The following is a 57671-nucleotide window of genomic DNA, read 5'->3' on the forward strand; positions in this document are numbered from 1 at the left end:
ATTAAAAGCTATAGCTAGTGAAAATCCAATAATAGGTAAAAAGATAAGTTGATTGGTAAGACCAATTAAAATTGCTTTAGGATATTTTATAATTCTAGTAAAATCGGCAAGAATTAAAGTCATTCCCATACCTAGCATTATGATAGCAAGAGATAATGGTAAGAATACTTTACTTATAAGTTCGGCTGCATTCATAGGTTGATTAATTATTTATATGCGTCGTTAGTGTATTAAGCCCAACAATTGGATATTGATAATTGTCCTTATCCACATTTTTGGCATAGTATTTTATTTATCTAATTTTGATTTTTTTATTAAATGAATTCCGCCAATTTCATAAGCAACACTAATGGGAATCGACTTTCCTTTTAGTTGAAAACTTCCGTTTTGAAAAGATGTAATTCTTTCGTCAATTAAGAAAAAATATTCTTCTTTATTTGTCAATACATTTAAATTGTTGTTCGTAAGTTCTATTTGTTCAAAATATTCAACTATTCCAAGTTTGTTTAATTCAGGAATTGTCACTTTTTGAGAATTTAGTTCACACACATGTTTTTCTCCAAGTCCAGGCATTCCAAACCAAGGAGCTGCTTGACCAACTTGTAATGAAACTTTTGAAGTGTCTCCTTCGAAAAGGAAGTGTCTAGTCTTAAAAGTCTCAAATTCTGGTGGTAAAGATTTTTTAGGGAATGGTTCTTCGGCTTTCCAAAAAAACATGACTTTGTTTTGCCAAGCTTGGTCATTAGGGTCTTCGCAAATCAAATTGTCAGTCCAATAATGCATATAAAGTTGACTCGCACGTAAAAATATGGTTGATTTTTCAATACTATCTTTTTGTTGATCAGTTAAAGATCTAATTCTTTTAAACCCAGAGTTTTCGTTCACAGCAATAAAAGTATCTCCTTTATTCAATTGAATTGTTTCACTTTCAACTTTTTCTTCAGTTTTCGATTCTTTTTTACCAAATAGTTTATCAAATATTCCCATTGACTAAATTCAGTTTAATTATTGTTTATCGCTATTGTTTTATATTAAGCCCAACGGTTTTGTACAACTTAGTTTCATGTTTAAGCACTTAATTTAGAATTATTTTATACATTGTTGGCAAATCGTTTTTATTCAGTTTTACTGTTTTCTACCATTTTAGTCTGTTCATTGAACCAAGGGTCAGTCAGTTCAATTGCTTTATTTACATAATTTGCAATCGGAATTGGTGGTCCCATTGATTCTGAACCATAATTATATCGAACTCCTTTAGTTTCTTTTCCGTCAGAGAGCGTTATTTCAAGCGTGCAAATTTTGCCTTTTTTGTCTGGATAATCATATACTCTATTGAGCAAAGATTGGAAATCTGGTGTCATTGATTTAGTCAGTTCGGATAAAAGGCTGTCTTTCTGAATTCCTATATAGAAGTTATTATCAATTTCTTCTGTTCCTCTTCCTTTTCGGTTCATTGTTCCGTCTTCATGAAGCAAAATCATTAGAGAAGGTTCTCCTTCAATATTCAGTTCGATAGTTGTTGCCTCGTAATTATTTCTAATGTCTTTGTGGGTTTTTTGCGATTTATTTTTTCCGCATCCGAAAAATGAAAACATAATTATCAATATTAAAATTCGGTTCATTGGGAGTTCTTCTTAAATGTTTGCCAATGCAAAGATAAAGTTCCGTTTCAATAAACATTTATCGATTGTTACCTGCCTGTCGGCAGACTGGAACGAAGTTAGTTGAATTTTTTTTACAAAGTCAAGATTAAAAAAGTATTTTTTTAGATAAAAATTGTGTTGCTAACAAAAGATATTTAAGATTAGTTGTCTTCCTCTGGAAATGTAATATGCTGATAAGCTCCCAAATCTGGAGCCCCCGTTCTATTCACATTCAAAATATCAAAAGGAACTTGAGTGGCAGAAGCCGGAAGCCCTTTGTTAATGGCAGCAGATCCATCACCAATAATGAGCATATTAGCATCAGTATCCTTAAAATTAGGATCTTCATTAAAAATATTACCTTCATAATGATTGGTATCATTTAAATCATAATTAGGCCCAGAAAAGTTGTTGTTTCTATCTTCAAAACGAATTAAGCAGTTCGTGAATTTAAAATTAAATACCACAGCATCATCTTCAATTTCATCAAGTAAAATTTCGGGATTATCATTTCCGTAGATAATACAGTTATTAAAATTAGCTTCGGTTAAATCTGCAATGGTCGCATTGTTATCTTCATCTAACACAAAATTATTAATTAAAACAGAAGGGAATTGTCTAAATCCATTATTCCAATAGTTTGCAATGGTACTATGTGTAAAGTTATATTTACCGCCTAAAGTTCCTGCAAATGATACTAATCCTGTATTATTGATAACTATATTTTCACCAGCAATGGAAGTGTTTCTTCCAAAAATACCGTAATTACTGGAATTATAAATTTGTGAATTGGTTATAGTTAGTTTGTCTGAAATAGCATTTGGATTACCATCACATAAGATACCAACTGATGCATTTTTAATGGTGGCGTAGTTTACCGAATTATTGATACTACCATCCAATAACCAAATGGTGCCCCATTGTCCCGGTGTATTAGCAAAATTGGGTTCTAAACGATCGCCTTCAAAAATGACTTCGTTTTCTAATAGATCTTGATCGTTACTAAACGCGCCATTAACTTGTAATGACCCATTATTAGATACGATGATTCCCGAATTGTTATGAAAATGTATTCTGGCTCCTGCATCAATAGTTAAGGTTTCTCCGTTTGGTACGGTGGCAAAACCATAAATAACATAAGGCTTTTCATTTGTAAAAGTAAGCTCTGTAGGTAGTAATTCGCGTCCTTGTAATTCGGTTTCAATTAATTCACCAGCAATATCAAGTGTTAAGGTTTCAACGACTTTTGTCGTGTTATCCCGATTAGGATAAATAAATACGGCATCTTGTACTAAGGTAACAAGTTCTACTTTCTGAAGGTTTGAATTAGCATCAAACTCAATTTGATCGGTATATAAAAAATTGCCGTCAGGGTTTGGGAAATTATTAATATCTATGGTCGATTCAATAAAAATAAATAAGCTATCCTTGGCTAATATTTCTACATTTTCAAAAATTTCACCAGCAACACCGTCTACATTTAATCTGTAATTGGAAGATTGACCTAAGGCTAACCTTAGTGAAGGTATAGAAATATCATCATTACTTCTGTTATAAACCTTTAGGTTGTATGTGCTGGAACCAATGTTGGTGAAAATAGTATCCAGGTAAACAGTGTCTTTTGAAAACTCAAGATTACCAGTACTTGGAGAAAACTCAAAATCTTTACGGCATGAACTCCAAAGCATTAAAAATCCTATGGTTAAAATAAAGTATAAGTAACGTTTCATTAAAAGGAAAAGTTTTGATGGCTAAAAATATAACTTTTGAAGCTAAGATTTAGTATAATACTCTTTATTTTAATCGAAGAAAAGTTCTCCGAGGCCCTGCCTTGGGGTTTCCGTTGAAATTGTCATTCCCGTAAAAACGGGAATCTAAATAAAAGAATTTTGATTTTTGACCAGAAAGGTCAAAACCTGTGCTCAACTTGATTGGGTATAAAACGAGCGAAATACCTCTATGACTCTGCCTCGAGGATAGTTCGTTTCAAGAAATTCTTTATTTGAAAAAAAAGGGGACTTACTTTTTTTTAGATGCTTCAATTATTTTTAGAAATGAGTTGCTATAGTTTACCAAGCTATCTAAAAGTATGATTTCACTTTCGTTTTTGAGTAATTCTTTATCTAGATTTTTAGTTTCGCAATATTCAAAAAAGAGTTGTTTGCGGTCTTTGGGTATTGTTAAATTATTAGTAAGCAATTCATCATTGAAAAAGGGGCTATTGGAAAATAAGGAATCTAAGGCTTTATGTGATATAGGAACTATAGATACGTTTTTTCCTTTTTTCTTGAAAAGTTTACCAATTAATCCTATGACTCTAACAACATCAAGCCCATATTTAGAAGAGGTGCCGTATAGATGAGGGTTAGATTTTATGTCTTTAGCGATTTGTTCTTTTAGCCCGGCTTTTTCTTTGGAGGGATTAAACGCTTTCGGTTTTATATTATTTTGTATTAGTATTTCATTAAGTCTGTTTATGGTTTTTCTCAACTCAATAACCATAATACCATTAAAATGAGACTTGGTAAGTTTTATAATTTTTTTATTATGGAATATAGAATGAAATGAAAGGGTATCACCCATATTCGCTTGAATGGTAAAGCTGCCATAGTTATCTGTATACGTCCTTGTTTTTTTACTAAGGTTAAAAACGTCTATGCCTTTAACGGTTGTGTCGCTATCATAGACTTTTCCTGTTATATTTTGAGAAAATATTGAAAATGGCAAAAGAATAAAAATGAAGTATTTCATTTTTGTTTTAATGATTGTCGTTTCTCAAATTAAAGTGTTTTATAACTTAAATAGTTGGCATTTAAGATACTTTAACTATAGTTTTAATGAACTCTTAACGTTTCATACCATAAAATGAAATAAAAGAGGCTGTCTAAAAAATGTCATTCTGAATATTACCTTCTAAACAAAATATATTTTGTTTAGAAGGTAGCTGCGAAGCTGTGAAGAATCTCTTTAAAACATAATATGTTGATTTATAAAATGATAAGATTCTTCACTATGTTCTGAATGACAAAATATATTACTTTTTAGACAGCCTCTTAAAAACTTCGCTATTAATCGAGAGAAAATTAAACCAAATCCTTAATCATTTTTGTTGCAATTTCAGCGGTAATATCACGTTGCGGAGAGCCAAACATTTCATAGCCTACCATAAATTTCTTTACAGTGGCACTTCTTAACAACGGTGGATAAAAACTCATGTGCCAATGCCAGTGTATATTTGCGTTTCCATCGGTTGGAGCTTGGTGTATACCACTAGAATAGGGGAACGATGTGTTAAATAATTTATCGTATGCTTTTGTTATTACTGATATAGCTTCAGCGTAGTCTAAAGCTTCAGCATCATTTAGTTCTAAAATATTTGATTGTTGCTTTTTAGGTACAATCATAGTCTCGAACGGCCATACTGCCCAAAAAGGAATTAATACAACAAACGAATCATTTTCAAAAATAATACGCTCTTGCTTTTCTAATTCTTGTGCTAAATAATCACCTAGAAGGCTGCTACTATTTTTGTTGTAATAGGCTAGCTGCTGTGTGTTTTTTTTATCAACTTCATTGGGAAGTGTAGACTGGCTCCAAATTTGTCCATGTGGGTGTGGGTTACTACATCCCATCACAGCGCCTTTGTTTTCAAATATTTGAACGTAATTAATATTGGGATTTTCTGAGAGTTCTTTGAATTCTTTTTGCCAAGCGAAAACGACTTTCAGAATGTCTTTAGTATCCATATTTGCTAAGCTTTTTGAGTGATCCGGACTAAAGCAAATAACTTTGCATATTCCGGTTTCACTTTCGGCTACTAACAAGCCATCTTGTACTGAAAAAGATTTAGAATCTTTTTGCAAGGCAGCAAAATCGTTTGTAAAAACAAATACATCTTGATACTTTGGATTTATTTCGCCATTAATTCTGGTATTGCCTGCACATAAATAACAGGTTTCATCATAAGTTGGTCTAACAGTATTAGATATTGCTTCATTTTGTCCTTGCCATGGTCGTTTTGCACGATGTGGCGATACTAGAACCCATTCACCAGTAAGTATATTAAAACGTTTATGCGAATAGTCTTGTAAATCTGTATGGTTCATTTTTAATAAATTGTAATTTATTATTTTACTAAGTGTGTGCCTTCAGATAGTTTTATAAAGTATACAGAACAGGCTTTGTTAAATTCCCTTTTATAAGCTATAGATGCGGCTTCTCCAAAAGCTTTGGCTTCACTTTTTGTTACTAAATTAATGGTACAACCACCAAATCCGCCACCCATCATTCTGGCTCCCAAAACCTGATCGTCTGCTTTTGCTAAGTTTACTAGAAAATCCAATTCATCACAACTTACTTTGTATTGATGTTGTAAGCCATCATGTGATTGAAAAATCAAAGCCCCTAATGTGTCCAAATCATTATCTTCAATAGCTTTTGACGCCTTTATAGCTCTATTGTTTTCTTGGATGACATATAGTGCCTTTTGATAATTTTCGGGGGTTACTTTGTCTTTTATGGCTTCTAAATCAGTTTCGGTAGCATCTCTTAATGCTTTTATTCCAAGTAATTCTGCGATGCTTTCACAAGCAGAACGTCTGTCATTATAGGCACTATCGGATAAACTATGCTTTACATTAGTATTAATGAGCATGAGTTGATGGTCTTTAAAATCTATCTTATAAGGTTTAGATTCTACCGTTCTACAATCTAAAAGTAATGCGTTGTTTTTGATGCCGAACATACTGGCATATTGATCCATAATCCCACATTTTACACCCACATAATTATGCTCTGCTTTTTGTGATATTAAAATCATTTCGTGCTTTGTTAATCCTAAATCAAATAACTCATTTAAGCCAAAAACAACGCTGTTTTCTAATGCTGCAGATGACGACATGCCAGCACCTCCTGGGATATCTCCCTTAAAAACAATATTAAAATTACCTACGACTTTGTTTCTATTTTGTATTTCGGAAACAACACCAAATACATAATTTTCCCAGCTGCCTTCAGCAGATGGTTTTAATTTATCTAATTCAAACTCAATACGACTGTTCATATCCAATGCATATGCGGTAGATCTATTTGTGTCGCTCTTTTGTATAGCAGCAGCAATACCTTTATCTACTGCTGCAGGAAACACAAACCCATCGTTATAATCTGTATGCTCCCCAATAATATTAATTCGCCCTGGGGAAAAAATAAGAATAGGTTCGGTTTTAAATGTTTCTATGAATGTTGTTTTTACATCATTAATCAATATAGCACTCATTTTAGTATATGTTATTTTATTTTTAAACTCCAGTTAATATGATAAGTATCATTTGCATCTAAAACCTCTAGCCCTATATTATTATTAAAACTGTCTGAAACTCCTGTTGTAGGTTCAATAGCTATTGTATTTAATTTAGAAGGGGTATAAGCCTGGAGGAAATTATTCTTTGCAGAAGATCTCATTATTAATTGATATTTTGGAGTGTTGAATGTCACCTCATTTGAATTCAAAATCCAACAATCATCCAATGGTTTATCTTCAATATTAAATGCATCTTTTAATTCGAAATCTTCAACACCAGTAGTGATGTTTCTTTCACCTAAAACTATTTTTTTAGTACTATTAAAATCTAGTGAGCTATTGAATAAGTTGTCACTTAAAAAATAAGGATGCCATCCTAAAGTATAAGGAAATGCTTTCGAATCTGTATTTTTTACAGATACATTTAAACTTAAGTTATTTGAAGTGAAAATATATTTTAACTGAATAGTATAGGTATAAGGAAATCCAATAGATAATTCAGTTTCGTTGTATTCTAGTAAAATAGATGCTGAATCATTACTAGTTTCTTGATTTATAATTTGAAACGTTTTATTGTAAACCAATCCATGAAGTGCATTATTTTCTTCTTTTTGGTTTATCTCAAATTGAAACGCTTTATTGTTAAAAGTATATACGCCATCTTTAATTCTGTTAGCAAAAGGAAATAAAATTGAAGAAGCATAGGTGTTGGCATAAGTTAATGGCGATAAATCTTTTATAATGGCATGCCCTTTTAATGTTAACTCTTGCAAACTGGCCCCGGAATTAAGGTGGATTTTTCCATATACCTTGTTTTCGGAGTTTTCAACCTCTAAAAGATTTAAAGCTTTATTGTGATTAATTTTGTACACTATTTTTTTTATAATGAGTTTCTGATAATTAGTCTGTTAGGATTCTCTATCTTAACTTTTTCTTTATTAGTTATCATTTCTGCTAAACGTTGTCCCATCCTATTAAAATCTGTAGAAATGGTTGTAATACCACCTTCTACAATTTCTTTAAGTAAGGTGTCATTGTACGAAATAATACCAATATCTTTTGCCAGTGAAAAGTTTTTACTTTTCATTTTTTTTATAATTTGGAGTAAGCTTTTATCATCTGGCATGATGTATAATTCTCCCTTTATTAAAACTTTATTTGTTAGTGAATTTATAACTTCAAAAGGTATTTCATTTTCTTTACAAAAGGAACTAAACCCTTTTAGCATACCTTGAGGTTGTTTGTCTTCAGAAAAAATTAGAATTATTTTTTCGTATTTCCTTATGAGATGTAATGCTTTAGTGAGATTATTAAAAATGGCTTTTTCAAAGTTTTGATAAATGGCCGAATATTCTAATAAGTCTTTATGTACTTGGTCTAAAATATAGACCTTATCGCTTGGTAATTTTTTTATATCCTTGTTTGTATTTGTCAAGTTTGCTGGCATGATTACATAATAGTTGTAGTCACCAACGTTATCATTAATTAACTTGCTAAAAAAGTTTTCGTTGAAATGATGGAAAAAAATATCTACTTGAATATTACCTCCTAAATTTTCTAAAAACGAATTATATAAATCTTCTTTAAAGGCATTTAATTCATCAAAAAGCAAAAATATCTTTTGGGTAACGTTTATATTTTCACTAGCTATATAATATCCTTTTCCAACTACAGATTGAATGATACCTCTGTTTTTTAACTCATTAAACGCCATTAAAACAGTATCTCTCGAAAGCTTATGGGTGTCTTTAATACTATTAATAGAAGGAATTTGATCTCCTTTTTTTAAAGCACCAGAAAGGATAGCATCTTCAATGGAGTTGATTATTTGCTTGTATTTTGGAACGCCTATTTTTTTCTTGATCTTTATCATATACCACTACAAATGTATCATTATTTTTTTAAAAAAACCTACTAGACCCTACTAGTTTGGTTTTTTTAAGGCAAGCATGCATTATTTCTAAATTTAATCTTTATATTTGAGTCTTAAATATTAATTAATCAAAATAATTTATTTTACTATGACAGCAGGATTCGAAATGTGGGACTATGTAGTCTTTATAGCCTACGCCATTTTAATTTTAGGAGTAGGGTTGTGGGTATCTAGAGATAAAGAAGGGCATCAAAAAAATGCCGAAGATTATTTCTTAGCAAGTAAATCTTTGCCATGGTGGGCCATTGGTACATCACTAATTGCAGCAAATATTTCAGCAGAACAGTTTATTGGAATGTCAGGATCCGGATTTGCTTTAGGGCTTGCGATTGCGTCTTATGAGTGGATGGCAGCTTTAACTCTAATCATTGTCGGTAAATATTTCTTGCCAATTTTTATAGAAAAAGGCTTATATACGATTCCCGAGTTTGTTGAAAAACGATTTTCAACGAATTTAAAAACGATACTAGCTGTATTTTGGTTAGCACTTTACATTTTTGTAAATCTAGCTTCAGTGCTATATTTAGGAGGGTTGGCTATAGAAACTATTATGGGGGTTGATATGATGTATGCTATTATTGGTTTAGCGTTATTTGCCGCAGCCTATTCTTTATATGGAGGCTTATCCGCTGTTGCCTGGACCGATGTTATACAAGTTGTATTTTTAGTATTAGGAGGTTTGTTTACTACTTATTTAGCATTGAATACGGTATCTGGAGGCGAAGGTGTTTTAGCAGGGTTCTCTAAAGTTGTAGAAGCGGCTCCCGAAAAATTTCATATGATACTAGAAGAAAGTAATGACAACTATATAAATCTACCTGGTATATGGGTATTAATAGGGGGCTTATGGGTCGCTAATTTATACTATTGGGGTTTCAATCAATATATTATACAAAGGACTTTAGCAGCTAAATCTTTAAAAGAGTCTCAAAAAGGGATTTTATTGGCAGCGTTTTTAAAACTTATCATTCCATTAATTGTAGTTGTTCCTGGTATTGCAGCTTATGTTATGGTAAACGATCCTTCGATTATGGCTAATTTGGGAGAGGCAGGAATGTTAAATTTGCCAACAACAGAGCAAGCAGATAAAGCATATCCTTGGTTGTTACAGTTTTTGCCAACAGGACTTAAAGGTATTGCTTTTGCTGCTTTAGCTGCTGCTATTGTATCTTCTTTAGCTTCTATGTTAAATTCAACATCAACCATTTTTACTATGGATATATACAAGCAATATGTTAATAAAAATGCTGATGATAAAACGACCGTAAATGTTGGACGTATTTCTGCAGCAGTAGCTTTAATAATTGCCGTCATTGTTGCGCCGCTTTTAGGAGGTATCGATCAGGCATTTCAGTTCATTCAGGAATACACGGGCATTGTGAGTCCGGGTATATTAGCCGTGTTTATTTTAGGTTTATTCTGGAAAAAAACCACGAATAATGCTGCCATTTGGGGAGCCGTCTTATCTATTCCAATTGCATTGGCACTTAAATTCTTACCTATTCCAATATTTGAGCCATGGATGCATCAAATGGGGATAACAACGTTATTAACGATGCTAGTTATAGTCGTATTAAGTAATATGCAAAATAAAGGAGCAGAAGACCCTAAAGGTATTCCGCTTACTAAAGAATTATTTAAAACGACACCATTATTTAATATTGGTTCGTTTGCAATTATGATTATACTAACCGTTTTATACGCTTTATTTTGGTAGTCAAATAAATAGATATCTATAAAAAACACCATTTAAATGGTGTTTTTTATTATATATTAATTTGAAAATAATTAGAATAAATGAATAATTAAAGCTAGAACCAAGGTTTTTAAAGTATTATGAATTATTGATAAAATTTATGAACATTTCTTTTGGTTAGATATGTAGTTAATTTTATATTTGCACACCAGAAATCGGAAATGTTTTCTTTTAGGGCTCTTAGCTCAGCTGGATAGAGCACCTCCCTTCTAAGGAGGCGGTCGAAGGTTCGAATCCTTCAGGGCTCACGAAAAGCTTCACTTGAAAAGGTGAGGCTTTTTTGTTTAATATATTTTGTAGTACTTGACAAGCTTTTATAAGAAATAACGTATCAAAAACAAAAGAGATCATGCCTAATTGTTGTGTTTAAGCAAAAATTCTAGTTAATCTAACGTGTTTTTAAATTAAATGGGATCAATCCAAAAGTTGTGTGTGAATTGAAATAAGAATAATATTTTTGCACAAAAAAGCCTCTTGGATCCATACATTGACCTACTGAAAGTTCTCTTGGGATTGATCCATCATTAGGTTGGTTAATAGTAAATTCTAGTACTACTTCTTTTGGAGGTAAATATTTTTCATCATCGTATACCATAAATTCTACCTTAGTGTTTATAGAAAAGTTGTTCGTCGTTTCAAGCTCAATCCTCTATTTAAACTCAACTTTGTCGGATAAATACTTAATACACTTTTTAGAGCGTTTTATCATATACGGTTATACCCTTTCTCTTCTTTTGTATCCTTTTTTTTAGATAATTCTTATAACTTTCAAATGCGAAAATTGCTGGTGTGGCCTATCTTCTAGAACTGTTTGAGAATATAAATGCCATCCTTCTTTAATTGTGGCGGTAGCTATTAATTCATACTCAGTTTACGAAATTTTTTTGTAGATGTTTCCTGTTTAACAGGATCAAAAACCTGAGAAAATTATTAAATTACTACTCTAAGGAATTTTATAAAAATAGATTAATTTAGTGAGACTGTGATGGAGACGGTGTAACAAACGGAGATGAACTGACCCCACCAGATGGCGAGAGTGCAACAGATCCAAATGATCCATGTGACTTTATCACTAGCGATATCACCTTAACACCAGATGCAGCCTTTTTAGCGGCAGACTGTGATGGAGACGGTGTAACAAACGGAGATGAACTGACCCCACCGGATGGTGAGAGTGCAACAGATCCAAATGATCCATGTGACTTTATTACTAACGATATTACCTTAACACCAGATGCAGCCTTTTTAGCGGCAGACTGTGATGGAGATGGTGTGACTAACGGCGATGAACTGACCCCACCGGATGGCGAGAGTGCAACAGATCCAAATAATCCATGTGACTTTACTACTAACGATATTACCTTAACACCAGATGCAGCCTTTTTAGCGGCAGACTGTGATGGAGACGGTGTAACAAACGGCGATGAACTGACCCCACCGGATGGTGAGAGTGCGACAGATCCAAATGATCCATGTGACTTTATTACTAACGATATTACCTTAACACCAGATGCAGCCTTTTTAGCGGCAGACTGTGATGGAGACGGTGTGACTAACGGCGATGAACTGACCCCACCAGATGGAGAGAGTGAAACAGACCCAAATGAGCCATGTGATTTCATTACTAGCGATATCACCTTAACACCAGATGCAGCCTTTTTAGCGGCAGACTGTGATGGAGACGGTGTAACAAACGGAGATGAACTGACCCCACCAGATGGCGAGAGTGCAACAGACCCAAATGAGCCATGTGATTTCATTACTAGCGATATCACCTTAACACCAGATGCAGCCTTTTTAGCGGCAGACTGTGATGGAGACGGTGTGACTAACGGCGATGAGTTAACGCCACCAGATGGCGAGAGTGCAACAGACCCAAATGAGCCATGTGATTTCATTACTAGCGATATCACCTTAACACCAGATGCAGTGTTTTTAGCGGCAGACTGTGATGGAGACGGTGTAACAAACGGAGATGAATTAACTCCACCAGGCGGAGGAACACCAACGGACCCATTAGACCCATGTTCATACAGGCCAACAGATATCACCGTAGCAGTAACGACAACAGCTAATTGTATTGGAGCACTGGAAGTAACCAAACTGGCCGATGATTCCGACACAGGATTAGGTGATACCATTACGTATACCATCGAGGTAGAAAACACTGGAAATGTAACCATAACCAACATAACATTGGTAGATACATTTACAGATATAAACGGTAATCCTCTGATATTAACAGAAGGGCCGGTATTTGATGACGCTGATCTAGGTAGTGTTGAAGGGACCTTATTAGTAGGAGAGATAGCAACCTACACAGCAACTTTTGAAATTAGCCAACTGGCGATCAATGCAGGAGGTTTAATCAATAGTGCAGAGGTCTCAGGAATCACTCCAAGTTTTGAAACCATAAGCGATGTAAGTGATGATGGTGATGATGTTGATGGCAATACAGAGGATGATCCTACAGAGACGGAATTAGGTTGTTTAATAGTGATTAATGAATTCTCACCAAACGGAGACGGTGTTAATGAATTCTTAGTGATAAACTGTATCACTAACTATCCGAATAACAGATTAGAGATTTATAATCGCTGGGGAAATATCGTCTATAAAAAGAACAATTATGATAATGACTTTGACGGGACCTCAAATGGTAGATCAACAATAAACGGCACAGAAAAGTTACCAGTAGGTACGTACTACTACGTATTAGACTTAGGAGACGGATCCAAGCCAAAAGTAGGTTGGTTATACATAAATAGATAAAATAGAAAACAAATAACTAAAGAAATTAAAAATGATAAAACAATCATCATTAACGAAAAGCTTAATTTTAGTAGTGTTTGCATTACTATTATCTATGGAGCTAAGCGCACAACAAGACCCACAATACACACAATACATGTATAATACAATGAGTGTAAACTCAGCTTATGCAGGTCAGCGAGACGTTTTAAGTATTACAGGTTTATATCGCACCCAATGGGTTGGTATCGAGGGTGCTCCAAAGACGATCACCTTTGGAGCCCATTCTCCATTAAGAAACAAGCGTTTGGGATTGGGATTAAACCTAGTAAGTGATAAATTAGGTCCATCGAGTGAAACCAATGTGGATGTTAATTTCTCATATACAATCCCTATAGATGAAATAAGAGGTACAGAACTATCATTTGGATTAAAAGGAGGCTTTCATTTACTAGACACAGATTGGAGCAAAGGCGTATTTCAATACCCGGACCGAGTTTTTAATGACAATCTAAATTTGTTTTCGCCAACCATAGGTGCCGGTTTATATTTACATTCAGAACAATGGTATTTAGGAATGTCTGTCCCGAACTTTTTTACAACAGAACATTATGATGGTGTACAAGAATCCATAGCCACCGAACGCTTACACTATTTTTTAATAGGAGGTTATGTATTTGATGTGAGTGAAAACACAAAGTTAAAACCAGCTGTTTTAGTAAAAGGTGTATCAGGAGCTCCACTAATAGCAGACTTATCGATAAATGCCTTATTTCATGAAAAACTAACCCTGGGTTTAGGCTATAGATGGGATGATTCCATTAGTGGCTTAGCAGGGTTTCAAATAAGCGACGACCTTTTTATAGGATACGCCTACGATTTAACGACCACAGATTTGAATAGTTATAATAGTGGTTCACATGAAATCATGTTAAGATTTGAATTGCAACGAATAGGAAGAATATTATCACCAAGATTCTTCTAAAAAGCCAAAGGCCATGAAAAAAAGAATATTCATACTACCGTTATTAACATTACTATTAGTTAATGTAGCCTTTTCTCAAAAAGGTATAACCAAACGAGCAAAGAAGACATACAATAATCTGTCTTATGTAAAAACGACAGAGCAATTATTAGCAGCAGCAGAGTCAGGTAATAAATCACCACGGTTATTAGAAAGTTTAGCAAATTCCTTTTACTATAATAGTAAAATGGAAGCCGCTTCAAAATGGTATGGCGAATTAATAGATTTAAAAGAAGAAAACTTAGATCCTGAAAATTACTTTAGATACTCACAAGCCTTAAAAGGGATAGGTGATTACGATAAAGCCGATAAAGTACTAAGAGAATTTATAGCTTTAAAACCAGAAGATACCAGAAGTAAATTGTTTAAATCAGATTATTTAAAAACAATAGATAAGCGCTCTGATAATTTTGAGATGAATAATTTAGAAATCAATACAGAATTTTCAGATTTTGGAACCTCCGTTTACCAAGACCATTTAGTTTTTGCATCCTCAAGAGGAGAGAATGAGGATCTATATAATTGGAATGAACAACCCTTTTTAGATATCTATGAGTTAAAAACTGATGACACAGCATCAGAAATAAAGGGATCAGTAAATACGAAGTATCACGAATCATCAACAACCTTTACCAAAGATGGTAAAACCGTATACTTTACAAGAAACAATTACTACAAAGGAGAATTTAAGAAGAATTCAAAAAGACTCCACGGGCTAAAAGTATATAAAGCAACATTAAAAGAAGGCTTATGGACAAATATAGAACCCTTATCCTTTAATAGTGATGACTACAATGTAGCTCACCCAGCACTGAGTGTAGATGAGACTAAGTTGTATTTTTCATCAGATATGGAAGGTACCCTGGGTGCCTCAGATATCTATGTAGTAGAGATAAAAGAAGACGGAAGCTATGGTGAACCAAAAAATCTGGGTTCAAAAATAAACACAGAAGGCAGAGAAAATTTTCCTTATATAAGTGATAAAGGAACACTTTATTTTTCATCCGATGGCCATCCAGGATTGGGAGGCTTAGATGTATTTGCATTTAAAAATATAGGTAACATAAGCAACTCAAATAATAAAGTAATTAATGTTGGGAAACCAATCAATAGTCAAAAAGATGATTTTGAGTATATTATAAACGAAGAAACGCTAAATGGTTATCTTTCGTCAAATAGAGAAGGGGGAAAGGGTGATGATGATATTTATAAATTTACAAGAAACCCATATCAGCAATACATAACAGGTAAGGTATTAGATAAGAAGACCGATCAAATTATAGCAGATGCAGATGTGGTGATTTATAACCATGCAAATGAGGCAGTAAAGACTTTAAAGTCAGATACAAACGGAGCATTTAGTTTGAAATTATCAGGAAGCCATAGTGAGTATAAATCACAGGCAACAAAAGTTAATTATAAAGAAGGCATTCAGTCTTTTAATATCGATACAGAAGAACTAGAATTAAAATTAGTCATAAAACTAGCACCAAATGAAGTAGATTTATTTAAAGTACTAAATTTAAAAGCTATCTATTTTGATTATGATAAATCAGATATAAGGCCAGAAGCCGAAATAGAATTAGCGAAGGTTATAAATTACCTTAAAGAGTTTCCGGAAACAAAGGTAGATGTAAGGTCACATACGGATTCCAGAGGATCCAAAAGATATAATCTCGCATTATCCAATAGAAGAAATAAATCTACGATAGACTACCTTATAAAAGGAGGGATAAATGCCAGTAGATTAACAGGAAAAGGATATGGAAAAACGGAGCTTATAAATAAATGTTCAAAAGGTGTTAAATGTAGCGAAGAAGAACATCAAGCCAATAGAAGAAGTGAGTTTATATTGGTTATAGACTAGACTTAGCGCATAACACATAAAAAAGGCATTCATAATAATTTATGGATGCTTTTTTATTTTATAGCTAAGCTTTAACTTAAAATTCTAATTATACCAAATAAACCTCAAAATGACACGCATAATTCGTTTCTTTTTTACTTATACTTCTTCAAAAAACAGAACCATAACTTTGGCTATGCTTAGATTTTTTGACTTATCTAAGCAAAAAATAATTCAAATTATTTATGAGTCATTTTGAAATTCAATTGGTATTAGAATATGTTTTTTAATATTTACTTGGTATTTTTGCTATTCTATGGAAGAAGAGAAAGTAATTCTTGTTAATGATAGAAATGAGCAAATTGGATTGATGCCAAAAATGGAAGCTCATGAAAAAGCTTTGTTGCATCGCGCATTTTCAGTTTTTATTTTTAATAATAAAAATGAATTAATGCTACAACAACGGGCTTTAGGAAAATACCATTCTCCAGGACTTTGGACCAATACTTGTTGCAGTCATCAACGTGATGGAGAAACTAATATTGAGGCAGGAAAAAGACGTTTGAAAGAAGAAATGGGATTTGTAGTAGACTTACAGGAATCGATTTCATTTATTTATAAAGCGCCATTTGATAATGGGTTAACCGAGCATGAGTACGATCATGTTTTACTGGGTAATTATAATAATGAACCCATTATTAATCCAGATGAAGTAGCAGATTGGAAATGGATGCCTTTAGAAGAAGTTAAGGCAGATATTTTGCTTCAACCGGACTTGTATACAGCATGGTTTAAGGTGATTTTTGATAAATTCTACGAACATATAAACATTTCCAAATGAGAGTAACTGTTAGTAGAAAGGCACATTTTAATGCAGCACACCGTTTGTATAGAAAAGATTGGAGTTTTGAGAAAAATGACACTATTTTTGGAAAATGTAATAACCCAAACTTTCATGGTCATAATTATGAACTCATTGTTAGCATTACAGGAGAGATAGATGAAGAAACGGGTTATGTTATTGACATGAAAATCTTAAAAGATATTATTAAATCTGAAGTAGAAGACGCTTTCGATCATAAAAATTTGAATGTAGAAGTACCGGAATTTAAAGATTTAAATCCAACGGCTGAAAATATAGCTGTCGTAATCTACAATAAAGTGAAGCCAAAATTGGCTGCATATTTAGAATTGGAGATTACTCTTTTTGAAACACCTCGTAATTTTGTAACCTATTCAGGAAAATAAATGAACAATACCTTATACCCTCTCAAATTCAGCCCAATTTTAAAAGATAAAATCTGGGGCGGACAAAAATTAAAAACCATCCTAAATAAAGAAAGTGATTTGCCAAATATTGGTGAAAGTTGGGAAATTAGTGATGTAGAAGGAGATACATCCATAGTATCAAATGGCAGTTTAGCAGGACATTCGTTAAAAGAACTTTTAGAAACTTTTAAAGGCCATTTAATAGGAGATAAAAACTATAGGATATTTGGAAATAAATTCCCCTTGCTTATTAAATTTATTGATGCTCGAGAAGACCTATCAATACAATTACACCCTAATGATGAGTTAGCAGCTAAGAGACATAATTCTTTCGGAAAAACAGAAATGTGGTATACACTACAAGCTGATGAAGGCTCCAATTTAATTGTTGGCTTTAATCAAGACATGGCTCCGGAAAAATATTTAAGTCATTTAGAAGATAAAACACTTACCGATATTTTAAATTTTGATGAAGTAAAAGTTGGAGATACTTATTTTATTGAAGTTGGCCGTATTCATGCAATAGGAGCTGGGGTTATGGTAGCTGAAATACAACAAACAAGTGATATTACATATCGCGTTTACGATTGGGATCGCGTAGATGATGCTGGTAATGAAAGAGAATTACATAATGATTTAGCAATTGATGCATTCGATTTTAATATGCCTGATAATTTTAGAGTAACATATTCTAAAACAGAAAATCAATCTAATGAAATGGTGAGTTGTCCTTATTTTACAACGAGCTATTTAAAGGTCACTGAAACACTTAAAAAGAAAAATGAATACGATTCATTTGTAATCTATATGTGTGTGGAAGGCGATGCAGAGATTTTGGTTGACGGTATTTCTGAGTCTATTAAAAAAGGAGAAACAATATTACTTCCTGCAGCAATTATTGATTATGAAATTGCCGCTAAAAATGCTACACTATTGGAAGTTTATGTTTAATTTTGCAATCAAATAAAAATACAGATTATGGCAAATGTTAGAGACCTAAAAAAAGACATTAATTATGTTTTAGGTGATATTATTGAAGCAGTTTACGTTTGGGAATATGCAAACACAGACAAAGATACAAAGAAGAGTGAAGCAATTATTGATGAAGCAATTGCCGTTTTTGATGAATTAATAGCTAAAGTAAATGCTAAAGATGTAGATAATGCAAAAACGCATTTTAAAGCAATTAATGCTGAGCTAGAAACTAAAGGCAGAGCCTTAATTGAAAAAATCAATAAATTGGGATAAATTTTTTAACGGACGCCTTGTAAATATTAATTTAGATATTATATTTGCAACCGTTAAATAAGCCGATGTAGCTCAGCTGGCTAGAGCAGCTGATTTGTAATCAGCAGGTCGTGGGTTCGAGTCCCTCCATCGGCTCCAAAGAAGTTAATTGCGTAAAAGAAGTTAATGAATAGTTTTAAAGCTGTTTTTTGACTTGGGAGAAGAAGTTTATCCTGAGCGCAGTCGAAGGGAGTCCCTCCATCGGCTCTTTGTAAAAAAAAGACTGTCTTTTTAGACAGTCTTTTTTTTGAAGTAATAGCAACTTAAATTACAAACCATTATTACTTAAATAGGTTGTCAGCAAACGTTTATTATAATTAATTATGAGTTTTACTTAGCTTAACCCAATTCTTATCAGCGGTGTTTTTTAATTTACCATAATTGCTCTCCGCCAACCATAGCTGTTTAGCATCTAATTCTACATTATTTAAAAATAAAAAATACTTTCCGTCATGAACTAAAAACTTATTTGAGTCAATTCTAAACTTAGCTCCTGCATAAGTTCCAAATGCACAGAAGCCTCCGTATTGTGGTAAATACTTTGTTGGGTTTTTATCAAATGTTGATTTTTGTTCAGCTGATGTAAAATAGTATACTACTTTTTTGTGTTCAGATTTGTAATTTTTATTTCCTCTTTGAGCCAAGCCTAAGTCCAAATACGATACAGGGCTATAGCCTTTAAGTGCAATATTACTATTGTCAATATTGTTTGCCATTTTATCTTGAGAAAATAGATTAGTGGTTAATAAAATTGTGAATGCTATTAATGTTGTTTTTAAAATTTTCATCTTATATTTTTTTAATTGTTAATATTCGTTTTACTCTGCGTTAAAATATTCCTCATGGGTTACTTTTCCTTCATCATTCCAAATTCTACGAATGATTTCGTGCCAGTAAATTTTATTACCATCTTTCATGTCGAAATTGAATGTGAATTCGGATGCAGAAACATTTCCATCTACTATAGAATGATGATGGGTAATCTCATTTACTTTGTCAATTGCTCCAGCAAAACCTTCCATTTTTGTAATCATTTCTAGCTTTCCTTTTGTTCCACCATTTCCATAATCCGATGTGTTTGCATTGTCAGCAAAGAATTCTTTTAGGGCATCTACAATAGCACCTTGAGAAACTATTGTATCTATTTTTTGTACTTGTTCTTTAATATTCATTTTTTTTATTTTATGTGATTAATACACTGCAAAAATGGATGAAAATTAAAGTTTAGGTGCTACAAAAAAAGGACTAAGAATTGTACTTTTTTAATCGAAAAAAATTCTCCGAGGCTTTGCCTCGGTGTTTCCGTTGAACCTGCCTGCCGGCAGGATTGTCATTCCCGTTTTTACGGGAATCTAAATAACAAAATTTCGATTTTGACCATAAAGGTCGAAAACCTGTGCTCAACTTGATTGGGTATGAAACGAACGAGATCTGTGCTGAGCCTATCGGATACGCTCAAGACAGGCTAAAGCAAAGTATATCTCTATGACTCTGCCACGAGGATAGTTTATTTCGAGAAATTCTTTATTTTAAAATCGGTTGGAGTAGTTCCTGTGTAGTGTTTAAAAAACCTTGTAAAGTGATTAGACTCTTCAAAGCCTAGTCTTCTCGATATTGAAGATATAGTTTCTCCTTCAATAAGCATTAATTTGGCAGTGTTTATTAATTCTAACCTAATTAATTGACCTAAAGAAGTGCTCATTTTAGCTTGTACTTTGTTAGATAACGCTTTTATCGAAAGATTCATCTTATTAGCATAAAACCCAAGGGATCTTTCCTGCGTATGATATTTTTGAAGAAGTTCTATAATATTCTGGGAAAACAAATCACGATTTTCGAAATCAAAATGCTCTCTAAATTGCTTTGGTGTTTGACCTGTTGAATTTTTAAAAACACGATTAAAATAGGCATCATCTTTAAAGCCTAATTCATAAGATACCTCTTGAATATTCTTATTTGTAAACGCAACTTCCTTTAGACTTTCTTGAAGCCTTTTTGAGTTCATTAAATTCTTAACAGATAAGCCAATTTTATTTTTAATTAAAGCCTGAGCGTTATAACCACGATCATTAATTAAACTAACTAAATCATTTCCTGTTAAATGATTTGAATATTCTTTGTCAATAATTTCTTTTGTATCAAAAATAACTTGATATTCTTCTTTGTTGGCTTTAAAAGGGTTTTGCCAATACCATTGTTTAGAAGATATATCAATAATATCTGCAGAATTATCTGTTAATGTCGATTCAGATAGAAAAGTATTGCAGTCCTCACATTCTAACAAATCGATATAGCCTAATGAAATCAAATGTTTGAATAGCACTCTAACTTCACTGTTATAAAATTTACTTTCATTAGAAAATACAATTTTTCTAACTGTAAAATCGTCAGATAAAAATTTAATGTATTGTCCCTTTTCTAAAAAGATGGCTTTTTCTTGCCAATCAAAGTAATTTTTAAAATCTACCTGAATGCTACCTTTACCTGATAGAATATGAATGAGAGTATGCTTTTCTATAAAGTAAACTTTGTTAATCTCTGGTGAGAACTTTTCAACTTTTTGCATTCAGTTTTGTAATGTTTGCTAACATGTTCCTTTAGTTTATAGTAACTAATTGGAATATCTGGTCTTTGAGAACTCGTTAAAGGAAATAATTTTTGCAACCTATTTATTAGCTCTAATTGTAAAAATATAAAAAATTATAATGAAGCAGTCTATATTGATATATCAAAAAAAGTACCAGATGCTACCATATGACATTAACTTTTATACATTGTTTCCTGCTGATTTTTCTTCATATTCAGGACAATCCAATCGAATATCAGGAGTCAATAATTCTTTTTCCATCAGGTTACAATAATTCCTGTTTTCAGATTTGTCATAAAAATTACAGCTAAAACAGGTTCGCTGAACAGTTAAGATTCTATTGTTATTCAACTGATGAATTAACTTACTCAATGTTTCAAATACATTTTCTAAATCTGCTGTTTCAATATTTTTTAGTTGTTTTTCGATTGGGTTTGCAAAATTTTCAGTTTCTGAAACCATCTTCTTACCTAAATCAGATAATAAAATTGAATAACTCCGACTATCTGATAAAGAATAATCTTTAGTGATATATTTCTTTTTATCCAGCATTCGAATGGCATCACTTACTGTTGGTTTTGTAATATTGAATTCCTTTGCTAAATGACTAACATTGCAAAGTTCGGATTTATGATAAGCAATGAAAATTAGTATTTGAATTTGAATAGGGCTTAAACCAATAACTTTTGCGTGCTCCCAAAGCAAACTTTTAAACACTTCTGATATACGCTCCAAACCAACAACAATTTTACTTGTGATGCTTTTCTGTTGAAATTCTATATTGAAAACACTTTTTTCCATTGATAAAAATACCTGCCGAATTATTTAGTTCTGCAGGTAAAGTTAGTAATCCTAATTATTTTATTCAAATAGTTAATTACAATTTTCCATTTCGATTATGTAATAACCTTTTGTTTTAATTTCTTTTATAACTAATTCTGATGCATTTTCAATATGACAGAATACACATTTTTTTGATGTCAATGCTTCACTTTTAAATGATTTGTTTTTCAAATAATTCTTGCCAAAATCAAGTATTTTGGTTTCATCAGTCAATTTATTGTCAACAAGAATATCAAAATGCATAATTAATCCATTTTCTCTTTTCAAATAGGTGTCCCAAACTGATACTTTCATAATTTCTATTTTTTCTAAGTTTTTATAGTTAGGAATTCTAAAATAAGTAGGATTCCTAACTATAAACAGCAAATTTTTTACCCTTTAACATCTTCCATAGATGCCCCAAAATTGATATGAAGAACATTTCCATTTGGAGTTACCAATGCAGGAACAGATTTTACACCTGTTTTTTCGGCTTCATTTATTCGAGATTTATCATCAGCGAAATTTACAACTTCAACATCTGAAGGGTTAATAAGGTTAAGTATGTCTTGTTCTGCACTTATGCATACTGGACATCCGGCGTGATAAAAGATTGATTTACTCATAATTAATTGTTTAAATGGTTTAAGCAAAATTGCTGATGCAAATATAGTAAGGAATCCTAACTAATAAAAATATTTCATAATAATTTTATGATTCTGTTTTCAGTTTTGTGGTGCTTGCAGTAATAGTTAGTATGCTACATTGTCGTCCTATAGGGCAGCTGTATCATACATTTTTTGTTACAAGTAGGCTTTCTGTTCTTTATATATTTTCATCTTATATATTTATCAATTCAGAAAAAGTACTATGAATCTGTTTTGAATATTGGCTAGCTTTTTAATGCTTCTAAACACTATTCTATTACTCTAATTAATAATAAAGCCCGTTTTTTAGAATAGAATTTATGGCGCTTTTTTCGTGCTGTATGAGCGCATTATATGCTTCTTGTTCCAAATGACTTTCTACACCAATAAAATCCATAGTGTAGCTTTTTAGTATTTCATTAAAAATTAGTTTCACTCTTTTTAAATGATAATCAGAAGTAATTATTGTTAATTTGATTTTTCCCAATTTTGATATAATCGGTTTTATTTTTACAGCGTCGTCAACCGTATTTCCTGACAAAGCAAAATCTAAAAAATCTTCTTCTAAAAGTCCATTTTTAATTAAATATTGTTTCGCAAATGATGCATGTGAATTTTTTGAGAGGTTAAAATGTTTACCCCATCCGCCAGTACAAAGTATTAGGTTCCGCTTCTGATAGCGATTGATGCAGTAATTCAATCTGCTTATTGAAATATCACTTAACTTACCGGAAGGTGAATTAGGACTACCTAAAATTACTAAAACCTCTTTTTTCATAAATATCCAATTTCTTATCTAACTTTCAGATTACTATTTGCCTACAAGAACGGTAGCGTATAAGAATAGTTACGAGTTTACGTGCGAGGATTTTTTACAAGAAAATCAAACATATCAAACGAACGTGTAATTACCTTTGGTTAAGTCCAAAATTAGGTAATTGTTTTTATGCATCTTCGTTGTGTTTTTGCTTTTTATTTTCTAAATCCCCACTACTATTTTGACTTCTTCTTTGATGAATTTTTGGTCTTTTTTTCTTCTCGTAAAATTTTATCCATTTTTCGCCCTTTAGCCAATTCATCTACCAACTTGTCCAAAAACCTGACTTGTTGAGTTAACGAATTATTTATTTCCTCAATTCGATAACCACATATCACTCCCTTAATAAGGTGAGCGTTCGGATTCAATTTAGCGTTTTGGAAGAATGTTTGAAATGTTACCTTTTCATTAATGAATTTTTGTGTTTTTAATTCATCAAAACCAGTTAGCCATTCAATTACTTGGTGTAATTCTTCCTTTGTTCTTCCTTTCTTCTCCACCTTTGTGACATAATGAGGATAAACTGAGCTAAATGTTATTTTGGCTATTTGTTCATTGTGTTCAGCTGTAACTTTCATTTCTTGTTTTTTTTCAAATGGTGCTAACATAGATATATAGTTAATATTAATATATCTATTATATAAACACTAAGATAACGAATCTTTATATCTTTATAAACTAGCTTGTTAAAGATTATATAAAAGCTTTTTGGCTAAAGAAAAAGCCTCAACATTAATATGTTAAGGCTTTTGTATTTATTTTATTTATATATGAATGTTATCCATTCATAGATATTAAAAACTCTTCGTTATTTCGTGTTTGCTTGAAACGATCGTTAATAAATTCCATAGCTTCAACTGGGTTCATATCTGCAAGATACTTACGCATGACCCACATACGTTGAATCGTACTTTCGTCTAGTAGTATATCGTCACGACGTGTACTTGATGATGTAAGATCGATAGCTGGGAATATTCTACGGTTAGAAATTTTTCTATCTAACTGTAATTCCATGTTACCAGTTCCTTTAAATTCTTCGAAGATGACTTCGTCCATTTTAGAACCAGTTTCAGTTAATGCTGTTGCGATAATGGTTAAAGAACCACCATTTTCGATATTTCTGGCAGCACCAAAGAAACGTTTTGGCTTATGGAGCGCATTGGCATCTACACCACCACTTAATATTTTTCCTGAGGCTGGTTGAACCGTATTGTAGGCTCTTGCTAAACGCGTAATAGAATCTAATAGAATAACAACATCATGACCACATTCAACTAATCGTTTAGCTTTTTCTAGTACGATGTTCGCAATTTTCACGTGTTCATGAGCTTCTTTATCGAAGGTGGAAGCAATAACTTCGCCACGTACATTACGTTGCATATCTGTTACCTCTTCAGGACGTTCATCAATTAGTAAAATCATTTGATATACTTCAGGATGATTGGCTGCTATAGCATTTGCAACATCCTTTAATAACATCGTTTTTCCTGTTTTTGGCTGTGATACAATCATACCACGTTGTCCTTTTCCTATTGGAGAGAACAAATCCATTATCCTGGTAGAAATAGTACTCTGCTTTTCGGCCAAAGTAAACTTCTCTTGTGGAAATAATGGTGTTAAATGTTCGAAAGACACTCGGTCTCTAACAACATTAGGGTTTTGTCCATTAATCCTGCTTACTTTAATTAATGGAAAATATTTTTCACCTTCTTTTGGAGGTCTTACATGACCAAGAACGGTATCACCAGTTTTTAAACCGAATAATCTAATTTGTGATTGCGAAACATAGATATCATCTGGTGATGATAGATAGTTATAATCTGAAGATCGTAAAAAACCGTAACCATCTTGCATAATATCTAAAACACCTTCACTTTCTATAATCGCATCAAATTCAAAATCTGGCTCTCTGTAGCGGTTTCTACCATCTTTATTACCAGAATCAACATTACCATTTTTTTGATTTCTATGCTGATTTTTGTCCCTTCTTTGATGCGGTTTTTGCTGATTATCGTTTTGGTTTCTTTGTTTGTTTGGGTTGTTGTCTTGTTTTTGCTCATCTTTATTCTGTTTAGGAACAGGGTTAGGAGCGTTAACCTTTTCAACTGCTTTAGGGGTTTCTGTCTTTTCTGTAGTTTTAGGAGCTTCAACCTTTTTATCTGTTGAATTTTTTGCTTCGTTTTTTACAGGAGTACTTTTAGCAGGTTTTTGAACACGTTGTCTAGGTTTTCTTGCTGCTGGTTTATTTTCAGTTGGCTTACTTGCTGTTTTATTTTCTGTTGATTCAGCTGGTAAAACAGCAGCTTTAACCGCTTTTGGATCAGCAGCTTGTTGATCTAGTATTTGGTAAACTAAATCTAGTTTTTTTAGTGAACGGTATTTAGGAACGTTCATTTTTTTTGCAATCTCTTGTAAATCAGAGAGTTTCTTTTCTTTTAATTGTGAAATTTCAAACATTTATGCTTTAATTGAATATATTTTGAATACAAATTTTGAGTAATTCTGAAAAATGATTTCTTATTTTCTGAAGAATTAACCACTTGTAATAGCGGTTGTTGAGAATTATTACTGCAATTATACAACTTTATTTTAAGTTTTAAGAGTATTTTTATAAAAGAAACTATTATTTTTGCTTTCAGGTTTTTAAAACTATATGTTACAGCGTATTCAAACTATATACCTTTTAATGGCGGCAGGAATTTCTGTTGGTCTAATTTTTGTCTTTCATTTGTGGATTACGGATGAAGGTATTACGATGTTTGCTAAAGATGATATTCTATACTTAGGATTCTTTTTAGGCTCTGCAATATTATCTTTAATAGCTATATTTATGTACAAAAATAGGAAGTCTCAATTTGTTTTGGGGCGACTTAACATCATATTAAACTTTATTTTACTAGGATTTTTTGTATATCAATCTCTAAACATATCTGGAGAAACGGCGGTTTCTGAGAAAGGTATTGGGATGATTCTTCCTATTGTTTCTATCGTGTTTTTGGCATTAGCCAATAAGGCCATCAAAAAGGATGAAGATCTCGTAAAATCTGTAGATCGATTACGATAAACCTAACATCTTAGTAGTATTAGTGCGTTAAAACCCAAAGTGAAAGCTTTGGGTTTTTTTATAAGCCTCCCTTAATCCCTCCAAAGGAGGGAAACACTCAACGGATCATGCTCAAAAGTTGTGTTTAATCAAAAATCATTGGTTAATATAAGAAGCATAGAAAATGAAGGTTTAGGCTTAGGGTGCCTGTTAGAAATTAAGAAGTTTCAGCTGAATGAATAAATGATTCAACGCCACACAACAATTGCTCTTGACCCCACTCAACTCTATATAAAAATATGTAAAATATGCTTGAAGCATTATATGTAGCAATAGTGAGTTAGTCCTTCTCTTTGGGAAGAGATTTAGGAAGGCTTTAACGTTTATTAAATTCGATGACTTCTAAATTGTCAATTTTACTACCATCAATAGTAAAACGCAGCATCGTACGTGTTTTATGAAAACCATGTTTACCAACAGCTCCAGGATTCATATGTAATAAACGTAATTTTTTGTCGGGCATTACCTTTAATATATGTGAATGGCCACAAATAAAGAGCTTAGGTGGGTTTAGCTTTATTTCGTCTCGAACCCTTATGTTATAAGCATTTGGATACCCTCCAATATGTGTTATCCAAACATCAACACCTTCACACATAAAACGATTGTTTTCTGGAAATTCCATTCTCACTTTATTATCATCAATATTACCAAAAACAGCACGCAAAGGCTTTAATTTTTTTATAGTATCCGTTACTTCTAGGTCGCCAATATCTCCTGCATGCCAAACTTCATCTACTTGTTTTACATATTTTAAAATATCGTTGTCGATATAACTATGGGTATCGGAAAGTAATAATATTTTTATCATAGTTGATTTTAAAATCTTTTAATATATAATTAAGATGTCTGTCTTCGCAGGAATAACAAAACTATCTATCTTTGCATACCAATATGTTGTTTAAATAGACTGTAGAGTAAATTTAAATAGGTATGGTATTCATTTTACAAAAGTATTAAATCAGATTGAGGTATTTTATAGAACTTTCTTATAATGGTAGTGCATATCACGGTTGGCAAAATCAACCAAAAGATATTTCAGTACAGGAAGTTATGGAAAAAGCATTGTCAATGCTTTTAAAAGAAACTATTTCTATTATGGGGGCAGGGCGTACAGATACGGGTGTACATGCTTCCCAAATGTTTGCTCATTTTGATACCCATGCTGTTTTTAACAAAACGAATTTAGCTTATAAATTGAATTCTTATTTACCAAAAGATATTGCTGTTCATAATATTTTTAATGTAAAAGATGAAGCCCATGCTCGTTTTGATGCAGTAAGTAGAACTTATTTATATAGAATAGCACTAAAAAAGGATGTGTTTTCGTTTGATAATAGTTTTTTTGTGAAGCAAGATTTGGATGTCGAAAAAATGAACAAAGCTGCAGGGATTTTATTTAAGTATAAAGATTTTCAATGCTTTTCAAAAAGTAATACCGATGTAAAAACGTATTATTGTGATATCATGAAAGCAACATGGACTTTAAAAAATGATGAGCTTCATTTTGTAATAAAAGCCGATAGATTTTTGCGTAATATGGTACGTGCCATTGTGGGTACCATGATTTATATAGGTTTGGGTAAAATGGATGTTGAAGATTTACACACCATTATTAAATCTAAAAATAGGAGTGAAGCCGGGTTTTCTGTTCCCGCGCACGGGTTATATTTAACAGAAGTAACATATCCTAACGATATAAAGATAAATGAGTAAAAAACAAGAGAAAATATTCGACGTTACTTTGTTTAAACGTCTTTTTCAATATATAAAGCCTTATAAATTCGTTTTTTTAGGGCTGGTGCTTTTAGTTATTCTATTGGCTGTTTTTAGTGCTGCCACGCCTCGCGTAACTCAATTGGCTATTGATGATAGTATTACAGGCGAGAACTCTAATGAGTTTCTCTTTTACATTATGATCATGTTTGCTATTTTAATTTTTCAAACAATATTTCAATTAGCCTTTATTTATTATGCGGCCTGGTTAGGACAAAGTTTAGTCGTAGATGTTCGTATAAAATTATTCGATCATTTATTGCGTTTTAAAATGAAGTATTATGATAATTCTTCAGTAGGAGTACTCATTACGAGAGCGGTGACCGATATGGAACGTATTGCCGATATTTTTGGTCAGGGTTTATTCATGATCTTTAGAGATTTACTTACCATGGCGGCAGTTTTTGGGGTTATGGTTTATACGAATTGGAGATTGAGCTTGATTGTATTTATCATGTTGCCTTTATTATTATATGCAACGCGTATTTTTCAAAAGTATATGAAGAAAGCTTTTGAAGAGGTGAGAACAGAAGTCTCTAATTTAAATTCTTTTGTGCAAGAACGGTTAACAGGTATGAAGATTTTGCAATTATTTACCCGTGAAGCTGTTGAATATAAAAACTTTAAAAAAATAAACGAGAGGCACAAAAAAGGTTGGCTAAAAACCGTTTGGTACAACTCTATTTTCTTTCCTATAGCAGACCTTTCGTCGTCAATTACCATTGGTTTGATAGCTTGGTACGGGGGGTTAAATGTTGTGCTGGAGGGAAAAGTTACTGAAGGTGTTTTGGTGGCATTTATCATGTATGTCCCTATGTTATTCAGACCATTACGCCAAATAGCTGATAAGTTTAATACACTACAAATGGGAATGGTAGCTGCAACTAGAGTGTTCAAAGTTATAGATACCACTTCGCAAATTGATGATACAGGAACGCATGTTGCAGCGCATTTTAAAGGCCATATAAAATTTGATAAGGTCTTTTTTAGCTATGTGGAAGATGAAGAAGTTTTAAAAGGAGTTTCTTTTGATGTGAATGCGGGTGAAACTGTTGCTATCGTTGGTGCAACAGGAGCAGGTAAATCCACCATTATTAATTTATTAAATCGTTTTTATGAAATTAAGGATGGTGTTATTTATGTTGATGGTATTGATATTAAACAAGTTACTTTAGAATCGTTGCGTACTCAAATAGCTGTGGTATTACAAGATGTATTTTTATTTGCAGATACTATTTTAAATAATATTACATTAAATCATCCGGAAATTACAGAAACACAAGTTCAACAAGCGGCTAAAGATATTGGTATTCATGATTTTATAATGAGTTTACCAAAGGGGTATCACTATAATGTAAAAGAAAGAGGTGTTATGTTATCTTCTGGTCAACGACAACTCATATCGTTTTTAAGAGCTTATGTTACGAATCCTAGTATTTTGGTGTTAGATGAAGCGACATCATCTGTCGATTCATATTCAGAACAACTCATTCAAAATGCCACAGATAAAATTACTAAAGGCAGAACCTCAATTGTTATTGCACACCGATTGGCAACCGTTAAAAAAGCTGATAAAATTATAGTTATGGATGCTGGTAATATAGTAGAGCAGGGAACTCATAAAGAGTTACTCAAAAAAGAAGACGGATACTATAAAAATTTATACGAAGTTCAGTTTTTGCAGAAGGAAGTTGTATAATTATTTACTTTGCAGCTTTTTGAGCTTCAATCAATTCTTGAAGGCTACCATTGCTATACATGATGCCTAGCATAATTATTTCAATTACAAAAAAGGTAATACCCAGAATGACCAAAAATAAAAGCGTTCGCAAAAAAATATTTCGGAAGTTTAGGTTATATAGTCGTTTTAAACAAAATGCTGAATATAATATCATCAAGGGGATAGAAACGACACTAACGATACCTTGATTGATTCCAACGGAAGAAAAAAGAACACTAGTTATGGCAGTTATTATTGACATTTGAGCTTGCAAGTATAAAAATACAACAAGTAATTCTGTAAAGTTAAATTTTTTAATACCGATAAATGTCATTCGAGCCATTACCGCATAAAGAGGAACATAAAGCATCATTAAAAGCGACATATACTCTTGTACAAAGCTTATGCTTTTTTTATTAAATTCTTCTTGACCAGCAGCTGCGAACATGGAATAGTCCAAGGTTTTAGGAAAAAAATTATTTAGGATAAAAAGATATAATCCAGATACCGTTATGGCAATAGCAAAATAGCTAATAACATCCACATACTTTTTGCGAGTCCCATTGATGTAGCTTCCAATAACATCTTCAGGTTTCTTAAAGAGCATAATAAAAGTTTGAAGTAATTTATTATCATAATTAAGAAACGTTTCACTAAAATGTTCAAATAAATTTTTTATGGTTAATCTATTTCTGATAACCTTCGCACCACAGATATGGCAAAAATCACTTTCCGCAGATAACGAAGTATCACAGTTTTTACATGTCATTAGGATAGATCTTCTTTAATCATTAAGTTAAGTTGACTAATATCATCAAAAACGACAAACTCACCATCTTTAAAATAAGAAATATGCCCCGTTTCTTCACTGACAACAAGGGCTAGAGCATCTGTTTTTTCAGTAACTCCAATGGCGGCTCTGTGACGGAGACCAAAACGTAATGGAATATTTTTTTCATTATTTACAGGAAGAATAACCCGTGTTGCTTTTACAATGTTGTTATTAACTATAATGGCACCATCATGCAACGGACTATTTTTAAAAAAGATACTTTCTATAATAGGCTGAGTCACTTTTATATTCATTTCATCTCCAGACGATGATAAAAAATCCAGATTATTATTTTTCTCAAAAACTATTAAAGCACCAGTTTTAGACATGGCCATTTTATTGCAAGCCGAAATAATAGCATCTATATCGGTTTCGTCACTAGTTTCGGTTTTTAAAAACTTCAACTGTTTTAAAAATTTGCGTCGCCTATTAAAATTGGTAGAGCCCACCATTAATAAAAATTTGCGGATCTCTGGTTGGAATACAACGATTAAAGCAATAAGTCCCACTTTCATAAAACCACCAAAAATACCAGTTAGCAATTCCATATCAAGGAATTCGGTAAGTTTCCAAACTAAATAAATAATAATAATACCTATAAAAATATTAATGGCCACAGTACCTTTTACAAGCTTATAAATATAATAAAGTAAAAGGGCTACAAGAACAACATCAACATAATCGATGAGGCGTAAGTCTAGAATGTCTTTAAAAATATCCAACAGTAGTGGGTTTTGGTAAATTTAAGAAAATATGGTTAATTAGTAATGAATTCGTCATTTAGGATTGATACATTTTGTTTTGCTATTTTTAGTAAGTGAGATTTTAAAGTTATATATGATTGAAAAGTTATACTATCTTTAATTTCTATAACGATTTCTATATCTTCAGTACTATTCAAAAAACTTTTGACATCGCTTAAGAACTCTTTATCGTTTGATACTTTAAAAGTTAAGTTTTTATTGAACCCATGAATTTCTATTTTTTGGGAAGCATTATAAATAATATTGACTCTTTTCTTTGTTGGAATATCTGAGATTTTTGAAAAATAACTAATAGAATTACCTTCATGATAAACCACATTCGTAAACTCAATAAATCCTAAATTTTTTCTACTAGTATCATTACAAGTAAAGTAGTTTTTAGCATCTTTGTTTTTATGACTTGAATTCTGTTTTTTGTCTTGAAGAAATTTTATATGAGGTATAGCTTGTTTAAGTGTTAAGCGTTTGTCAACATTAATTAGCCAATTTGTTGTACTGATTAGGTTTTTTCTATTCAACTCAATGCTATCTTTTTTTGTCTTATCATAAAATAAATAAGCAGGTGATACATCATTTATTTCTGTAATATCTGAGTGATTAATTTCCGGTAGTAGAATGACTTTTTCATTTCCACAAGAAAAAACAATAATACAGACAAATAAAATATATATTTTTTTCATAAATTCCAATAACCAATAACCAATAACCAATAACTAACAACTAACCAACCGATTCAACTAATTTAATACATTCCATGGCTTCTTTAACATCATGGACCCTTAAAATCGAAACATTTTTTTGCAAAGCAATTGTATTTAAAACAGTAGTGCCATTAAGAGATTCTTTCGCCGAAGTTTCTAAAGTTTTATAAATCATAGATTTTCTGGAAATACCAGCTAATACAGGTTTTTCTATTATTTTAAAATGCTCAAGTTTATTTAGTAATTCATAATTTTGTTCCAAAGTTTTGGCAAATCCAAACCCAGGGTCTACAATAATGTCGATAATCCCTAATTGTTTTGCTGCAGCAATACGTTCGGAAAAATAAAAGAGCATATCTTTAATAATATCATCGTAATCTGCTTGTTGTTGCATGGTTTGCGGTGTTCCTCTCATATGCATCATAATATAGGGAACATGCAATTTGGCAATAGTTTGCAACATGTTATCATCTAATTTTCCTGCAGAAATATCATTAATTAATGCAGCTCCAGCTTCTATGCATTGTTTTGCAACGTTACTTCTAAACGTATCAATAGAAAGTAAAACCTGAGGAAATTCCTTTAAGATTAAATTGACAATAGGTAAGATCCTTTTTAATTCGTCTGCTTCACTAACATGGTCTGCATTAGGACGCGAGCTGTATGCTCCAATATCTATAAAAGTTGCTCCATCATTAAGCATTAATTCAACATGCTTTAAAATATCAGTATCGTTTTTATGTTGTCCGCCATCATAGAACGAATCTGGCGTTATATTTAGAATACCCATCACTTTTGGTGATGTTAAATTGATGAGTTTTCCTTTACAGTTTATTGTCATTTATACCGTTTTGTATGGTGTTTGTACTAAGTTTAAAACTTTAAACCTGAAACCTTGATGGTTAAATTTTTTTATGCGAAATTTACGCAAAATACATTTTAATTCATGCAAGATACTTCAAAACAATATGATGCCGTAATTGATACGTGTAAAAGTTTATTTATTAAAAAAATGTCGGATTATGGTAGTGCGTGGCGCATATTACGTTTACCATCACTTACCGATCAAATTTTTATTAAAGCACAACGTATTAGAGGGCTTCAACAAAATGATGTTAGAAAAGTTGATGAAGATGAGGTGAGTGAATTTATTGGTATTATAAACTACTGTATCATGGCTTTAATTCAGTTAGAAAAAGGAGTGGTTGAGCAACCCGATTTATCTACAGAAACGGCTACCGAATTATACGAAAAACAAGTAACCATTACTAAGCAACTCATGCAAGATAAAAATCATGATTATGGCGAAGCATGGCGAGATATGAGGGTAAGCAGTTTAACCGATTTAATTTTACAAAAGTTATTGCGAGTTAAACAAATTGAAGACAATGCGGGTAAAACATTGGTGAGTGAGGGTATTGATGCTAACTATCAAGACATGATTAATTATGCTGTTTTTGCATTAATACATTTAAATGAAAAATAATTTAGTCAAAAATATAAAGAAAAAGGAATGAAGATTTTAGTAAACATATCAAGAGTATTTGTTGGTGTTTTATTTATTATTTCTGGATTGATAAAACTAAACGATCCTTTAGGGTTTTCATATAAATTAGAGGAGTATTTTAGTGTTGATGTTTTAAATATCGCATTTTTAGAACCGTATGCATTAATGATTGCAGTTCTGGTAGTTGTTTTTGAAGTTGTTTTAGGTGTGTTTTTACTTATTGGATATAAACCGAAATTTACCATTTGGAGTTTGTTAGCAATGATTGTGTTTTTTACTTTTTTAACATTCTATTCGGCATATTTCGATAAAGTAAAAGACTGTGGCTGTTTTGGTGATGTTTTAAAGTTAACACCATGGGAAAGCTTTACGAAAGACTTAATTTTACTGTTTTTTATATTGATTTTGTTTTTTGGAATACAGCATATTAAACCTTTATTTAATAAGCTAATGACAACAGTTCTTGCCTTATTAGGTTTTATTTTTAGTTTTTGGTTTGGTTATTATGTATTAGAGCATTTGCCTGCTAAAGATTTCAGAGCATATAAAGTTGGAGCAAATATTCAAGAGGGTATGAGTGTTCCCGAAGATGCTGCAAAACCTATTGTAGAGTATAGTTGGAAGTTTGACGTCAATGGAGAAGAGAAAATAGTTGTTACGAATGGTTCTTACCCATCAGTTGAGGGTGATTTTGTGAGTGTTGATACTCAAGTAATTCAAGAAGGATATCAACCGCCTATCAATGATTTTTCAATAGAAAGTGAAACTGAAGATTTAACACAAGTATTTTTAGCAGAAGAAAATTTAATAGTTATAGTTTCTTATAGTTTAGAGAAAATAGAACAGGAAGGGGCTAAAAAATTGAAAGCTTTATCGGAAGAAGCAATTAAAAAAGGGTATAAAGTAATTGGTTTAACAGCTTCTGGAGAAGGTGCAAAACAACAAATTAAAGAGGCCTATAATATTGATTTTGAATTTTATTTGTGTGATGAAAAAGCCCTGAAAACGGTGGTGCGTTCTAACCCAGGAATTATAGAATTAGATGCAGGTACGGTTAAGCAAAAAGTACATTGGAATGATATTAATGATTTAGAGTTGCCGAAAGTTGAAAGAAAACAGGAGCCAAAAGTAGTTGAAGATATTATTGCTTATTTTATTAACGGAGAATCATCAACAAAAGAAGCTGTAGAGGCTTTAGAAGAGGAGAAGGTTGAAAGTATCAATGTTGTGAAAGATTCTTTAAAACTAAGAGAGTTAAATACTCAAAATAATATCATTTATACCGGCATTATTGAAGTAACATTGAAATCCAACAACCAATAATCAACAACTGATAAACTATTTACTAAATAAAATCTCATACGCTTTACTCACATTATTTGGGGTAGTTACTGTTATTTTTCTTTTATTTAATGTGCTTCCCGGAGACCCTGCACAAATGATGCTGGGGCAAAATGAAGATAGTGAACAGCTAGCCATAGTAAAGCAAAAATATGGATTCGATAAGTCTATAAGCACACAGTATTTCTATTATATAAATGATTTGTTACCTGTCTCATTTCACTCAAAAAAACAAAGTGATTACACATTCCTAAAAGCGGAAAAGTATAGTGCAATCAGATTATTCTCAATAGGAAACACGATCACAGTTTTAAAGTTTCCATATTTACGAGAATCTTTTACAAAACAAGGTAAAAAAGTAAGTCATGTCCTCGCTGAAACACTACCTAACACTTTTGTTTTAGCAGTAACAGCTATTATAATAGCTATGATTTTAGGTATTTTATTAGGAATCGTTTCGGCACTTTATAAAGATAGATGGTTGGATAAAGCGATTCAGATTTTTAGCACCTTTGGCATGAGTATTCCATCTTTTTTTAGTGCTATTTTATTTGCCTGGTTTTTTGGATATATACTGCACGAGTATACGGATTTGGAAATGACAGGGAGTTTATACGAGCTAGATGATTTTGGTGAAACCATGCATATTAAATGGAAAAATCTAATACTTCCAGCTATTGTATTGGGTATTCGTCCGCTGGCTGTGGTCATTCAACTCATGCGAAATTCGTTATTAGAAGTTTTTAATCAAGATTATATTCGCACAGCAAGAGCGAAGGGATTAAGTGAATTTCAAATCATAAAAAAACATGCTGTGAAGAATGCTTTAAACCCTGTGGTTACAGCAATATCTGGTTGGTTTGCTTCTATGTTGGCGGGAGCCGTTTTTGTAGAGTATATTTTTGGTTGGAACGGATTAGGAAAAGAGATCGTGAATGCTTTGAATACATTAGATTTACCCGTTATTATGGGATCAGTTTTAGTGATAGCTACAATGTTTGTAATGATCAATATTTTTGTCGACTTAGTATATGTTTGGTTAGATCCAAAAGTAAAATTAGAATGATTTTTCATTTCAATGAATACCTTGGTAAAATATTAGATCATGAATAAAATAAAATATTTAATCATCCTGTTAATTGGTCTTTCAAGTTGTAGTAAAGCGCCCAAGCAATTTTCAGAGAAGGCATTAAATGATACATTTACAACTCTAGAAGGAACTTCGATAACCTTTAATGAGATATTAGAAGCAAATAAAGGAAAGACAATCGTTATAGATATTTGGGCTTCATGGTGCAGCGATTGTATAAAAGGTATGCCAAAAGTAAAGCATTTACAAAATGAGTTTGAAGAGGTCTCTTATGTGTTTTTATCTTTAGACAGAGGAGAAGACGCTTGGAAACGGGGTATAAAGAAGTACGATGTTATAGGTGATCATTATTATATGCAAAACGGAAAGGATTGTCCTTTTGCAGATTTTGTAAATATTAGCTGGATTCCTAGATATATGGTAGTAAATAAAGCTGGCGAAATCGTTGTATTTGATGTTATTGAAGCTGATGACGATAAGTTAATAGAAGCATTGAAAAAATAACTATTTTAGCGTTTCAAAACTGAAATAATTAATTAGAAATAATAAAATGTCCTTCGATAAACAGAAGGTTAGCAAAAGGTTATGAGAAAAAATATTGTTGCAGGAAACTGGAAGATGAATAACGATTTAACGCAAACAGAAACATTGTTAGACGATTTAAAGACAAAAACTAAAACATCTAATGCAGAGGTTATGGTTGCGCCAACGTTTACCAACTTATATCAAGCGAATAAAGCATTAGAATCTTCAGGAATCGAAGTTGTGGCTCAGAATATGCACTTTGCAGAAAAGGGTGCTTACACAGGTGAAATAAGTGCAAGTATGCTTAAAAGTATAGATGTAGAAACGGTTATTTTAGGGCATAGCGAACGTCGCGAGTATTTTAATGAAACAGATGAGATGTTGGCTAAAAAAGTGGACGCCGCTTTGGCAAATAATTTACGTGTTATTTTCTGTTTTGGAGAAGTATTGGATGATAGAAAGTCGGGTAATCACGAAAATGTAGTTGGAAGCCAAATTAAAAATGCCTTATTTCATTTAGAAGCTTCAGCTTTTGAAAATATTGTATTGGCTTACGAGCCGGTTTGGGCAATTGGTACAGGTGAAACTGCTAGTCCCGAGCAAGCACAAGACATGCATGCATTTATAAGAAAAACACTTAATGATAAATACGGTAACGAGGTAGCAGATGCTGTTTCTATTCTTTACGGTGGTAGTGTGAAGCCTGGTAATGCACAAGAAATTTTTTCAAAACCAGACGTGGATGGAGGTTTAATTGGAGGAGCAGCACTTAATGCTGACGACTTTTTTGCCATTGTAAATGCGTTTTAAACATAAAAAATAGTCTAATAGTTTGGGCTAAATTATAGACACTTTATTAAATAAGGGTATGTTTTGATTTTTGTAAATTAAGGCATACCCTTATTTCTGTTTTATTAAAATGAATAGAGAAGGCTGGTTATTATAGTATTACTTCTATCTTTGCAGTCGAAAAAAGACGAGGATGTCAAACATTATTTATATAGGCTACGAATTTAAAGTAAATCCCATGCAACCAGGGATAGAAATACTTATTGCGGAATTGGGCTATTCTGGTTTTGAAAGTTTTGTTGAAACCGAAAGCGGTGTTACAGCATATATTCAAAAAGAAGACTGGAACGAATCTATACTTGAAGATGTTCAAATTTTAAATTCAGATGAATTTGAAATCAGTTTTACCTTTAATGAGATTGAACAAACCAATTGGAATCAAGAATGGGAAAAGAATTTTAATCCTATTATCGTTGATGATATGTGTTCTGTTCGTGCACCATTTCATGAAAAACCAGATACAAAGTATGATATTATTATTGAGCCAAAAATGAGCTTTGGTACTGGGCATCATGAAACGACTCATATGATGATTCAGCATATTTTAAAAAATAGTGTTGCAAACAAATCTGTTTTAGATATGGGATGTGGTACAGGAGTATTAGCTATTTTGGCAGAAATGAAGGGAGCAAAACCTATTGATGCTGTAGATTACGATAATTGGTGTTATTTGAATAGTATTGAAAATGTTGCCCGTAATAATTGTAATCACATCACCGTTATAGAAGGAGATGCGTCGGTTTTAAAAGACAAAAAGTATGATATTATTATAGCCAATATTAACCGTAATATTTTATTGCAAGATATGGAGGTTTACACATCTTGCTTAAACAAAAAAGGGACTTTATTTTTAAGCGGTTTTTACAATGATGATATTCCAGTTATAAAAGCGGCATGTAATACAAACGACCTTGAACTTCAATTCCAATTAGAAAGAAATAATTGGGTGGCTTTAGAGTTTAAGAAAAAGATGGTTACTTAGGTTATTTTCAATGAATTACCGTTTTCGTGAAAAAAAGCCATTAATTTCCTCAAAAAACCACATAAATATTCTTTTTTAAATAGGGCAATAGTATACTTACGTGCCCAAACAGGTGTCTATTTCCTGATTCATCCTTCTAAGACACGTTTTTATCCCACATAAATAAATTTTATATATGATCTTATCGTTACTGCAGTCAGGGCTAAGACTGAAAACCTGTAAAATAGAGTAGGTCATTAACTTTAAAATATGTATTATGAAAACAAAAACCATTGAAAAATTTAAAATATTTTTAGTAGTAATTTTATCATTCACATTTTTATTTCAATCTTGCCAAAAAGAAGATGTCACTTCCGAAGATGCTTCCCAAATAGAACCAGAGACGGTAAACGATCAAGAAGTCTCGACAGATAAAATAAAAATAACAAAAGCCATGTTAAAAAAATTATCTGATTTTTACTTGAATACAGATGGTATTAAGGCTGTCGATTTTTTATTACCAGATGGTTCAACTAAACCTATGGTTCAAGTAGAGGAAGATATTATGTTAACTGAAGAACAGATTATGGGAATGTCTATGGGGAACGGCCTTACAGACCGGAACTATCATACACATAATTTGGTGTCTCAGGGAAAAAATATATCTATTATTGGTTACACTGGGGGTGGTGGATATGGCTTGACGCAAAAAGAAAAAACTGCATTACAATGGGCAGTAAATAATTTTAACCAATTAAATGGTGTTTCAATTTCTTTTACGTTAACTTTTGGCACGGCCTATCAAAATAAAGATATGGTTGTTTACAATAACCCAACACAAAATGGGTCAGGTGGCTCTGCAGGGTTTCCATCAAATGGATTACCACATAAGTATGTACAGATATATGGATTAAATAATTTTAACACAAATGTTATAGAGCATGTAATTACGCATGAAATTGGACATTCGGTTGGATTTAGACATACGGATTGGCAAACAAGACAAAGCTGTGGTCAAAATGTAAATGAAGGCGTTGGATCGATAGGTGCAAATGCAATCCCAGGAACATCTGCAGGTTATAACCCAAATTCAATTATGGTAGCATGTTTTAATACTTCAGTAAATGGAGAATTTGATAATGATGATATTATTGGATTACAATATATGTACTAATATTCTTAATAAAAACAGCTTTATATTTAGAAGGGACATCATTTTTGGTGTCCTTTTCTTTTCTTTTAAGAAAAATAAATTATTTTAGTATAAAAATTGAAAAATGAGTCCTAAAGAAAAAACATCAGAAGAATTACTACTTGAAGAAGAAGTATCAACTCAAAATGAAATTGTTTTGTTTAATGACGATGTTAATACGTTCGATCATGTTATAGAGACTCTCATCTATGCTTGTGATCATACTGCAGAACAAGCTGAGCAATGCTCGCTTATAGTTCATTATAAAGGAAAATGTACGGTTAAAACGGGTTTGTATGATGACCTAAAACCACGTTGTTCCATGCTTCTTGAAGCAGGATTAAGCGCAGAAATCGTTTAAAATAGTTAGCCATTCATTCTACCAATGGCACAACTAATAAAAGATTTGGCTTTTGTAGCTAACACATTTTTTTCTCCAATAATGGGGTAGCCAATTTTATGTAATAATTGTTTAGCATCTAAAAGCGTTTTATCGTTTTCATAAGAAAAAGAAACGGTATGCTTTTCGTTGTTAATTGTTACATCACTAATGTTTTCTATATCAGATAACTTACTTGTAATTGTGTTGGCACAACCGCCGCATTTAAGATTTTGTATTTTTAAAGTTGTTTTCATTTTCATAAGGTTGACGGGCAAACGAAAGCAGTTGTTGGCAAGTCTGTATTTTTAATAGCAGCAAAACCACCAGCAACGTCTATAACGTTAAAACCTCTGGCTTTTAAAATAGATGCCGCAATAACTGAACGATATCCACCTGCGCAATGTAGATGATAGGTTTTGGTTTTATCTATGGCATTCATATTATCGTTAATATAGTCTAAAGCAAAATGTTGAACAGAATCACTATCGAGATGCGCCGATTTATATTCGCCATCTTTTCTAACATCAAGTGTGTTAATTAAACCACTTTTAAAGCGATTGGAAAATTCATCGACAGATATAGACTCAATAGTTTCAATGTCTTTACCAGCATCTTTCCAGGCGTTAATGCCACCTTTTAGGTAACCTAAAGTGTTATCATAACCAACACGAGATAATCGAGTGACAGTCTCTTTTTCTTTCCCTTCTGGTACAACAAGCAAAATAGGTTGTTTTAAATCGGTAATTAAAGCACCAACCCATGGTGCAAATCCACCATTAATTCCAATAAAAATGGAGTTAGGGATATGCTCTTTTACGAATTCTTTTTCAGTTCTAACATCAAGCACTAAGGCATCTTCTTGGTTTGCAATAGCCTCAAACGCTTCTGGGCTAAGTTCAGTATCTCCTTTTTGTAGAACAGTCTCAAAATTATCGTAACCAGATTTATTCATCATCGCATTTTTAGCGAAATATTGTGGAGGAGGAGCAATGCCGTCTAAAACTTCTTCAACAAACTCTTCTTTTGTCATATCAGCTCTTAAAGCATAATTTGTTTTTTTCTGATCTCCTAAAAGTCCTACGGTTTCTTTACTTAAATTTTTTCCACAAGCAGAACCAGCACCGTGTGCAGGATATACAATAATGCTATCCGCTAATGGCATGATTTTATTTCGTAAGGACTCATATAACATCCCAGCTAAATCTTCTTTTGTTAAATCAGATTTTATTGCTAAGTCCGGACGTCCTACATCACCTAAAAACAAGGTGTCTCCACTAAAAATAGCATGATTATTTCCTTTTTCATCAATTAAAAGAAATGTTGAAGATTCTAAAGTATGGCCAGGTGTGTGTAATACTTTAATGGTTATATTACCAATTTCAAATGTTTCATTATCCGATGCTATATGTGCCTCATAGTCAGTTTCGGCTCCAGGACCAAAAACAATGGTAGCTCCGGTTTTTTTTGCTAAATCAACATGTCCGGAAACAAAATCGGCATGAAAATGGGTTTCAAAAATATACTTGATTTCAGCATTTTCTTTTTTTGCTTTATCAACATATTGCTGAGTTTCACGCAATGGATCAATAATGGCAACTTCGCCATTAGATTCTATATAATAAGCTCCTTGAGCTAAACATCCTGTATAAATTTGTTCTATTTTCATAATCTATTTTTAATTTCCGAGTAGATAGAAATCCTTTTAAATTAAAACGTTTCAAAAATACGAATTCTAAAAGATTCTTTTTGTGACTTATGTCACATTACAACTACTTAAGTTCTTTATAAATAATATAAACAGCCATTATTAAAACAAAGAAACCAAAGCCTTTTTTTAGTTTCTTTCCACTTATAAATTTTGATATAAATACACCTAAAATGATTCCTATTATTGAAATTAGAGTAAAAGAAAGAAGAAATATCCATTCAATTTCTAAAGTTTGAACATCTCCTATAAAACCAATTAGAGAGTTGATTGTTACAATAACCAAAGAGGTGCCCACTGCTTTTTTCATTGGAATATTAGCCCAAACTACAAGGGCAGGTACATATAAAAATCCACCACCAGCACCAATAAGCCCTGTTATAGTTCCAATAGTTAAACCTTGAATAAATGTTTTGTAATAGGGTTGAGATTTTGAAATGATATTGTTGTTCTTTTCCTTTTTTATCATAGAAAATGAAGCTAATAGCATAATAATAGCAAAAAATATCATGATGCCCATTTCTTTGGTAAGGGAGTAATCACCAAAACTAAAAAGCGTATCGGGAATACCGGGAACTAAATAACGTCTGGATAAATAAACAGCAACAAAGGATGGGAACGAAAAGGCCAGCCCTGTTTTAAAATCGACAAAGCCTTTTTTGTATTTTTGATAAGTACCTACCATAGAGGAAGCCCCTACTACAAAAAGAGAATACGCTGTTGCAATAACTGGGTTATAACCTAGAAGGTATACTAATAAAGGTACGGTGAGTATGGAACCTCCACCTCCAATTAGCCCCAAAACTAATCCTACTATTAATGCACCAATATATCCTAATAATTGTGTGGAGTCCATTAATGAGGAAGTTTATCTTTTATAGCCCCATAAATATATGTACCTAAAATGGCAGCGGCAATTACAATAACCATGCTATATACACCTGTACCTAATAGGATGTACATAGGGCCTGGGCATGCACCAATAAGTGCCCAACCAAATCCGAAAAGCGTCCCTCCAATGATGTATCTTGAAAATCCTTTTTCTTTTTTAGGAACAAAAATATCAGCTCCTTTAAGGCTCTTTATAGTTCCTCTTTTTGAAATTTGAAGAAATAAGATTCCTGAAGCAATGGCTGTACCTATAATGCCATACATATGAAATGATTGAAATCTGAACATTTCGTATATTCTATACCATGAAACGGCTTCAGATTTTACTAAAACAATTCCGAAGAAAATGCCAACTAATAAAAATTTTAGATATTTCATGTTTTAAAAAATTAGGGGTAAAATAAAATTAGTCATTATTAATCCACCAATAAAAAAGCCTATAACAGCTATTAGTGATGGTCTTTGTAAGCTGCTAAGCCCGGTTATAGCATGTCCAGAAGTGCAACCACCAGCATAGCGCGTACCAAAACCAACCAATAAACCGCCTAAAACTAAAAGAAGTAATCCTTTAGGAGAGGTTAATGCCTCCATACTATACATTTCATTAGGAACTAATGTGGCTCCAGAATTTTCAAACCCCATATTTTGAAGTTCGGTAATGGTAGTTGGATTTAAATCGGTTAAGCTATCGTTTGATAAATATTGTGTTGCTATGAAACCACCAATAATGGCACCAAGCACAACAATTAAGTTCCATATTTGGTCTTTCCAATTAAATTTAAAAAAGGATGTCGTTTTTCCAGCCCCCATGATTGAGCACATGGTTCTAAGGTTAGAAGACATACCAAATGTCTTACCAAAATAGAGTAATAATGCCATAACAACGGCGATTAGTGGTCCTGATATATACCATGACCAAGCGTTTAAAATGTATTCCATACCTGACTAATTTATCGCAAATGTAAAGTTAAACTAAAGGAGTTTTGTAATAAATGTTACTTGTTTATATTATTATTTGTATTGAACTCATCTTGACTTTTAATGTTTAACCGAAAATGGGATAAAATTTGTCCAGATTAGGCACTTTATGAAAGGCATAGCGTTGCTACGAATAATAAAAGTAACAAAATATGGGCGAATTTTAGTCATTTTTTAGGAAATAGAAAAAGTCAAGATAGTTCATTATAAAACTTCAATTTTATTTCTGCTGAGTTTTATTTTATTTTCGTTTTCAAACTGCTTTAAAAGCCTGGATATAACAACACGAGATGTATGTAAATCCTCCGCGATATCCTGATGTTTTGCAATAATAATTTTAGATGTGTGAAGTTTAACTTTATTGATTAAGTATTTGTAAAGGCGTTCATCCATTTTCATGAAAGCAAGGTTATCTATAGCTTCTAGCATTTCATCAAAACGTATTTGGTAACTTTCTAATATAAAATTCCGCCAACTTTCGTTATTATGAAACCATTCTTGCATTTTTTGAACAGGTATCATGATGAGGCTGGAATCCTTTTCGGCGACGGCTCTAATTTTACTTTTTGAAGTTCCCATACAGCAGGTTAGTGACATGGTGCAGGTTTCTCCTGCTTCTAAAAAATAAATGAGTAATTCATTACCCTCGTTATCTTCTCGAAGTATTTTAATGCTTCCGCTTAACAAAAGTGGTATATACAACAATGGTTGATTGATATCAATGATAATATCATCTTTTGTAAACGTACATATAGTACCAATTTTTTCGATCTCATCTATTAAGTTATTATCGAAAATATGATTGAATTTTTGATATAATAATTCCTTTGCCATGTTCAAAAGTAATGAATTACAAATTTGGAATAAAAATTTGGTTAAGTTTTAATAAAAAACTTATATTTGCACCCACAAAAAAGGCCATGTGGCGCAACTGAATAGCGCACTTGATTACGGCTCAAGAGGTTGCAGGTTTGAATCCTGCCATGGTCACTACTGATAATAAAGCTTTCAAGAAATTGGAAGCTTTTTTGTTTTAGTGATTTGCACAATATTTGCACATTTTATCCAAATTAAACGTTTTTTGTGATACTTAAAATAGTGTTATTAAAATCACCTAATCAACCCCATTAATAAAAGTCTTTACAAACTCTAAAATTTTAGTGGTTACTCTATTACTAATACTTTCTCTTTGTAATACACTTGGTTGTTTCTCTAATGTCTCAATTACCTCGTCTTCAGTTGCCATTCTGCCAGTAAACAAATAATCGTTAATAATAGCCTCGACTTTATCTTGATTTAAGAATTCTTCTTTAGTTAAGCTTTGTAATGCTTTTTTAGTTTCTTCTTGCCAATAGATTTTAAACTCATCTTCTACATTGTCTCCATCACTAATTTTAGGTAGGTTATTTTGAATAAACTTTTCTATCAATACACGCTTACTTCTTAATTCTGCTTCACCTGCAATTAAATCTATGATTTGCTTTTTCTGTTTTTCCTGGTCTTTTGGTTTTGCATCTTTTAATTGTGCCAATAATCTCATAATGTAGGCTACATTAATTTCATCACGATGTATTAATTCTAATTCAAAATCAATTTCATCTAAAATAGATACAGATTCTTTTTGGTTATTTGTTTTAATTTTATCGTGGAGGTCTAAGTATTTACTTGTATAATCTGCAAATTCTTGTTCTTTCATATAGGTATCATCAAAAGTAAATTCGATAAATGATGATAATATATTTTTTAAACGCATTATTTCTCTAAAGGCTTTTGCAAATTCTAATTCATCTTCTTCTGTTGCTAGATCATTTACACTATCTACCGTTGGTGCAATACTCATTAATGTTTTATAAGCATCATTAAATTTTTGTATTTGCTCTTCATAAGGTTCTATAGTAATCGTTTCCTTTGCGTTTTTATCTGAAAACAATGCAATAGCATCATCTGTATTTTGCTTTAGATTACGGAATGCTAAAATATTTCCCTGCGACTTCTTTTCGTTTAATATTCTGTTAGTACGAGAATAGGCTTGTATTAAACCATGATAGTTCAAATTTTTATCTACATAGAGCGTATTTAAGGACTTACTATCAAATCCTGTTAAGAACATATTAACTACTAATAATATATCAATCTGTTTGTTCTTAACACGCTTAGAAATATCTTTTTTATAGTTTAGAAATGCATTACCGTCTTTTGTAGAATGCTTAGAACCAAACTGCTTATTATAGTCTGCAATAAACTCGTCTAACTTATCTCTGGAATGTTTGTTTACAGGTTTATCATCGTTCACATCTTCTTCGTGTATTTGACCTTCTGCATCTTTATCTGGCTCGTTTACGTTATAAGAAAAGATTGTAGCAATATTTAACAGGTGTTCTCCAGCTTCCTTTTTAGCTTTTAATAGCTCATAATACTTAATTAGAATATCTACACTACTTACACAAAATATTGCTGTAAACGTTCTGTGGTGCGTTTTACGATTATGATTTGCTAAAATGTAGTCTGTAATGGTATTTATATAATCATCACTTTCGTATACCTCTTGCTTATTTATATCTTCTACTTTGGTATCATCAATGTCTTTTTTAGATTTAAACACATTGTAATACTCTATTGAGAACTTTAATACATTTTCATCTCTAATAGCATCAGTAATTACATATTCATGTAAACACTCGTGAAATAGATTTGCCGTAGTTAGTTTGATACTCTTTTTACTAATAGCATTTTTTACAAATATTGGTGTTCCTGTAAAGCCAAACAATTGATGATTTGTAAAGAAGTTTACAATACGCTTATGCGTGTCTCCAAATTGTGAACGATGGCACTCATCAAAAATGAATACTACCTTTTCATCTTTTAGGGCTTCTATTTGTTTTCTGAACTTCGTTTTTGAAATAGCAGAATTTAGTTTCTGAATAGTTGTAACTAAAAGCGGTCTGCTATTATCTAAAAATTGCTCCACCAACATTTTGGTGTTTTCTGTACCATCAATACTATCTTTATCAAAAGCTCTAAACTCTCTTACGGTTTGATCGTCTAAATCTTGCCTGTCTACTACAAATACTACTTTTTTAATTTTAGGGTTGTTTGTGAGTATTTGACTTGCTTTAAATGATGTTAGTGTTTTGCCTGAACCAGTAGTATGCCATATATAGCCATTTTTATCACTATTCTTTACTCTATCAATAATAGCTTCTACTGCATGGAATTGATACGGTCTAAGTACCATTAAAATCTTATCACTTTCGTGTAAAACAATATACTTAGTAATCATTTTTGCAATATGACAAGGCTCTAAAAAGATATTAGCAAACTTCTCTAATTGGGTGATTTTTCTATTTTTTTCATTACCCCAATACGATGTAAATTTAAAACTTGGACTTTTACCTTTTTTATACGTATTGGCATAATACTTAGTATCTACACCGTTACTAATAACAAAAATTTGTACATAGTTAAATAAAGCATTATTTGATGCAAACGATTCTTTTTGGTACCTACATACTTGATTAAAAGCTTTTTTAAGCTCTATACCTCTACGTTTTAACTCTATTTGTACTAGTGGTAAACCATTAATAAGAATAGTAACATCGTAACGGTTTTCTCTTTTACCGTTTATAGTGATTTGATTGGTGACTTGAAACTCGTTTTGACACCAAAAATCTTGATTTATAAATTCTATATATGCTTTATCTCCATTATCTTTTTGAAGTACGTATTTATCCCTTAAGGTTTTTGCTTTATCAAAAATATTGCCTTTAGATAAGTGTATCAATATTTTATCAAACTCTGATGCTGTAAAGGTCGTATTATTATGTTTTTCTAATTGGGTTTTAAGGTTACTCACTAAATCACCTTCTGTTTTAATAGTAACTGCTTTATGACCTAGCCCAATTAATTGACTTACTAAATTATTTTCTAATACTTGTTCTGGTTGTGTAGTCATGATTTATACAAACATCTTTTGTAATAACCCTTTTTTAAAGGCTTTACTATTTTCTATTTTGGTATTCAAGGCTTCAATTTTTAAATCTATATCTGATAAGAAATTAGCTATTTTGGTTTGTTCTTGAAGAACTGGTATTTTAATTTTTACAGTAGAGTAATCTTTAAAATAAATATGAGGAATTGTACTTCCTGTAATGAATTTCAAAAAATTTATATTACTTAAAAGACAATAAACAAAATACAAATTAACATCTTTTATAGGTTTTATAATATCTAAAGTACCTAATACTGAAGAGTATGCATCACACAATAAAGTTCGTCCAACTCCTGCACCATCTTTTACGATTGAAATATAAGGTTCTTTTTCTCTGTAAAAATCTATTTTTTTTAGTAATCCTGAAGCGCCATAAATTTTATAATTTCCATTATTTTCTTCTATAGTATTTGCTGAAATATTTGAAGATTTTTTTATTGCAACCTCCCCCAATTTCTTCTCTTCCCATTCAGGAAAGGTATTCCCATTATCATCTTTAAAACGTAGTTCTTGATTAAAGATTTTTTGCATTACACCTTTTTTATACTCCTCTAAAAGAGTTTTCTTTTTGGTGAGTTTGGTTATTTTATCATCTACATCTGTTAAAAATGATGCTATTTTTTGTTGTTCTGAGGCTTTAGGGATGTTAATCGGAATGCTTTTTAAATCTCCTGTAGTAAATCCTTTTATTGATGTTCCTTGAGAGTATTGATGTAACAATTTATTTCTTGATAAAAAGTAATATGCTATATAATAACTATTATCTTTTATTGGAATAAGATTTGCAAAATCTTGACTTGTACACAAATCTACTATTGAAACAAATAATTTACCAACACCTACTCTTGAAACAAAAAGAACACTATTTTTAGGTATTAATTTCGTAGCACTTTCATTAACTGCTTTCGTTGACAAATAACGTGTTATTTCAATATTTAAAATATCTTTTTCTTTAACGTCTGAACTTGAAATCCAAGGTATATCTCCCACCCAATAATCTTTATTATTTGTAGACGGAGTTCCTCCTCCCATAAAAACACCTAAGTCTCCTAACCTTAAATTATTCCATTTCTCTTTAAATTCTGGAAACCTCAACTGTGGTATTAATTGCTTTTCCATATTAAAAAGGTGTTTTAATATTTAATTCTTTACAATAAGTAGCTATACGTTTATCGGTTTCTGTTATTTCAATATCTAATGCTTGTATTTCTTTTGCAATTGCATCAATATCAATATGTTCTTCTTCTTCAAAAGTATCAACATAACGAGATATATTTAGGTTGTAATCGTTCTCTGCAATTTCTTCTAAAGATGCTCTATAACTGTATTTATCTAATACCTCTCTATTAGTATAGGTATCTACAATATCATCAATATGGCTTGGTAGTAGTTTATTGTCTTTACCTTGTTTTTCAAAATGGTTGGAAGCATCTATGAATAATACATCTTCGTTAACTTCTCTACATTTTTTAATTACTAAAATACAGGTAGGTATTCCTGTACCAAAAAAAATGTTTGCAGGTAGACCAATAACGGCATCAATGTAATTTCTATCTTCTATTAAATAACGCCTTATATGTGCTTCTGAACTACCTCTAAATAATACACCGTGGGGTAATACCGTTGCCATTATTCCGTTTTCATCTAAATGATGCACCATATGCTGTACAAAGGCGAAATCTGCTTTGGTTTTAGGTGCTAACTTACCGTACTGACTAAATCTGTCATCGGTACTAAAAATACCTTTTGCACTCCACTTTGCCGAAAATGGTGGGTTTGCTACAATAGCCTCAGCTTTTAAATCTATATCAATATGTTGTGGTTCTTCTAAAGTATCTTCTTGTTTAATATCGAACTTAGAAAAATGTACATCGTGTAAAATCATGTTCATACGTGCGAGGTTATATGTAGTTCGATTTAATTCTTGACCATAAAACATACCTACATCATCAACTTCTTTTGCTACACGTAATAATAGTGAACCACTTCCACATGTTGGATCGTACACCGATTTAATACGTTTTTTACGAGTAGTTACAATTTTTGCTAATATGGTAGATACTTCTTGAGGTGTATAAAATTCTCCTGCCTTTTTTCCTGCTCTTGAGGCAAACTCACCAATTAGATATTCATACGCATCACCTAATAAATCACTTTCTGTATCTTTAAGCTTGAAGTCAATTTCATCTAAATGAATTAATATTTTGGCAATGACTTCATTTTGAGCTTTTACTGTTCTTCCTAATTTAGAAGAGGTTAAATCTAAATCTTCAAATAGGCGTACAAAATCATCTTCTGATTCTGTACCCATTGTACTCTGTTCAATGTTGTTAAGAATACGTTCTAAATCTTCTATGATGAAAAACTGTTTCGCTTCATCATTGTCATTGGTTTCAATTTCGGTAAGGTTATTTCCTTTTTGAGCAATAGAGGTAAATAATTCACTTGGTTTTAAAAAGTAACCTAAGTTTTTAACACAAGCCTTTTTAACTGCTTCTACATACAATTTGCCATTATCTGAATTTTCATCTAACTGCTCATAGGTGATATTGTCTGGAGCTAATATCTCGTCTGCATATATGTGTAATTTCTCTGAAAGGTATTTAAAGAATATAAAGCCTAAGATGTAGTTTCTATAGTCGTCTGCATCCATTTTGCCCCTTAGTAGGTTAGCAATAGCCCATAATTGTTTTTCGAGTAGTTTTTTTTGTTCTTCTGACATTAATTGGTATTAGTTTTTAAGAAAATTCATCTAAGTTCAAATATAGAAAAAGAAATTAAGCTAAATAGAGAATTAATATTATTCTCTATGCATAAAAGCTTTTCATAACGGCTTAACTTTCTCCTTTTGAAATATTTCCCAATAGAATAAGATAACACCCTGTTTTCTTTTATTATAATTAAAAATGTTTGTCTTTTTTGCTATTTTTATCCATCAGACACAAGTTAAAAAACACATCTTCAATTTTGAAAAAAGTCTTACATTTACGCTATGGACATAAAACTAACAGAAGCTGAAAAAATTAAAATCCTTAATTCCGATGATATATACGGGATTATGCAAAAAGTTCTACTTCGAGAAAACAAAATTGACCAAAACAGAGAACATTTTTGGGTTATTGGTTTAGAAAATAACAATCGGATTCTTTTTATAGAACTCATAAGTTTAGGAACTGTAAATAAAACATTTGCAGAGCCTATGGAGGTATTTAGTTTTGCATTGCAAAAAAGAGCTGTAAAAATAATTTTATGCCATAACCACCCAAGTGGAGAATTAAAACCCTCTGAGGCAGACAAAGATGTTTCGGACAAATTAATTCAAGTAGGAATAATTGTTAACACCGAAGTAATTGACCATTTGATTATTTCAACTAAAAGCTACCTCAGCTTTGCAGACACAGGTCTTTTAAGTGAATTGAAAAAAAGTACAAAGTATGTTCCTAAATATGTATTGGAACAGAGGATTAAAAAAGAGGCTACTGAAATTGCTAAAAAAAAGAATACACTTGAAATTGCTAAAACAATGAAAAGAAATGGAATTGACAAACACACAATTTCTGAATCAACAGGGCTTTCATTGGAGGAAGTTGAAAAATTGAGAGTGAGGAAGAAATAAAAACTAGTTATCTATTTAAAATAGAACTTTATCAATTGAGTTCTTTAGGAGGTAATCTAATTTATAATCTAGTTCGTAATCGGTTAAATAATTTCCAGTATTGGTATTAACCCAATCCATATCGGATATTCTATATTTCCAAATATCATATTCTGTAATTAACCGACTATTAGTCGTTTTTTTCTTTTCGTTAGGCAATGTAAAACCAAAACTTTTAAATAGTTGATGAGAGTCAAAAGCTTTATATATAGTATGTAATCCTTTTGCGTATAAGCTCAAACCATCTAAATCACCTTTTGACCTTTTTCTCTTTTTATTTGGATCTGGTTCACTTAGCATTTTAGCACCATATTTAATAACTTCAATTAAACCACTTTCTACTTTCTTAATTTTTACAACATCTTGTGCATTTTCAGAAGCCATATAAGCCCCATTTTTATTCCATTCCTTTTTCCATTCTTGCTTTAAATATAAAGCAATTTGTCTGTTTGGTGTAATAATATGAAAATGTGGGTTATACCATCTCATAACGGCATTAAAATTACATTCTAAAGATTTAATTCCTTTTATTCTCATGGCATTAGTTCTTTGATGCCTTTTGTTGCACCTGTCTTTTATTCTAATAAAAGCTTTTCCCATATCATCAATACGTTGTTCTAATTTATTAGCTCTTACGGTTTTTAATGTAAGTGTTAAAAGATGAGGTTCTTCCCATTTAATTAATTCTGGATAATACTTATTTAATAGTTCAGCTTTTCTAATGCCGCAGCAAGTGGCGCACCATCTGTTTCTACATAAGTCTGTATAAATTTTATTATCGAAGCTTATTAATTTGTTTTGACAATGAAAACTATTCCAATATCGTTTCGACCAATCTATTTCATCATTCTCTTTAGATACATCGACTAAAGCCATTACTAAAGCATTTGTAATAACTTTTTTGTTAGCCCTTTTTAATAGTGATGGATTATCTATTAAATCTGTTCCCACTCCATTAATGGTAAGACTTTTAGGCTTTTTAGTTAAATTGGCTGTCCTATCTTGTGCTAATGTATTGAATTGTTTATTCTGAATTAATCTGTGAGAAACCATTATTTCAGACTTTTGTTTTTTTAGAAAGTATATTTTCGGTTTCGACTTCTAACTCTTTTAAAGTTTTTTGTTTTCCTGTTTTTATCCAATCTTCAATAATTTCGGACTTAAAAAAATATAGTCGATTACCTTTTTTATGGTATGGAATTTCATGACGTTGAACATAACCATATAAAGTAGGTACGCTTAAACTAGTAAGTTTTGCGACTTCTTTAATGCTTAGAGGGTTGTTTTTTTCGGTTTGGGATTCAGCCTTATTGAGTATCAAGGCTTTTAATTCTCTCACTTCATTTGTGAGGGTTGCAATAACGTTAGGTAATTGCTCAAATTTTAATGCTTCCATTTTCACAGTATTTTAAATTGATACTGCAATGGTATAAAGGGCATTTAAGGGTAAAAATAGGGGAGTACTCCCTATTTTAAGGATTGGTAGTGTTCTATTACTTTATTAGTGTGTAGGTATGCGGTATAACGCTTTTTGTCTTTACTCTTTTCGTTTTTCAAACCGTTAATATTACCGCGTATAGACCTTGCATTTGAATCTAGTATTTTAGCTATTAATTTTTGCATTTCACTTTGCGATTTACAATAATTTTTAAGGACACTATCAATAAAACCTAAATAGTATAGATATGCTATTTGATAAGGCAAATTGCTATTAACAATATGTGTTGAAAGATTTTTAATGTTTAGATGCTTAACTTTTTCAAGCTCATTAAATTTATATTGAATTAGTTTTGGTAAAATTTTTTCCTGTTTGGATTTTATGTTTTCAATATTAATTTCATCCTTAATTCTTTTCTTTAATTCTTGATTGATAAAATGCTTTGTCTTGTAGGTATTTAGTTTATTGTTGAAAAAATCTATTTGTGGTTCTAAATGAATAGGTATTTCATCATTGAACATTTTAAATTCTAGAAATTGAGAGTTTAAACTATCGAGAGTATCTATAATGTTGTTCATGTTATTCAAAGGTTCATCGCTAGTAAACAATTGAGATAATGTTTTAAACCCAACTCTTAAACAGTACATTGTCATTTTATCAATATTATAAATAACTCTACCATTGTTGAAAAGAAAACATTCAAAAAAATTTAATGTTAGTTGTTTTAAATCTTCAGGTTTATTTATTAAGTGTTTATTATTTTCAACTATAGTAACAAAATGATGGGAAGCAAAGAATAAATTAGTATTAGCCTCCACGCCATAGTTTGTACATTTCTTATCTGATTGGTTTTTACTATCACCATTACAATAAAGACAGGAGGACTTTATTTTTTTAGGTAATGTATTATGAACATAGTGAGTGAATTTTATAAATATTTCTTCGTATAATTTAGTGCTGTTTAAATATTTTATTATGTAATCGCTGGGTGTTTTGCCGTATTTTTTTTCTAATGAACTTAATGTTCCTTTTGGTAATTGAACAGTATTTGTTTTTACATTTTCAATATCTTCTATTCTTATTCCTATCTGCTTCAATGTCTTTTAATATAATTTATGCTTTGTAGTAAATATAGCATAAAACTAAAGAGGTATTTATGCGAGTTATAAAAACTATTTAACAATAGTTCAAAGAAATATAACTTTAGAAGTCAAGTAAACTATTTGCGAATTCTTTTTTCGCTTCATCTTCAAAACCTGCAAAATAATTTTTTGTAACGCTGAGGTCGCTATGATTTAAGGCTTCGCTTATAAATTCCATACTTGCTCCTTTACGCAATGAATTAGTAGCAAATGAGTGTCTAGCCCAATAGGTCGATAAATCGTTTGGTAAATCGTTTCTATTTGCTATTCTCTTAATATGGTCGTTAATGTATCGAGTGAAATTTTTTATCTTTTTGTATTGTATTGCGCTATCATCTTTTTGAGTAACAATATTAAAAACATATCCATTTTTATTATTGTTGCCATATTCCAAAATAATCCTTTTTGTAAAGTCGGTTAAGTAGATTGTAATTGTTGTTTTTTCGGCTGTCTTATCAAATGTTTTAGCTCTATAATAAGAAAAGCTATCATTTTTAATATCTGAGTATTTAAGTAATGCTATATCTTTTAAATTCATACCATTGCAAGCATAACTAAAAAACCAAAAATCTTTAGCTTGTTTTTCGTTATCATTTAAAACCTCAGCTTCAAACAATTTTTTAAGTTGTAAAGAATTTAAGGCTTTTTTTACTTTTTTTGTTCGGGGTATTTTATATTTATTTTTCCCAAATGGGTAAATATCTTTGCTAATGTCATTAGCTTCAATGGCATTATTGAAAATGACTCTTAGTGTTCTGGTGTAAATGGCTATTGTTGTATAGCTTTTACCTTTAGCGATCATAAATTTTTGATAATCATTTAACCAATCAATTGTAATGGCATCAAAAGTAAGTTTGTTTATAGGGCAATTATTTTGGTCTTGGCTAAACTTTGCCAATGAGTTAAGCGTATATTTATAACTTTCAGCCGTTCCAATTTTATCGTTTTTAGTATTTTTTTGAATAACTAAGTTAAAATGATATTGTACATTGTTTTTGTCTGAGGACTTTCTGAATAATTTGGTTTCAAATTTCGAAAAATCAAAAGCGGTCATTTCTTTCGCTTCATTGTTTGCTCTGGTTTCAATGGATTGAAGTTTTAAACGCATTTCATTATTTGAACCTCTTAAATTTTTGTTTTCTGGGTTTATCCAAATTGTTTCAAACTCTTTAGTTGTTAAGTCAATATCTAAAGAATAACGCTTTACTTTTTTAGTGAATTTATTGTAAACTCTTAACTTAACAGGATACTTTCCGTTTTCTTTAATTCGCCTTTCATCTAAAACTATTGAAATATTGTAACCCATTATCTTTTATTTATTCAAAAATAATCATTTGCACACGTTTTCACAATATTTGCACAAAAAATATATTAATAAACAGATAATAGATATTAACCAACAAGTAGTATATTTACTTTAAACAGTAGAGTTTATGATTGTTTGTGTAGTAAATCAGTTATCAGTAAATAGTTTAATTCTTGATTACGGCTCAAGAGGTTGCAGGTTTGAATCCTGCCATGGTCACGAATAAATAAAAAACCAAACGTTAAATCAAGTTTACTTGAATTTATAAGTTTGGTTTTTTTATTTTCAAAGCGGAGCTTTAAGGAAAAACAAGCGAAGCGTGGTTAATCCTGCCATGGTCACATCACTCAAGAAACCATGTCTGAAAAGACATGGTTTTTTTATTTTATTAAAAAGCCAAATACAGTTTGATATTTTTCTATAAAATAAAAAAAGAACTGAGTTAGCAGTGTGGTTTCTTATTTGGAATCTTGATCTTAACAGGATCTCCCCAGGTAATCCACCCTACCATGGTCACAGAAATACTTTCAATTAAATTCGTTACCCCGCAGTTTGTAGAAACTGTGGGGTTTTTGTTTTCAGTTGATTTCGAAACAATTCGTTTAATGTCACTTTTTTGTTCCGCTAATGTTTCACCAAAAATCATATGTTTCACCAAAAGAAAAAAACTATGGGAACAACACTAAAGTTTTACATCAACAAAAACAAAAAAAGTGCGATTGATAATCGCTGTCCAATTTACCTTCGAATGGTACACTGGACTTACTATATTAGACTGGGCATAAAAGTGCGAGATTTTGGGTTACGAAATTTAACTTTGAGTTATGAAAAGAATTGACATTGGGTTATTGAAATTAATTGAACAGGCAAAGTAAATCAAAGTTTAGCTTAGCTGAATTTCTCAATATGAAGATGACGTAAATTTGGGTACCCATTTTGGGCGCCAAAATCACTCGTAATTAATTGTCCACTTTTTTGTTGCAAATCCAAAACGGATATGCAATAAAATAATAAGAGGTAGTTTAAAAAAACTCATTTTTGTTAAATTTTCCTCCAATATGACAGAAATGACCTCTTTTTATAGCTGTTTTTATAATATATTTGATGTTATCTTTTTGAAAAATCAAAAATGTTTAGACAAGCATACAGAGGTTATTTACTTTTTAATCAAGAAAACTAAGTTTATGATGAAATATTTTGATATTTATATAATCGTACTCATCAGTTTTATGTCTTGTAATAGTATACCCGATGAAATAGAAGAAGTACTGAAAATGTCTGGAGACAACAGGCAGGAACTTCAGGCGGTAATAGATTATTATCAAGCTCCTAAAGATAGTCTTAAGCTAAAAGCGACCTTTTTTTTATTAAAAAACGAAATACCAATAGGTACCTATATAGATATACAAAAAGACAACCAAATAGTTAAAGAGATATTCTTAACATTAAGTGATTCTTTAAGTCCGTATTTCGGTATAGAGGATGCTGATAATTTTCATGAGCGATATCAGATAGTTTCTAAAATATTTAACCAACAAGAATCTATAAGTGGAGAACTTAATGAGTTTGGATATCAAGTGAAAAGCGATCTTAAAAATATTTCAGCAAAGTTCTTAATAGAAAATATAGAATACGCTTTTAAAGCTTGGGACTTACCTTGGGCAAAAAAATATACTTTTCAGCAATTTTGTAATTATATTTTGCCGTATAGAAGTGGTAGACAATATCCTAATGCATGGCGTAAATTTTTTTTTAATGAACTTAAACCATTTAGAGATTCTATTGGAAATATAACCGATGCTGTTTTGGTATCTGCTAAGCTTAATAGCTACATAGAAAATAAAGATTTCATAGGTTCAGGCTTTATTTATAATGCCCCTAATGTTTTATCGACTCCGGAAGCATATAAACTTAAGCTTTATGGAAATTGTGTTAGCATGTCTAATCTAGTGTCAGATATGATGAGATCTATGGGAATTCCTACTACGGATATTTTAATGAACAAATTTGGCCATAATGGAAAAGACCATTTACAAAATGCAGTTTTAGCAAGCAATGGAGATTGGAAATATTTTAATATAGGAAATAAGCCGGATACGCTTATATATGATGGAAAACTGACAAAAATTTATAGAAAAATACCA

General features: G+C 31.6%; 58 protein-coding genes and 3 tRNA genes (2 of these 61 running past the window's edge). 24 read left to right on the forward strand and 37 right to left on the reverse strand.

Annotation, left to right across the window (positions count from 1 at the left end; translation table 11 throughout):
- From Q4Q47_RS21590 to Q4Q47_RS21630, 9 genes are all read right to left on the reverse strand, one after another.
- Nucleotides 1-195 carry the start of a bile acid:sodium symporter family protein gene (locus Q4Q47_RS21590; protein ID WP_303308805.1) on the reverse strand. It extends 684 nt beyond the left edge of the window, so 195 of the gene's 879 nt are visible here — the first part of the coding sequence; its start codon is at nt 193-195; its stop codon lies beyond the left edge, outside the window.
- A gap of 93 nt (nt 196-288) precedes the next feature.
- The gene (locus Q4Q47_RS21595; protein WP_303308806.1) at nt 289-987 is read right to left on the reverse strand and encodes a glycohydrolase toxin TNT-related protein; all 699 of its coding nucleotides are present in this window, start codon (nt 985-987) and stop codon (nt 289-291) included.
- Between the two features lie 128 nt (nt 988-1115).
- A complete protein-coding gene (locus tag Q4Q47_RS21600) occupies nt 1116-1622 on the reverse strand; it encodes a hypothetical protein (protein ID WP_303308807.1) in 507 nt (168 codons plus the stop codon).
- A 182-nt stretch (nt 1623-1804) separates the two neighbouring features.
- Nucleotides 1805-3373 carry a hypothetical protein gene (locus Q4Q47_RS21605; RefSeq protein ID WP_303308808.1) on the reverse strand — a complete coding sequence of 523 codons (1569 nt, stop codon included), beginning with the start codon at nt 3371-3373 and terminating at the stop codon, nt 1805-1807.
- A 289-nt stretch (nt 3374-3662) separates the two neighbouring features.
- The gene (locus Q4Q47_RS21610) at nt 3663-4394 is read right to left on the reverse strand and encodes a hypothetical protein (protein WP_303308809.1); all 732 of its coding nucleotides are present in this window, start codon (nt 4392-4394) and stop codon (nt 3663-3665) included.
- Between the two features lie 332 nt (nt 4395-4726).
- A complete protein-coding gene (locus Q4Q47_RS21615; protein ID WP_303308810.1) occupies nt 4727-5749 on the reverse strand; it encodes a UDP-glucose--hexose-1-phosphate uridylyltransferase in 1023 nt (340 codons plus the stop codon).
- Between the two features lie 20 nt (nt 5750-5769).
- Nucleotides 5770-6918: a galactokinase gene (galK, locus tag Q4Q47_RS21620; RefSeq protein WP_303308811.1), complete on the reverse strand. Its 1149-nt coding sequence runs from the start codon at nt 6916-6918 to the stop codon at nt 5770-5772.
- An 11-nt stretch (nt 6919-6929) separates the two neighbouring features.
- A complete protein-coding gene (locus tag Q4Q47_RS21625) occupies nt 6930-7814 on the reverse strand; it encodes an aldose 1-epimerase (RefSeq protein ID WP_303308812.1) in 885 nt (294 codons plus the stop codon).
- Nucleotides 7815-7822: 8 nt separating this feature from the next.
- Nucleotides 7823-8815, reverse strand: a complete 993-nt coding sequence (locus Q4Q47_RS21630; RefSeq protein WP_303308813.1) for a GntR family transcriptional regulator — start codon at nt 8813-8815, stop codon at nt 7823-7825.
- A gap of 148 nt (nt 8816-8963) precedes the next feature.
- On the opposite strand from Q4Q47_RS21630, the gene Q4Q47_RS21635 reads away from it, so the two are divergent.
- Nucleotides 8964-10592: a sodium/sugar symporter gene (locus Q4Q47_RS21635; RefSeq protein WP_303308814.1), complete on the forward strand. Its 1629-nt coding sequence runs from the start codon at nt 8964-8966 to the stop codon at nt 10590-10592.
- Between the two features lie 213 nt (nt 10593-10805).
- A tRNA-Arg gene (locus tag Q4Q47_RS21640) sits at nt 10806-10879 on the forward strand.
- A gap of 140 nt (nt 10880-11019) precedes the next feature.
- Here the strand turns inward: Q4Q47_RS21640 and Q4Q47_RS21645 are convergent.
- Entirely contained in the window at nt 11020-11226 is a 207-nt protein-coding gene (locus Q4Q47_RS21645) for a hypothetical protein (protein WP_303308815.1), read from the reverse strand.
- Nucleotides 11227-11903: 677 nt separating this feature from the next.
- Here Q4Q47_RS21645 and Q4Q47_RS21650 point away from each other — a divergent pair.
- From Q4Q47_RS21650 to Q4Q47_RS21685, 8 genes are all read left to right on the forward strand, one after another.
- On the forward strand, nt 11904-13403 hold the full coding sequence (locus Q4Q47_RS21650) for a T9SS type B sorting domain-containing protein (RefSeq protein WP_303308816.1): 1500 nt from the start codon (nt 11904-11906) through the stop codon (nt 13401-13403).
- A gap of 31 nt (nt 13404-13434) precedes the next feature.
- Entirely contained in the window at nt 13435-14367 is a 933-nt protein-coding gene (locus Q4Q47_RS21655; protein WP_303308817.1) for a PorP/SprF family type IX secretion system membrane protein, read from the forward strand.
- 13 nt (nt 14368-14380) lie between these two features.
- Nucleotides 14381-16273, forward strand: a complete 1893-nt coding sequence (locus Q4Q47_RS21660) for an OmpA family protein (RefSeq protein WP_303308818.1) — start codon at nt 14381-14383, stop codon at nt 16271-16273.
- Between the two features lie 295 nt (nt 16274-16568).
- Complete coding sequence (gene idi / locus Q4Q47_RS21665) at nt 16569-17093, forward strand: isopentenyl-diphosphate Delta-isomerase (protein ID WP_303308819.1); 525 nt, start codon at nt 16569-16571, stop codon at nt 17091-17093.
- Nucleotides 17090-17500: a 6-pyruvoyl trahydropterin synthase family protein gene (locus Q4Q47_RS21670; protein WP_303308820.1), complete on the forward strand. Its 411-nt coding sequence runs from the start codon at nt 17090-17092 to the stop codon at nt 17498-17500. The genes idi and Q4Q47_RS21670 overlap by 4 nt, the downstream gene beginning before the upstream one ends.
- Nucleotides 17501-18472 (forward strand): type I phosphomannose isomerase catalytic subunit, encoded by a 972-nt coding sequence (locus Q4Q47_RS21675; protein WP_303308821.1) that lies wholly within the window; start codon nt 17501-17503, stop codon nt 18470-18472.
- Nucleotides 18473-18499: 27 nt separating this feature from the next.
- The gene (locus tag Q4Q47_RS21680) at nt 18500-18769 is read left to right on the forward strand and encodes a hypothetical protein (protein WP_303308822.1); all 270 of its coding nucleotides are present in this window, start codon (nt 18500-18502) and stop codon (nt 18767-18769) included.
- Nucleotides 18770-18830: 61 nt separating this feature from the next.
- Nucleotides 18831-18907: transfer RNA gene (locus tag Q4Q47_RS21685), tRNA-Thr, on the forward strand.
- Between the two features lie 218 nt (nt 18908-19125).
- On the opposite strand, the gene Q4Q47_RS21690 is transcribed toward Q4Q47_RS21685, so the two are convergent.
- The 9 genes from Q4Q47_RS21690 to rho all read right to left on the reverse strand — a co-directional run bounded on the left by Q4Q47_RS21690 (nt 19126) and on the right by rho (nt 26138).
- Entirely contained in the window at nt 19126-19596 is a 471-nt protein-coding gene (locus Q4Q47_RS21690; RefSeq protein ID WP_303308823.1) for a YHS domain-containing (seleno)protein, read from the reverse strand.
- 30 nt (nt 19597-19626) lie between these two features.
- Nucleotides 19627-19980, reverse strand: a complete 354-nt coding sequence (locus Q4Q47_RS21695) for a nuclear transport factor 2-like protein (RefSeq protein WP_303308824.1) — start codon at nt 19978-19980, stop codon at nt 19627-19629.
- 335 nt (nt 19981-20315) lie between these two features.
- Nucleotides 20316-21374, reverse strand: a complete 1059-nt coding sequence (locus Q4Q47_RS21700) for a helix-turn-helix domain-containing protein (protein WP_303308825.1) — start codon at nt 21372-21374, stop codon at nt 20316-20318.
- A gap of 201 nt (nt 21375-21575) precedes the next feature.
- Entirely contained in the window at nt 21576-22196 is a 621-nt protein-coding gene (locus tag Q4Q47_RS21705) for a MarR family winged helix-turn-helix transcriptional regulator (RefSeq protein WP_303308826.1), read from the reverse strand.
- A 72-nt stretch (nt 22197-22268) separates the two neighbouring features.
- Nucleotides 22269-22532, reverse strand: a complete 264-nt coding sequence (locus tag Q4Q47_RS21710) for a DUF2024 family protein (RefSeq protein ID WP_303308827.1) — start codon at nt 22530-22532, stop codon at nt 22269-22271.
- A gap of 77 nt (nt 22533-22609) precedes the next feature.
- Nucleotides 22610-22843: a thioredoxin domain-containing protein gene (locus tag Q4Q47_RS21715; RefSeq protein ID WP_303308828.1), complete on the reverse strand. Its 234-nt coding sequence runs from the start codon at nt 22841-22843 to the stop codon at nt 22610-22612.
- Nucleotides 22844-23150: 307 nt separating this feature from the next.
- Nucleotides 23151-23642: a YdcF family protein gene (locus Q4Q47_RS21720; RefSeq protein ID WP_303308829.1), complete on the reverse strand. Its 492-nt coding sequence runs from the start codon at nt 23640-23642 to the stop codon at nt 23151-23153.
- A 215-nt stretch (nt 23643-23857) separates the two neighbouring features.
- Nucleotides 23858-24259: a DUF2200 domain-containing protein gene (locus Q4Q47_RS21725; protein WP_303309177.1), complete on the reverse strand. Its 402-nt coding sequence runs from the start codon at nt 24257-24259 to the stop codon at nt 23858-23860.
- A 199-nt stretch (nt 24260-24458) separates the two neighbouring features.
- Nucleotides 24459-26138: a transcription termination factor Rho gene (rho, locus tag Q4Q47_RS21730; RefSeq protein WP_303308830.1), complete on the reverse strand. Its 1680-nt coding sequence runs from the start codon at nt 26136-26138 to the stop codon at nt 24459-24461.
- Nucleotides 26139-26334: 196 nt separating this feature from the next.
- Here rho and Q4Q47_RS21735 point away from each other — a divergent pair, with 196 nt between their 5' ends.
- Nucleotides 26335-26745, forward strand: a complete 411-nt coding sequence (locus Q4Q47_RS21735; RefSeq protein WP_303308831.1) for a DUF4293 domain-containing protein — start codon at nt 26335-26337, stop codon at nt 26743-26745.
- Nucleotides 26746-27100: 355 nt separating this feature from the next.
- Here Q4Q47_RS21735 and Q4Q47_RS21740 read toward each other — a convergent pair whose 3' ends face one another.
- Nucleotides 27101-27595, reverse strand: coding sequence for a metallophosphoesterase family protein (locus Q4Q47_RS21740; protein WP_303308832.1), 495 nt, complete (start codon nt 27593-27595; stop codon nt 27101-27103).
- Between the two features lie 155 nt (nt 27596-27750).
- Between Q4Q47_RS21740 and truA the strand changes: the two genes are divergently transcribed.
- Together truA and Q4Q47_RS21750 are read left to right on the forward strand one after the other, a co-directional pair.
- The gene (gene truA / locus Q4Q47_RS21745) at nt 27751-28500 is read left to right on the forward strand and encodes a tRNA pseudouridine(38-40) synthase TruA (RefSeq protein ID WP_303308833.1); all 750 of its coding nucleotides are present in this window, start codon (nt 27751-27753) and stop codon (nt 28498-28500) included.
- A complete protein-coding gene (locus Q4Q47_RS21750) occupies nt 28493-30259 on the forward strand; it encodes an ABC transporter ATP-binding protein (protein WP_303308834.1) in 1767 nt (588 codons plus the stop codon). The genes truA and Q4Q47_RS21750 overlap by 8 nt, the downstream gene beginning before the upstream one ends.
- Nucleotides 30260-30263: 4 nt before the next feature.
- Here Q4Q47_RS21750 and Q4Q47_RS21755 read toward each other — a convergent pair whose 3' ends face one another.
- Genes Q4Q47_RS21755 through folP form a run of 4 tightly spaced genes read right to left on the reverse strand, consistent with a single transcriptional unit; the run spans nt 30264 to nt 33418 of the window.
- On the reverse strand, nt 30264-31049 hold the full coding sequence (locus Q4Q47_RS21755) for a DUF3667 domain-containing protein (protein WP_303308835.1): 786 nt from the start codon (nt 31047-31049) through the stop codon (nt 30264-30266).
- Nucleotides 31049-31834: a diadenylate cyclase gene (locus Q4Q47_RS21760; RefSeq protein ID WP_303308836.1), complete on the reverse strand. Its 786-nt coding sequence runs from the start codon at nt 31832-31834 to the stop codon at nt 31049-31051. Before Q4Q47_RS21760 ends, Q4Q47_RS21755 begins: the two co-directional genes overlap by 1 nt.
- A 35-nt stretch (nt 31835-31869) precedes the next feature.
- Nucleotides 31870-32556 carry a hypothetical protein gene (locus Q4Q47_RS21765; RefSeq protein WP_303308837.1) on the reverse strand — a complete coding sequence of 229 codons (687 nt, stop codon included), beginning with the start codon at nt 32554-32556 and terminating at the stop codon, nt 31870-31872.
- A gap of 40 nt (nt 32557-32596) precedes the next feature.
- Nucleotides 32597-33418: a dihydropteroate synthase gene (folP, locus tag Q4Q47_RS21770; protein ID WP_303308838.1), complete on the reverse strand. Its 822-nt coding sequence runs from the start codon at nt 33416-33418 to the stop codon at nt 32597-32599.
- A gap of 105 nt (nt 33419-33523) precedes the next feature.
- Here folP and Q4Q47_RS21775 point away from each other — a divergent pair, with 105 nt between their 5' ends.
- From Q4Q47_RS21775 to Q4Q47_RS21810, 8 genes are all read left to right on the forward strand, one after another.
- The gene (locus tag Q4Q47_RS21775) at nt 33524-34063 is read left to right on the forward strand and encodes a DUF1599 domain-containing protein (RefSeq protein WP_303308839.1); all 540 of its coding nucleotides are present in this window, start codon (nt 33524-33526) and stop codon (nt 34061-34063) included.
- Between the two features lie 27 nt (nt 34064-34090).
- Entirely contained in the window at nt 34091-35407 is a 1317-nt protein-coding gene (locus tag Q4Q47_RS21780) for a BT_3928 family protein (protein WP_303308840.1), read from the forward strand.
- A 7-nt stretch (nt 35408-35414) separates the two neighbouring features.
- The gene (locus tag Q4Q47_RS21785; RefSeq protein ID WP_303309178.1) at nt 35415-36491 is read left to right on the forward strand and encodes an ABC transporter permease; all 1077 of its coding nucleotides are present in this window, start codon (nt 35415-35417) and stop codon (nt 36489-36491) included.
- Nucleotides 36492-36530: 39 nt separating this feature from the next.
- Entirely contained in the window at nt 36531-37019 is a 489-nt protein-coding gene (locus Q4Q47_RS21790; RefSeq protein WP_303308841.1) for a TlpA family protein disulfide reductase, read from the forward strand.
- 81 nt (nt 37020-37100) lie between these two features.
- Nucleotides 37101-37850, forward strand: coding sequence for a triose-phosphate isomerase (tpiA, locus tag Q4Q47_RS21795; protein ID WP_303308842.1), 750 nt, complete (start codon nt 37101-37103; stop codon nt 37848-37850).
- Between the two features lie 172 nt (nt 37851-38022).
- Nucleotides 38023-38871, forward strand: a complete 849-nt coding sequence (gene prmA / locus Q4Q47_RS21800; RefSeq protein WP_303308843.1) for a 50S ribosomal protein L11 methyltransferase — start codon at nt 38023-38025, stop codon at nt 38869-38871.
- A gap of 256 nt (nt 38872-39127) precedes the next feature.
- Nucleotides 39128-40024 carry a M57 family metalloprotease gene (locus Q4Q47_RS21805; RefSeq protein WP_303308844.1) on the forward strand — a complete coding sequence of 299 codons (897 nt, stop codon included), beginning with the start codon at nt 39128-39130 and terminating at the stop codon, nt 40022-40024.
- Between the two features lie 103 nt (nt 40025-40127).
- Entirely contained in the window at nt 40128-40403 is a 276-nt protein-coding gene (locus Q4Q47_RS21810) for an ATP-dependent Clp protease adaptor ClpS (RefSeq protein ID WP_303308845.1), read from the forward strand.
- Nucleotides 40404-40408: 5 nt separating this feature from the next.
- Here the strand turns inward: Q4Q47_RS21810 and Q4Q47_RS21815 are convergent, their stop codons facing one another.
- The 6 genes from Q4Q47_RS21815 to Q4Q47_RS21840 all read right to left on the reverse strand — a co-directional run bounded on the left by Q4Q47_RS21815 (nt 40409) and on the right by Q4Q47_RS21840 (nt 44832).
- Nucleotides 40409-40678 (reverse strand): heavy-metal-associated domain-containing protein, encoded by a 270-nt coding sequence (locus tag Q4Q47_RS21815; RefSeq protein ID WP_303308846.1) that lies wholly within the window; start codon nt 40676-40678, stop codon nt 40409-40411.
- A gap of 2 nt (nt 40679-40680) precedes the next feature.
- Nucleotides 40681-42090, reverse strand: a complete 1410-nt coding sequence (locus tag Q4Q47_RS21820) for an MBL fold metallo-hydrolase (RefSeq protein ID WP_303308847.1) — start codon at nt 42088-42090, stop codon at nt 40681-40683.
- 103 nt (nt 42091-42193) lie between these two features.
- Complete coding sequence (locus Q4Q47_RS21825; protein ID WP_303308848.1) at nt 42194-42985, reverse strand: sulfite exporter TauE/SafE family protein; 792 nt, start codon at nt 42983-42985, stop codon at nt 42194-42196.
- On the reverse strand, nt 42985-43398 hold the full coding sequence (locus Q4Q47_RS21830) for a DUF6691 family protein (protein ID WP_303308849.1): 414 nt from the start codon (nt 43396-43398) through the stop codon (nt 42985-42987). Before Q4Q47_RS21830 ends, Q4Q47_RS21825 begins: the two co-directional genes overlap by 1 nt.
- Before the next feature lie 3 nt (nt 43399-43401).
- A complete protein-coding gene (locus tag Q4Q47_RS21835) occupies nt 43402-43959 on the reverse strand; it encodes a YeeE/YedE family protein (RefSeq protein WP_303308850.1) in 558 nt (185 codons plus the stop codon).
- Between the two features lie 243 nt (nt 43960-44202).
- Nucleotides 44203-44832: a Crp/Fnr family transcriptional regulator gene (locus Q4Q47_RS21840; protein ID WP_303308851.1), complete on the reverse strand. Its 630-nt coding sequence runs from the start codon at nt 44830-44832 to the stop codon at nt 44203-44205.
- A gap of 82 nt (nt 44833-44914) precedes the next feature.
- Between Q4Q47_RS21840 and Q4Q47_RS21845 the strand changes: the two genes are divergently transcribed.
- Nucleotides 44915-44988: transfer RNA gene (locus tag Q4Q47_RS21845), tRNA-Arg, on the forward strand.
- A 124-nt stretch (nt 44989-45112) separates the two neighbouring features.
- Here Q4Q47_RS21845 and Q4Q47_RS21850 read toward each other — a convergent pair.
- Genes Q4Q47_RS21850 through Q4Q47_RS21860 form a run of 3 tightly spaced genes read right to left on the reverse strand, consistent with a single transcriptional unit; the run spans nt 45113 to nt 50708 of the window.
- The gene (locus Q4Q47_RS21850) at nt 45113-47950 is read right to left on the reverse strand and encodes a type I restriction endonuclease subunit R (RefSeq protein WP_303308852.1); all 2838 of its coding nucleotides are present in this window, start codon (nt 47948-47950) and stop codon (nt 45113-45115) included.
- Nucleotides 47951-47953: 3 nt separating this feature from the next.
- The gene (locus Q4Q47_RS21855) at nt 47954-49105 is read right to left on the reverse strand and encodes a restriction endonuclease subunit S (protein WP_303308853.1); all 1152 of its coding nucleotides are present in this window, start codon (nt 49103-49105) and stop codon (nt 47954-47956) included.
- Nucleotide 49106: 1 nt separating this feature from the next.
- Nucleotides 49107-50708, reverse strand: a complete 1602-nt coding sequence (locus Q4Q47_RS21860; RefSeq protein WP_303308854.1) for a type I restriction-modification system subunit M — start codon at nt 50706-50708, stop codon at nt 49107-49109.
- Nucleotides 50709-50978: 270 nt separating this feature from the next.
- Here Q4Q47_RS21860 and Q4Q47_RS21865 point away from each other — a divergent pair, with 270 nt between their 5' ends.
- Nucleotides 50979-51602, forward strand: coding sequence for a JAB domain-containing protein (locus Q4Q47_RS21865; protein WP_303308855.1), 624 nt, complete (start codon nt 50979-50981; stop codon nt 51600-51602).
- A gap of 15 nt (nt 51603-51617) precedes the next feature.
- Here Q4Q47_RS21865 and Q4Q47_RS21870 read toward each other — a convergent pair whose 3' ends face one another.
- The 4 genes from Q4Q47_RS21870 to Q4Q47_RS21885 all read right to left on the reverse strand — a co-directional run bounded on the left by Q4Q47_RS21870 (nt 51618) and on the right by Q4Q47_RS21885 (nt 55527).
- Nucleotides 51618-52694, reverse strand: coding sequence for a protein rep (locus tag Q4Q47_RS21870; protein ID WP_303308856.1), 1077 nt, complete (start codon nt 52692-52694; stop codon nt 51618-51620).
- Nucleotides 52695-52698: 4 nt separating this feature from the next.
- Nucleotides 52699-53037, reverse strand: coding sequence for a helix-turn-helix domain-containing protein (locus tag Q4Q47_RS21875; protein ID WP_303308857.1), 339 nt, complete (start codon nt 53035-53037; stop codon nt 52699-52701).
- A gap of 71 nt (nt 53038-53108) precedes the next feature.
- Nucleotides 53109-54176, reverse strand: coding sequence for a hypothetical protein (locus Q4Q47_RS21880; protein WP_303308858.1), 1068 nt, complete (start codon nt 54174-54176; stop codon nt 53109-53111).
- A gap of 106 nt (nt 54177-54282) precedes the next feature.
- Nucleotides 54283-55527: a tyrosine-type recombinase/integrase gene (locus Q4Q47_RS21885; protein WP_303308859.1), complete on the reverse strand. Its 1245-nt coding sequence runs from the start codon at nt 55525-55527 to the stop codon at nt 54283-54285.
- A 1184-nt stretch (nt 55528-56711) separates the two neighbouring features.
- Here Q4Q47_RS21885 and Q4Q47_RS21890 point away from each other — a divergent pair.
- Nucleotides 56712-57671, forward strand: the beginning of a protein-coding gene (locus Q4Q47_RS21890; RefSeq protein ID WP_303308860.1) for a hypothetical protein. 1095 nt of this gene lie beyond the right edge of the window; the window shows 960 of its 2055 coding nt (coding positions 1-960); the start codon lies at nt 56712-56714; the stop codon falls past the right edge of the window.

It is taken from the genome of Flavivirga spongiicola (genome assembly GCF_030540825.1).
Lineage (GTDB): Bacteria > Bacteroidota > Bacteroidia > Flavobacteriales > Flavobacteriaceae > Flavivirga > Flavivirga spongiicola.

Coding starts and splice junctions, on each gene's coding strand:
- Q4Q47_RS21595 (WP_303308806.1), bottom strand. CDS start 987: ATGGGAATATTTGATAAACTATTTGGTAAAAAAGAATCGAAAACTGAA.
- Q4Q47_RS21600 (WP_303308807.1), bottom strand. CDS start 1,622: ATGAACCGAATTTTAATATTGATAATTATGTTTTCATTTTTCGGATGC.
- Q4Q47_RS21605 (WP_303308808.1), bottom strand. CDS start 3,373: ATGAAACGTTACTTATACTTTATTTTAACCATAGGATTTTTAATGCTT.
- Q4Q47_RS21610 (WP_303308809.1), bottom strand. CDS start 4,394: ATGAAATACTTCATTTTTATTCTTTTGCCATTTTCAATATTTTCTCAA.
- Q4Q47_RS21615 (WP_303308810.1), bottom strand. CDS start 5,749: ATGAACCATACAGATTTACAAGACTATTCGCATAAACGTTTTAATATA.
- galK (WP_303308811.1), bottom strand. CDS start 6,918: ATGAGTGCTATATTGATTAATGATGTAAAAACAACATTCATAGAAACA.
- Q4Q47_RS21630 (WP_303308813.1), bottom strand. CDS start 8,815: ATGATAAAGATCAAGAAAAAAATAGGCGTTCCAAAATACAAGCAAATA.
- Q4Q47_RS21635 (WP_303308814.1), top strand. CDS start 8,964: ATGACAGCAGGATTCGAAATGTGGGACTATGTAGTCTTTATAGCCTAC.
- Q4Q47_RS21645 (WP_303308815.1), bottom strand. CDS start 11,226: ATGGTATACGATGATGAAAAATATTTACCTCCAAAAGAAGTAGTACTA.
- Q4Q47_RS21655 (WP_303308817.1), top strand. CDS start 13,435: ATGATAAAACAATCATCATTAACGAAAAGCTTAATTTTAGTAGTGTTT.
- Q4Q47_RS21660 (WP_303308818.1), top strand. CDS start 14,381: ATGAAAAAAAGAATATTCATACTACCGTTATTAACATTACTATTAGTT.
- idi (WP_303308819.1), top strand. CDS start 16,569: ATGGAAGAAGAGAAAGTAATTCTTGTTAATGATAGAAATGAGCAAATT.
- Q4Q47_RS21670 (WP_303308820.1), top strand. CDS start 17,090: ATGAGAGTAACTGTTAGTAGAAAGGCACATTTTAATGCAGCACACCGT.
- Q4Q47_RS21675 (WP_303308821.1), top strand. CDS start 17,501: ATGAACAATACCTTATACCCTCTCAAATTCAGCCCAATTTTAAAAGAT.
- Q4Q47_RS21680 (WP_303308822.1), top strand. CDS start 18,500: ATGGCAAATGTTAGAGACCTAAAAAAAGACATTAATTATGTTTTAGGT.
- Q4Q47_RS21690 (WP_303308823.1), bottom strand. CDS start 19,596: ATGAAAATTTTAAAAACAACATTAATAGCATTCACAATTTTATTAACC.
- Q4Q47_RS21695 (WP_303308824.1), bottom strand. CDS start 19,980: ATGAATATTAAAGAACAAGTACAAAAAATAGATACAATAGTTTCTCAA.
- Q4Q47_RS21700 (WP_303308825.1), bottom strand. CDS start 21,374: ATGCAAAAAGTTGAAAAGTTCTCACCAGAGATTAACAAAGTTTACTTT.
- Q4Q47_RS21705 (WP_303308826.1), bottom strand. CDS start 22,196: ATGGAAAAAAGTGTTTTCAATATAGAATTTCAACAGAAAAGCATCACA.
- Q4Q47_RS21710 (WP_303308827.1), bottom strand. CDS start 22,532: ATGAAAGTATCAGTTTGGGACACCTATTTGAAAAGAGAAAATGGATTA.
- Q4Q47_RS21715 (WP_303308828.1), bottom strand. CDS start 22,843: ATGAGTAAATCAATCTTTTATCACGCCGGATGTCCAGTATGCATAAGT.
- Q4Q47_RS21720 (WP_303308829.1), bottom strand. CDS start 23,642: ATGAAAAAAGAGGTTTTAGTAATTTTAGGTAGTCCTAATTCACCTTCC.
- Q4Q47_RS21725 (WP_303309177.1), bottom strand. CDS start 24,259: ATGAAAGTTACAGCTGAACACAATGAACAAATAGCCAAAATAACATTT.
- rho (WP_303308830.1), bottom strand. CDS start 26,138: ATGTTTGAAATTTCACAATTAAAAGAAAAGAAACTCTCTGATTTACAA.
- Q4Q47_RS21735 (WP_303308831.1), top strand. CDS start 26,335: ATGTTACAGCGTATTCAAACTATATACCTTTTAATGGCGGCAGGAATT.
- Q4Q47_RS21740 (WP_303308832.1), bottom strand. CDS start 27,595: ATGATAAAAATATTATTACTTTCCGATACCCATAGTTATATCGACAAC.
- Q4Q47_RS21750 (WP_303308834.1), top strand. CDS start 28,493: ATGAGTAAAAAACAAGAGAAAATATTCGACGTTACTTTGTTTAAACGT.
- Q4Q47_RS21755 (WP_303308835.1), bottom strand. CDS start 31,049: ATGACATGTAAAAACTGTGATACTTCGTTATCTGCGGAAAGTGATTTT.
- Q4Q47_RS21765 (WP_303308837.1), bottom strand. CDS start 32,556: ATGAAAAAAATATATATTTTATTTGTCTGTATTATTGTTTTTTCTTGT.
- folP (WP_303308838.1), bottom strand. CDS start 33,418: ATGACAATAAACTGTAAAGGAAAACTCATCAATTTAACATCACCAAAA.
- Q4Q47_RS21775 (WP_303308839.1), top strand. CDS start 33,524: ATGCAAGATACTTCAAAACAATATGATGCCGTAATTGATACGTGTAAA.
- Q4Q47_RS21780 (WP_303308840.1), top strand. CDS start 34,091: ATGAAGATTTTAGTAAACATATCAAGAGTATTTGTTGGTGTTTTATTT.
- Q4Q47_RS21790 (WP_303308841.1), top strand. CDS start 36,531: ATGAATAAAATAAAATATTTAATCATCCTGTTAATTGGTCTTTCAAGT.
- tpiA (WP_303308842.1), top strand. CDS start 37,101: ATGAGAAAAAATATTGTTGCAGGAAACTGGAAGATGAATAACGATTTA.
- prmA (WP_303308843.1), top strand. CDS start 38,023: ATGTCAAACATTATTTATATAGGCTACGAATTTAAAGTAAATCCCATG.
- Q4Q47_RS21805 (WP_303308844.1), top strand. CDS start 39,128: ATGAAAACAAAAACCATTGAAAAATTTAAAATATTTTTAGTAGTAATT.
- Q4Q47_RS21810 (WP_303308845.1), top strand. CDS start 40,128: ATGAGTCCTAAAGAAAAAACATCAGAAGAATTACTACTTGAAGAAGAA.
- Q4Q47_RS21815 (WP_303308846.1), bottom strand. CDS start 40,678: ATGAAAACAACTTTAAAAATACAAAATCTTAAATGCGGCGGTTGTGCC.
- Q4Q47_RS21820 (WP_303308847.1), bottom strand. CDS start 42,090: ATGAAAATAGAACAAATTTATACAGGATGTTTAGCTCAAGGAGCTTAT.
- Q4Q47_RS21825 (WP_303308848.1), bottom strand. CDS start 42,985: ATGGACTCCACACAATTATTAGGATATATTGGTGCATTAATAGTAGGA.
- Q4Q47_RS21830 (WP_303308849.1), bottom strand. CDS start 43,398: ATGAAATATCTAAAATTTTTATTAGTTGGCATTTTCTTCGGAATTGTT.
- Q4Q47_RS21835 (WP_303308850.1), bottom strand. CDS start 43,959: ATGGAATACATTTTAAACGCTTGGTCATGGTATATATCAGGACCACTA.
- Q4Q47_RS21840 (WP_303308851.1), bottom strand. CDS start 44,832: ATGGCAAAGGAATTATTATATCAAAAATTCAATCATATTTTCGATAAT.
- Q4Q47_RS21850 (WP_303308852.1), bottom strand. CDS start 47,950: ATGACTACACAACCAGAACAAGTATTAGAAAATAATTTAGTAAGTCAA.
- Q4Q47_RS21855 (WP_303308853.1), bottom strand. CDS start 49,105: ATGGAAAAGCAATTAATACCACAGTTGAGGTTTCCAGAATTTAAAGAG.
- Q4Q47_RS21860 (WP_303308854.1), bottom strand. CDS start 50,708: ATGTCAGAAGAACAAAAAAAACTACTCGAAAAACAATTATGGGCTATT.
- Q4Q47_RS21865 (WP_303308855.1), top strand. CDS start 50,979: ATGGACATAAAACTAACAGAAGCTGAAAAAATTAAAATCCTTAATTCC.
- Q4Q47_RS21870 (WP_303308856.1), bottom strand. CDS start 52,694: ATGGTTTCTCACAGATTAATTCAGAATAAACAATTCAATACATTAGCA.
- Q4Q47_RS21875 (WP_303308857.1), bottom strand. CDS start 53,037: ATGGAAGCATTAAAATTTGAGCAATTACCTAACGTTATTGCAACCCTC.
- Q4Q47_RS21885 (WP_303308859.1), bottom strand. CDS start 55,527: ATGGGTTACAATATTTCAATAGTTTTAGATGAAAGGCGAATTAAAGAA.